We start from the raw sequence: 48,636 nt of genomic DNA, 5'->3' as shown, positions 1-48,636 counted from the left end.
CTTTAATAGGTCGATAGATAATTCCAATGCTGTTCGTTTTACTGCAAATATCGAACTCCTATTTCAATTCACACACAACTTTTGAGCTTGATCCGGAATCCGTTCTACCAGAGGGAGTAGCCGATATTATAAAAAAGAAGCAACTTTTCACCCGAAAAAATGAACTAACAGAAAGGGAAGAAGAAGAAAAAGAAAAAAAAGAAAAAGTTTAATTACAAATTTTCAATATAAACAGACGGTTCAAAATTAGGAATAAATTCCTTTCTTGGACCGTCTATATATTTACGAGAGTTTTATAATATTTGAGCTGCGTGGTCTTTGGTCTTAACCTTATCTATTACTTTAGACACTATTCCCTTTTCATCTATTACAAAGGTCATTCTATGTATGCCGTCATATTTCCTTCCCATAAATTGTTTTGGACCCCATACCCCAAAGATATTTAAGACGGTATGGTCCTCATCTGCCAACAAGGGAAACGGGAATTCATATTTATTTCTAAAATTCGATTGCCTTTTTTGCGAATCTGCGCTTACCCCTAATAATTCATAACCTTGAGCCTGCAGTTCCGAATAATTATCCCTTAAATTACAAGCCTCCGCTGTACAGCCTGGGGTACTTGCTTTGGGATAGAAAAAAACTATCAATTTCTTTCCTTCATAATCAGACAGTTTAATAGTATTTCCATCTTGGTCCATAGCCGAAAATGAGGGCACTTTATCCCCTACTTTTAATGTATTCATATTAGTATCTTAAATAATTTTGTTACTTTGGAAATTGGTCTATCCATAGCCAATTTCTTATTTTTTATAAAATTACACATTTAATGACTAAAAGAGAAAAAGTAGACTTTACGATTAAGACATTACAGGAGATTTATCCCACTATTCCCACACCCTTAGACCATAAGGATCCCTATACACTACTCATTGCCGTACTTTTATCGGCACAAAGTACAGATGTAAGGGTTAATATGATAACTCCGTTATTATTTGCTAAAGCGGACAACCCTTACGATATGGTAAAAATGACGGTTGATGAAATAAGGGAAATCATAAGACCAGTTGGCCTGTCCCCAATGAAAGCTAAGGGAATTTATGGGCTGTCCAAAATGCTAATAGAAAAGTACGATGGAATTGTCCCAAAAGATATAGAATTGTTGAAGGAATTTCCAGCTGTGGGTCATAAGACGGCTAGTGTGGTAGTAGCACAAGCCTTTGGAATTCCAGCATTTCCGGTAGATACCCATATCCACAGATTAATGTTCAGATGGGGGTTTTCTAACGGTAAAAATGTTGTGCAAACGGAAAAAGATGCAAAAAGATTATTTCCAAAAGAGTTATGGAACGACCTTCATTTGCAAATTATTTGGTACGGTAGGGAATATTCCCCAGCAAGAGGATGGGATTTAGAAAAGGATATTATAACCAAAACTATTGGCAGAAAGGAGGTGCTCAATGCTTATTATAAGTCCAAAAAACTCAGCAAATAAGCAGGATTTTATAAATCCGTCACTGAGTCAATCGCCCATGGGTAAGCAAATAATGCTCCAAATAGAAGTTGACGATAACCTGTTAACACCCGTCTGAACGGAATGGCAAACCTGGGTGCCTTCTAATCTCAGGTAGTAAGTGAAATCTGAAATGTATCCAAAGGCCATCACTGATTTCTATGGCAGATTTAGGTGAACATATTGCATACCTATAGCTACGAAACAATTTTTAAAAGCCTTACTCCTAAAAAGAACCTTGGATTTATGGACCAATGGTATTTTATCAGAATTATATACAAGAGAAATAGCTACATAGTAAAATGCGTTATTTCTACTTAAATTTGAAACTAGTTTAGATTATTTTCAAACTGAATATTATCATACTCAATAATCTGTAACGACTTGGAATAGCTCATCAATAAATTCACAGTTTCTTGGCTAGCTGCGGCAAGTTTACACTTGTTTTGGTTGTCAGAGTAAATTTTTTCCATAAGATTATAGTATTGTTTGATTAGATAACGCCACTATATTGGAAATATTGCTCTAGCTGTTCAAAGCTTTCGTTAATTAGTTAAAACGATATTGTTTTTCTCTATAATCTTTCGAAGGTTAATTAGCGCGTAACGCATTCTTCCCAAAGCAGTATTAATGCTCACCCCAGTGTTCTCGGATATTTCCTTAAAACTCATGTCCTTATAAATTCTCATTAATAGAACCTCCTTTTGATCTTCCGGTAACTCATCAATTAATTTATTTAGATCAGAATCAATTTGATCTTTAATTAACTGCTTCTCTACATTTAATTTATCATCACCTATAACCGAGAAAATATTAAAATCTTCGTTGCCTTCAAACTTGGGCATTCTTTTGTTTCTTCTAAAATGATCTATTACCAAATTATGTGCAATTCTCATTACCCAAGGTAAAAATTTTCCTTCTTCACTATAAGAGCCTTTTTTTAAAGTCCGGATTACTTTAATAAAGGTATCTTGAAAAATATCTTCTGTTACATCCCTGTCTAGTACCTTGGAATAAATAAAGCTACTGATACGTTGGTTGTGTCTGTTAATTAAAATTTCAAGAGATTTTTCATTTCCATTAATGTAATCTTTTACTAATACCGAGTCATCTTTTTGCAATTCCATACTACTTGTTTTTTAGTTAGTTAAGCGCCTTCTTTTCAAGATTGGTCTTCTATTGATTTGCTACTAGGCTATAAAGTCGTTACGCTTATAGTGTACTAGTGAACTAACAACAGGATAAAAGTATATAAATGATAAGGCTGTGTAAAAAGTATGTTGTAAAACCCGCATTAAACGATGTCAAACGTCGATTTTATTGTTTTCACTATAATAATTATTAAAATAAGCAGTTGGCAATGTGCTAAGAGTAGTATTGTACTCATTGTATTTAGTTTACTTATAGACCTTATGTATAGATAGGATTAAAAAGGAAAAAAGAAGGCAATTAAAAATCGTAAAGGTATTTCTATACCACTATTATTACAGTACTGAATTAAAAATGGGAATGGATAAATAGAAATAACATACTCTCAAAGAGTACATATAGATTATATGATTTGAAACTAATAACTGAATTAGATTTAATGTGATTTTTTGGATTACTTTAAACCCTTATAAACATTATGGTAATTTAACTTAGGGCAAGTCCACGAAAGATGGACGCATAATTAACGATAATATTTAGACGCTCGCCTAAATTCAACGGGCAGGGAATAGCCGGTGCAAAAGAATATAGCTTAGTGTTTAATGATCAAAATCACTAAATACTTGTAGGTAGTTTAGACGCTTAATTTTAATTGAGATTCTGCTCCAAGTGCTCACCGTCGCATTCCATTATACAAAGCGATTTGGAATAACTTAATAAAAATTCTATTTTAGAAGAAGATGTAGAAATCAGGGTACAGTTATCCTTTGCGTCAACGTAAAAGTTCTCCATGGGGCATTGGTTTATGTTTAAAATATACATTATAACCTCCAAAGCCCCTTAAAAATAAGTCTTACAGCACATTAATTCGTTAAAACTATATTGTACTTGTCAATCAATTTTCGGAGGTTGATCAATGCATATCTCATTCTCCCCAATGCAGTATTGATACTTACTCCGGTATTCTCGGATATTTCCTTGAAACTCATGTCTTGGAAAATTCGCATTTCCAAAACCTCCAGCTGCTCTACTGGCAACTCCTTAATAATAACTCTTAAGTCGGAATCTATTTGGTCCTTAATCAACTGTCGCTCAACATCTAATTTATCATCACTGATAACAGCGAAAAAATTAAAGTCGCTTTTGCCTTCAAATTTGGGCAATCTTTGGCTCTTTCTATAATAATCTATAATAAGGTTGTGGGATATCCTCATGACCCAAGGTAGAAATTTACCTTCTTCATTATAATTACCTTTTTTTAAAGTCTTGATAACTTTTATAAAGGTATCCTGAAAAATATCTTCTGTAACCTCTCGGTCTTGAACTTTGGAGTAAATAAAGCTACTTAGGCGCTTATTGTGACGGTTTATCAATATTTCCAGGGATCTTTCGTTTCCCTGCATATATTTTTTTACCAATACTGAATCTTCAATTAATAGTTCCATACTAATTACTTTTTTTAAGCTTAACAATAGAATCACCACTCTAATAGAGGAGGAAAAGCACATTAAATTTTATAAAAAGTAATTTTGTTACGTATAGGCTATTTTGTGTTTATTGAAGTTCAAATATATAAAAAATTAAGTCGATCTGGTAAATTTTATGTAAAGTAATCCTAACTATAAGTTAAACTATCAACTCCCATCGCATAGAATACACAAATAGTCCCTCCTTTCAATACGATTTTTTAGTTTGTAGATGGAGTTCATATAACACTAGTGATTAAATTACACATATTGTATCTTTGCAGCCTTAAATAAATGTATGATCGCTTTAAAAGATATCAACCCAAAGTATAACATTATAATTAAAGGAGCCAAGCTCCATAATTTAAAAAATATAGATGTAGTTATCCCTAGAAATAAACTAGTGGTTATAACCGGTCTATCGGGTTCTGGGAAGTCTAGCTTGGCATTTGATACCCTTTATGCCGAGGGTCAGCGTAGATATGTAGAAAGCCTATCCTCGTACGCAAGACAATTCTTAGGTAAATTAGATAAACCTAAAGTCGATTATATAAAAGGTATAGCACCCGCCATTGCAATTGAGCAAAAAGTGAATTCTACAAACCCGAGATCTACCGTTGGGACTACCACAGAGATATATGATTATTTAAAATTATTATTTGCTAGAATTGGCAGGACTATTTCTCCAGTATCAGGAAAGGAAGTAAAAAAGCATACAGTTACCGATGTTGTAGAACATATTAAAACATATGAGGAAGGTACCAAGTTATTACTGTTAGCTCCGATAAAAATAAGCGAGGATCGAGATCCTATTAAGTCGCTTCAATTATTTTCTAAACAAGGTTTTGCCAGAATATTGTATCAGGGAGAAGTTATAAGGATAGATGATGAAATAAAAGAAATTGGCAGGGAATTCCATTTAGTAGTTGATCGAATTATTTTTAAGGATGATGAGGATTTTTACAATAGATTAGGAAATGCCATTGATACTGCGTTCTTTGAAGGTAAAGGCGAGTGTATTATCCAGGAGCTTACCACGGATGAAACCGTCCATTTTAGCAATAAATTTGAGTTAGATGGAATTTCTTTTCTGGAGCCAAACGTACATCTTTTCAGCTTCAATAATCCTTATGGGGCCTGTCCTACTTGTGAAGGTTATGGTGATGTAATTGGTATAGACGAAGAATTGGTCATTCCTAATACTTCTCTTTCTGTATACGAAAATGCCATTTACCCATGGAGAGGAGAAAGCATGGGAAAACATAGAGACAAATTAATAAATTCTGCATATAAATTTGATTTCCCCATCCATAAACCTTGGTTCCAGTTAAGCCAAGAACAGAAAGATCTTGTTTGGGAAGGGAATAGTTATTTTACCGGCCTAAATAATTTTTTTCAAAAATTAGAGGAAAAGAGCTATAAAATTCAAAACAGGGTTATGTTATCCAGGTACAGGGGCAAAACCAAGTGTAGCACTTGTAAAGGCAAACGCTTAAGAAAGGAAACAGATTATGTAAAGGTTGCCGGGAAATCTATTTCAGACCTAGTAGAACTACCTATAGAAAATTTAATTCAATTTTTCAATGACCTTAAGCTAGACAGCAATGATAAAAAAATAGCATCGAGGTTACTTAAGGAAATAGAAAGCAGGCTGGGATTTTTAAACAATGTAGGGCTTAATTACCTAACCCTCAATAGGAAATCCAATTCCCTCTCCGGAGGAGAAAGTCAGCGTATAAATCTTGCTACCTCTCTAGGAAGTAGCTTGGTGGGCTCCATGTATATTCTAGATGAACCTAGTATTGGACTACACCCAAAGGATACAGAAAACTTAATTGTAGTTCTAAAAGCACTTCGCGATTTAGGTAATACCGTTATTGTAGTAGAACACGATGAGGATATTATGAAAGCCGCAGATGAGGTGATCGATATAGGTCCCCAAGCCGGAACCCATGGTGGAGAAGTTGTAGCACAGGGAACCCTTGCAGAAATATGCAAATCCGATTCCCTCACCGCAGCCTACCTAAATGGAACTATGGAAATAGCCGTTCCAAAGAAAAGACGGACTTCTAAAAACCATATAGAAATTAAAGGTGCCCGGGAAAATAACCTAAAAAATATAGATGTTACTTTCCCATTAAATGTACTGACCGTTATCACAGGCGTTTCCGGTAGCGGAAAGAGTACCTTGGTAAAACGACTACTATATCCCCTAGTCCTTAAAGAAATTGGCGGATTTGGCGAAAAAGCCGGACAGTTCACCAGTATTAATGGCAATTTTGAGACACTTAAGAATGTAGAATACGTAGACCAGAATCCCATAGGTAGATCTTCTAGGTCTAACCCTGTAACCTATATAAAGGCTTATGACGATATACGAAACCTATTCTCCTCCCAAAAACTAAGCAAGTTAAGAGGATACCAGCCCAAACACTTCTCCTTTAACGTAGAAGGTGGCCGATGTGAGAAATGTAAAGGCGAAGGGGAAATTACAGTCGAAATGCAATTTATGGCCGATGTGCATTTAGAATGTGAGACCTGTAATGGCAAAAGATTTAAAAAAGAAGTCTTAGAAGTTAGATTTGAAGAGGCCAATATTGATGATGTCCTAAATATGACCATTGATGATGCGGTTGATTTTTTCGAAAAAAACAGCCAGACTAAAATAGTAAGTAAATTAAAGCCACTTCAAGACGTTGGATTGGGTTATGTAACTTTGGGACAATCCTCTTCTACCCTTTCAGGTGGAGAGGCTCAACGTATAAAACTAGCTTCATTCTTAGTAAAAGGAACTACCAAAGACAAAACCCTTTTTATATTTGATGAACCCACAACTGGACTCCATTTTCACGATATTAAAAAATTATTAAAATCTTTTGATGCCTTACTTTCAAAAGGCCATTCTATAGTAGTAATAGAACACAATTTGGATATGATAAAATGTGCTGATTATATTATAGACTTAGGCCCGCAAGGAGGGGAAAAAGGAGGACATCTTATAGTTCAGGGCGTACCTGAGCTAGTCGCAGAAAATAAAGAGTCCTATACAGCTGGCTATTTAAAAGAGAAATTGCACAATATCAAACTAACTTAAAAGCATAGTCAATTACCGCCACATTGAATTAAAAAAACAACCATTTTAAAAATTGTTTAGTTTAAAAGCAGGGTTTTTATGAGAGATATTAAACTTTAAAATAATTTTATATACCTCATAATCAGCATAATATAAGGTTATCGGATTGTTTGGCATGTTGTTTGGTATATATCAATCGAACGCAAATAATTACAAACTATATTAATACCTTATATTATGAGAAACTTAATACTCCTTTTTACAGCGCTTGTTTTTAGCAGCTCTGGTGCTATGGCAGCCATCACAGAAGATAAGGTTGCAACTAGCACTACTTATAGGTATAACGACTCTTTTATATTTGTTGAAAATGGAATCACCTTTTCAGTATATCCAGATGGTGAGTTCGATTTTTATATCGACAACAGGGTTGGTGTAAATGCTAATGTAAGTTTTGGCCATACCAATATCACCTTTAATTCTGGTTATGACTATAACCCATATGTACAATATGATGAATATGGGGCTGTAATTCAGGTAGAGAATGTACCCATCTATTACGATTATTACGGTAGGGTAACCCAAATAGGCGATGTAGATATACAATATCGAAATGATAGAGTAAGAAGGTTGGGAGGACTACATGTTTATTATAATAACTATGGGCACTATAGTCACCACAATGGATATATAAATAGTTATAATAGGCAATATGTGTACAAACCTTTTCACAGGTACTTTGCTAGACCATTAGTAGGATTCAATATTGTGTATAACACTCCTTACAGAAGATATTATACCCCTATTAGGTATACTTACTATAGGCCTTATCACAATAACTATCGTAAGTCTTATGCTAAAGTAGGACACAAGTATAAGTATCATAAATCGCACGAAAAAAGACGATCCGTATACAGAAATGATAATCGAGTTGCGGTAAGGGATAATGGCTACAGACGTCAAAGTAATCAGGGATCTAATACTAGAAGTGTACATACCAGAAACGAAAGCTTAAGGAACAATTTAGGTAGTTCTAGAAGTACATCAACTCGTTCTAACAACAATGGAACGCGTACTGTAAATAGTAGTACTACATCACGCTCTAACAATAACGGGAACAGCACTATAAATAGAAGCTCTACGGCTCGCTCTAATAATAATCCTAACCGTACTGTTAATAGAAGTTCTACGGCACGCACCAATAATGCGAATAAGTCGGACAATAGATCAACTACGGTTAGGAGCAGCACAATGGATAGCAATAGTAATGGTAGCATCAGCAGAAGTACCAAAATCAGATCTAATAATAATGGAAACAATTATGTTCCTAAGACCACAACGGCTAAAAGAAGTAGTAATGCTACAAGTTCCGTAAACCGGAGCAGACCATCGGTCAGGAAAACAAGTAGTACTTCAACATCCCGTAATACGGCGGTAAGAAGTAGTTCTTCTAACCGAAGTAGTAACACCAAGGCAGTTAGAAGTTCAGCACCAAGCCGTGCAAAAGTAAGCAGTAACAATGCAAGCACTAGGTCGGTAAATAAAGCGCCTTCTAATTCGGTTAGAAAGTCCACTACAGTTAGTGGTAGAAGTAGAAGTTCTAGAAATCAATAAAATTAGTTTTTAGGTTGGTTAGTTGTTTAGCCCGTAGGGAATTGGTTCCTACGGGTTTTTTTTGATCTAGCTCCTACCCCTTAACCTTTCCATGTATTTGAATAGTACTCCATAAACATCATCTGATATTTTAAACCGGTACAACACAAATACATACGGCACAATTATTAGAATACTTTTTAATCCAATATTGATAAGAGGAGGGTATGGAAATTTTACAAAGTATAAAAGTAAGGCTATCCCAAATAGAAGTAAAAATACTTTTGCCGTTTCCTTGGTAATGGGTTGAATATCAAATTTAACCTTTACATAAATCAACTTAATGGTATTATAAATAAAAAATGCCAAGAAACTAGCTATTGCTGCGCCATCTAGCCCATATTTTGGGATCAACCACAGGTTTAATAGTATAGTCAGAATCGCCAATAACACCCCCATCAGCAGTAACGCCTTGTAAAAATCAGAATTATAGAGAATAGCATTATTATTTCCCAAAATGGCATCATACACTTTAGCTAAGCCTAGGATAACAACAATCATAAATCCGCCCCTGTAATTTTCCGGTAAAAAATCATATAGGTCATGAAGGTTCAAAATAATCAATAAGAAAAGAAGTCCTGATACTATAAACAAAGTAAGCGAGCTCTTTTGATACAGTCTTTTTAGACCTACAGTATCTTTATTGTGAAGGATTTCTGCAGTTAAAGGATAGGTAATATTATGCATGGACCTGGAGGGAACAGCAATGGTGATAGCAATATAACCCGCAACACTATAATAGGCTACGTTTTCTATTTCTATAAACTGATTAATCATTACCTTATCTACCTCCAGTAATACTATGGCCGCTGAGCCTCCTAAAATGATTAATGCACTATAGCTTACCATTTCCCTGGTATTGCTAGGAAGCTTTAGGTTTGGCTTAAAGCCTTGAAGTTTTAGGGCATAGCCCATCATTATTAAGGTCCTAAAAAGATATAGTAATACAAGGGCATTAAGAAACGACACTACCGAAATAACATCAACATAAATCAGTAACAATAGGATAGTTATGATAATTCTGCTAAAGACCTCTTTCATAAAATTCCCAAAAACCGATCTCATCTTCACTTTGGCCCATGCATAGAACACCTCAAAATAGGCCATTGCCAAGCCAATTAGAAATATATGCCATACATAACCCTTTACCACGGGATTTTCTTTCGATAGAAAGTTGCCAATGGTCTCATTGGCTAATTGGGAAATAAGTGCTAACGGAACTATCAAAGCTAAAGGCAAGAGTATCATAAGCGTTAAGAAGGAATCCCTACTCCTACCCTCTTGGAAACCCGTAAAGTATTTTACCAGAGTATTGGGAACCCCAAAAGCCAACAGTGGCATTAAAACTGCTGAAGCCGATAGAATTACATTAACAAGACCGAAATATTCATCTGTTAAAAATCGGGTATATAGAAAAAGTAAATTGGTTCCTCCTATTATAAAACCAAAATAGGTGATTAAGGTATTGTTTAAAGATTGTTTTAAAACTATTCCCATTTCCCTATATACTTGGCTAATTTAGAGGTAAGTTCCTTTCTGTGATACTGTTCCGTTTTTGAATGTGGCAGGGCCAACTCCCCTTTTTTAAATTGTAAAAACCAATGCCACAAGATATCCTTAATTTCTTTAAACTGCTGATATTCCAAAGTTTTTCCCGTATTGGAAGCCTCAATTAAGGTCGCAACTTCCCAATCTTTTGGACCTACCCCTAGAATAGGTCTTTTAGCGGCCATATACTCGAATACCTTTCCAGGAATAATTCCCTTGGTAGCTATACTATCTATTTCTAATAGCAATAGGACTTGTGAACTTCTTTGCAGTGACATAGCTTCTTTATGGGTAAGATAACCAAGCAGATCTAAATACGGTTCTAATCCAAAAGATTTTATACTTTCTAGGACATCACTACTGACTACTCCGGCTAATTTTAATCGCAAACTCTTTTTAAAAGCTTCGTTTTCTGCCACTAATTCTGATAAAGCTTGCCATAAATGTAATGGATCCCTTCCAGAGAGCAGGGATCCTATATGGGATATTGTAAAAGTAGCATCTAAAGGGACAGGTTCTTCGTCATAGGTATCAAAGCCATTGGTTATCACAGTAATCGGCTTCTCGGTCAACTGAGAAAATTCTAATTTCGTGGTATTACTGGTCACAATAATTTTATCCGCCTCGTTTAGCACCATATGCTCCAATTGCTTATGCTTTTTCTTTGATGCTGTTGTAAGCATTAGCTTATCGTGATACCCAATAGAGGTCCATGGGTCCCTAAAATCTGCTATCCACTGTACTTTTACTTGTTTTTTTAATTGCTGTCCAATTAAATGAACACTGTGTGGTGGTCCAGTTGTGATAATAGTTCCAATTTTTTCCTTTTCTATCAATCGAGACAAAAAGTTTACGGAAGGCCTAATCCAAAACTTTCTAGCATCGGGAATAAAAAGGTTGCCCCTAACCCACAGCATTAATTTTTCTAGAAGAGTCTGATCCTTGGTGGTAATAATACCTGAACTGATCTGCTTGGTCTTTCTTTTTGAAAAAATACGCGCCAATCCATAAGGTTCAAATATTTTCTGCTTGTAAACCTTCACTCTCCCAGGAATTCCATTTTCGAAGGAGTCATCTGTAATGGGATAATTAGGGTTTTCAGGAGCGTAAACAATTGGCTCCACATTATAATGGGGAAGATACTTTACAAATTTCAACCAACGCTGTACTCCTGGTCCCCCTGCAGGAGGCCAATAATATGTAATAATAAGGACCTTTTGCATTAGTCGGTTGTGTTATTTCCCGATGTCCTAAAGCCATATCCCACCCCTATAATTAAGATTAATCCGATAATAATAGAGGTTGCCATGGTAATCGAGGAACCAATTTGTACTATTTCTGGTTGAAATTTAAATTCTATCGTATGTTCTCCTGCAGGAACTTCCAATGCTCTTAGCACATAATTCACTTTAAAGTGATTGGTCAGTTCTCCATCTATATACGCATCCCATCCATGTGGATAATACATTTCCGAGAAAACTGCCACCCCCGGGTTGGAGTTCTGCGACCTATAGGTCAGGTGATTAGGGCTATAGTTTGTTAATTCTATATTTGCTATAGAATCTAGCCTAAGTTTTTGATTTTTGTGAGCAATTTTAGCGCTATTGAATACTGCACTGCGCTTTAGATTCATGGTATCCAATGCCATAATTTCCTCATTGGCATTTTGTACAGGTATCAATTGATCTACAAACCAAGCGTTACCATTGGCATCCGGATTTTGGGCAGGATAGCTTACACCCTCCTCATCTTGTTGCACCACGTATTTTACGTTAAGCATACTCAGGACCCCTATTTTACCCTTATATATATGGTATTTGAATAAATCTTCCAGTCCGGCAGGCTTGGCAGCATGGTACCCACCAATTGACTGATGAAAATAAGAAGTCCTAGCCCCATTAATTCCCTCATTAGGATCGTATACTCTGAATATTCCTGGATCTTGGGCAATCTGTCTGTCAAATTCGGTCTCCTGAAAAGGTTCGGACATCCTACGCTTCGCTACAAAATCTTCCTCGTTTACATAACGCTTTGCCACACCTACCAAATCGAAAACAACTAAAAGCCCAATTAAAATTATGACGAGCTGCTGCTTTAATTTACCTTTTAAGAAGAACCAGATAACCACGGCAGCCAACCCAATAAATATTAAGGATCTAAATATATCGGAATTATAGACGGATTTTCGATCGGCTTTTATAAGGGCTAATATATCATCCCCATAATATTGTCTTAATGTTTCGTCACTTTGACCTGTAAACGTGAATAGTCCTTTTATGAGCAGTAAAAAAATCCCTAGCCCTAAAGCAATAAAAACGGAGGTTTTTAATGCCTTTAATTTTTTAGAGTCGTTCTCTTTGTTATTAAAAAGTGCGACCAAAGCTAAAATCGCCAACACTGGCACGCACAGTTCTAAAATAACTTGGATGGAAGAAACCGCCCTAAATTTATTGTATAGCGGAAAATAATCGATCATTAAATTGGTCAATAATCCAAAATTTTTACCCCAAGACAAGAATAAAGCCATTATTGTGCCCCCTAGGAGCCACCATTTCACCTTTCCACGAACTAAAAACAATCCCAAAACAAAAAGGAAAAACACAACTGCCCCAATATAGGCTGGTGCAGCAACAATAGGTTGATCTCCCCAATATAATGGCAGTCCTTTTGAAAATTCCAAGGCCTTGTTTCTGGGGATTCCATTTTCCGTTAAATAGCTATACGTTTCAGATTTGGTACCCAAATCTTCACTATTGGACCCCCCAAAGAGTCTGGGTACGAATAAATTAAGGGATTCTGCTATCCCGTAACTATATTGGGTTATATATTCCCTGTCTAAACCAGATCCTTTTTCTACCGGATTCCCTTGTGGGTCAATGGTAAGTTCAGATTTACCCCTAGTGCTCCAATCCGCATATTCTTTTGTAGCCAAAAGGCTGGTTGCATTTGCCGCTACACCCAAAAGAACAGCTATTAAGAGTAACCCTACCGATTTTCCAAAATGTTGTAGTTGCTTTTTCTTAATGGCATCTACTAAATAAACCGCCCCGAGTACTAGCACCAATAACATAAAATAATATGTCATCTGGTAGTGATTGGCCCCAACTTCTAGCGCCATGGCAATGGCGGTAAGCAAAAAGCCCCATAAATATTTCTTTCTGAAGACCAATATAATTCCGCCCAAAAGCATCGGCATATACCCTATAGCATGGGCTTTGGCATTATGGCCTACCCCAAGAATTATAATCATGTAGGTAGAAAACCCAAAGGCCAGTGCCCCTAAAACCGCTAGTTTATAATCTACCTTAAGGCAGCATAATAAAATATAAAATCCGATTAAATATATAAATAAATAGTCTGCCGGTCTTGGTAAGAACCGGATAATCCTGTCTAATTTATAAACGTAATCATGTGGGTAATAGGCTCCTAATTGATAGGTGGGCATACCTCCAAATGCACTATTGGTCCAATAAGGCTCCTCTCCGGTATTTTTCCTAAAATCGTTCTGTTCCTTTGCCATTCCCGTAAACTGAACTATATCGGATTGTTCTATCACCTTCCCTTGTAAAACGGGATGGAAATAGGCAAGAGCTACAATGATAAAAAATAGGGTAACAAAAAAATGGATAAAAAAGGCTCTAAGACCGTTTCTCATGGCTAATAATTGGTAAATGGTTATTCAATTTCCTCAAAATCAATGTATTCCCCGACTTTATTAGAGGGTTTTCTTTGCTTTTTTGGTCTCTTATCTATAATTACATCTCCTATGTGAGACGCTTCGTTTTGGTCGGGCCCGGGAAAACCATTAAATTTTTCCTTAAAATATTTTTCCGTCTTTTTTGCAGCGTACCTAAACAGTATTGGGCCTAACCATTTCGCTAAAAACTTAAGCGCATAGTATACCAGGATTATTATTAGCAGCGTTTTTAAAAAACCCATATTTGTTAACTAATTTTACATCAGAATATATATCAAAAATACAATTATAGCGTTGTATTAATAAGTCAAATGTCTTAAAATAATAATAAATATAGTACCTATGACATATTATGGTTCTTTGAAACAATTAAATCTTCTGTTTATTGTTGCTTTTGTTTCCATTCCTTTCTGTGGTTTATCGCAATATACTGAGATAATAAACTCTAACAGACCTGGTCTTTCTGTAAGCGCTTATTCCGTGGGTACCAATGTTCTACAAGCGGAGTTTGGCGCGGGATTTGAGCAACGAGACCATTCCAGACTAGCTACGGAGTCTAATTTATTAGGAGCAGATATTTCCTTACGATACGGTCTGTTCTTTGAAACGTTGGAAATAAATTATGAGGGTACTTTTGATCATCAAAATAAAACTTATTTAAATACAGGTGTAGAAATAACAAATTCTGACTTCTCTAGGAACCGTTTAGGCCTTAAATTTTTGATTTTTGATCCTTTTAGGAATTCGGAAAATAATAAGCCAAACTTATATAGTTGGAAAGCTAACAATAAATTTAGGGTTAAAAACCTTATTCCTGCGATATCTATTTACGCGGGAGCAAATTTCGTTTTGGGGGACAACCCTTTTTATCGTGACGAAAAAATAATTTCTCCAAGAGTGATGATCGTCACACAAAACAAAATTACTTCCAGAATGGAACTAATTTCTAATATTGCTTATGATCGTATAGGAACCGAATTTCCTGAATGGAATTATACCATCTCGCTTTCCCATGCTCTTAACAATCCTAAATGGAGTGTTTTTATAGAAAATCAAGGTATAAAAAGTGACCGATACGCTGATGCCCTACTACGTGGTGGAGTGGCACACCTCTTAGGGAATAATATGCAAGTAGACCTAAATTTTGGAGCTAGCTTTAAAGATACACCAAGTAGAATATTTGGTGGCATGGGTATGTCCTATAGGTTAGATATGCATCAAGATAAAATAAAGGCGATATCAGACCAAGACCCCAATGGGAACGGAGGGCCAATTAGGAAGAAGGATATGCTAAAAAAGAGTAAGAAAAAAAGTAAAAAAGATAAAAAAGTTACCAATAGTGAAATTGATTTTTAAAAATACATCCATCCACTTTTTCCTATTAGATAATATCCCTAATATTGAGCATACAAACGCAAAAGTATGGTCACGTTAAAAGAAGTAACAAATAAGTCTGGTTTAAGGGATTTCGTTAAATTTCCATTTGCACTCTACAAGGATTCCCCTTATTGGGTACCACCAATTATTAGTGATGAGATGGCCTCTTTTGATAAAACCAAAAACCCTGTCTTTAAAGATGCCGAAGCGTGGTTTTTCTTGGCATATAAGGACAATAAGATCGTGGGACGTGTGGCTGCTATAATAAACAACATCGAAATAAACCGCCAAAATGTAAAAAAAATGCGCTTCGGCTGGTTCGATTTTATAGACGATTACGAAGTTAGTGAGACCATGTTCAATAAGGTGGTCGAAATTGGTAGACAACACAAGCTATTGTATATGGAAGGCCCTGTAGGATTTTCCAATATGGATAAGGTTGGCGTGCTAACTGAAGGGTTCGATCATATTGGAACCATGATCACCTGGTATAATTATCCCTATTATGCAAAGCATTTTGAGCGTTTTGGATTTGTAAAAGAAAAAGGGTATTTAGAAAGTATATTTCCTTTCAGTAATGCCGACCCCAAATTTTTTAAAAAGGCAAACGCCCTGGTAAAACAACGCTATGGTGTTAAGGAACTGAATTTTACTTCCACCGAAGAAGTAATGCCCATGGTGGACCAGATGTTCGATCTGTTTAATGAAAGCTATTCCAAACTCTCCTCTTTCGTTCCTATGACAGACCTGCAAAAGGACTATTTTAAGAAAAAATATATCTCATTTATTAATCCAGAATATATAAAATTTGTACTAGATAAAGACGACAAATTGATAGCCTTTGGTATTGTAATGCCTTCATTTTCCAAAGCTTTGCAAAAAGCAAAGGGAAAATTATTCCCCTTTGGATGGTACCATTTGCTAAATGCAAAGCGAAATAGCAAGGAAGTAATGTTTTATCTAATTGGAGTGCATCCGGAATACCAGAACAAAGGAGTAACCGCCGTTATATTTAATGAATACCATAAGACGTTTACGGAAAAAGGGATTGAAACCTGTATACGGACTCCCGAATTGGAAGATAATGTAGCTATCCGGCAATTATGGAAGCATTTTGATCCAAAGGTCTATAAAAAAAGAAGTACTTTCAGAAAGGACCTTTAAGTCTAGTATTCAGTTCAACGTAGTTAGTATTAAGATTGGTATTGAGTAGTGCGATTTGAGTATGGAGCCCGTCCCTCCGGCAGGCCCGAGAAAACGAACTTTAGCTAATATGCTATTTAAAACGCGAATCAATACTCCTTTATCCGCGGAAGACAAGTTAAAGCGGAGCTTTCGTTAGTATAAAGATTAGTGTGCGTTGTACGTCCCTGACATCGGCCGTCTACTTAAAAGAGGGGACTAGTGAAAGTGGTTGAAATAATCTTTAAAACCAGGTCTCTTCTGTCCTATATTTTTTTTTAAATAATCAGCTTAGATTTTCTAAAAACAAAAAAAAAGCCAACCTTATTGCTTAAGTTGGCTTTTAATAGTATTAAAATATAATTTTATTCTCCCATTGCTGCAGAAACTGCGGCAGATAATCTCTTATAGGTTCCATTTTGCAATCGCTCTCTAATTACTGAAAACGCTTCCAAAGTTTCGGACACATCTTGTAAAGTGTGGGTTGCGGTAGGAATCATTCTTAGAAGTATCATTCCTTTTGGGATAACAGGATATACTACAATAGAACAAAATATTCCAAAGTTTTCCCTTAAGTCCTTCACTAAGGCCATTGCTTCCGGAATACTTCCGTTAAGATATACAGGGGTAACACAACTAGTGGTAGTACCTATATCAAAACCTCTATCCTTTAGTCCGTTTTGTAAGGCGTTTACGTTCTCCCATAGTTTAGCTTTCAACTCTGGTTGAGTGCGCAACATATCTAAACGTTTCAAGGCTCCTTTCACGTAAATCATAGGCAATGATTTAGCAAACATTTGAGAACGAAGGTTATATTTTAGATAATCTATGATTTCTGCATCAGCGGCTAAGAAAGCACCAATACCGGCCATAGATTTGGCGAAAGTTGCAAAGTACACATCTATACCGTCTTGTATGCCTTGCTCTTCTCCAGCCCCTGCTCCTGTAGCTCCCAAAGTACCAAAACCATGAGCATCATCAACAAATAGCCTAAAGTTATATTTTTCTTTTAGCGCTACAATTTCCTTAAGTTTACCTTGTTCTCCTCTCATACCAAATACGCCTTCGGAGATCACTAAAATCCCTCCCCCGGTCTGTTCAGCCATTTTTACGGCACGTTCAAGGTTTTTCTCCAAGCTTTCCATGTCGTTGTGCTTAAAGGTAAAACGCTTGCCCATGTGTAAGCGAACGCCATCTATAATACAGGCATGAGAATCAACGTCATAAACGATTATATCGTCTTTAGAAACCAAAGCATCAATGGCCGAAACCATTCCCTGATAACCAAAATTCAATAAATAAGCAGACTCTTTCTGCACAAATGCAGCCAGTTCTTGTTCTAATTGCTCATGAAACTCGGTATGTCCAGACATCATTCTGGCTCCCATTGGGAATGCAGCTCCATATTCCAACGCAGTTTCTCCATCTACCTTCTTCACTTCCGGTAAATTTGCAAGCCCCAAATAATCATTGATGCTCCAAGTAATAACTTCTTTACCTTGGAATTTCATTCTATTAGAGATAGGTCCTTCTAATTTTGGAAAAACAAAATATCCTTCCGCTTGCGAGGCCCATTTCCCTAATGGTCCTTTATTTTCAATAATTCTTTCAAATAAATCTCTCATCTAGATTGGTTTGATTGTTAGTGCAAAAGTAAATGTTTTTAACTCACATTCATATCTCAAAAGCAACGATTGAGCCACCGTTGCTTTTTAAATTGTTAATAACAATGTACTTTCTATTTTATAAACTCTATTTTTTGTGGCTCTTCTATATTTTTTGTGTCAAAGAATCCTTGATCTGCCATCCATTGGTCACTATATATTTTACTCATGTATCGAGACCCATGATCAGGAAAAATAACCACTACGTTGCTATTTTCATCAAATTCCCCTAACTCATTCAATTGCTTTACCGCCTGCATAACCGCACCACTGGTGTAACCCACAAAAATCCCTTCTGATCTAGATATCTCACGGGCAGTATGCGCACTTTCCTCGTCCGTAACTTTTACAAACTCATCAATTATTTTAAAATTAGTAGCAGTAGGAATTAAATTTTTCCCCAAACCTTCAATTCGGTAAGGATAGATTTCATTATTATCCAATTCTCCTGTTTCGTGATATTTTTTTAATACAGATCCATAGGCATCAACACCTATGACACGAATTTCGGGATTTTGTTCTTTTAGATATTTGGCAGTCCCCGATATAGTACCTCCAGTACCACTACAGGCAATAAAGTGAGTAATATGCCCATTGGTCTGATCCCAAATTTCTGGTCCAGTACTATGATAATGAGCATCTGCATTAAGCTCATTAAAATATTGATTTATATAAATGGAGCCTTCTGTTTCCTCGTGCAATCTTTTAGCGACCTCATAATAGGACCTAGGATCATCTGCACTTACGTGAGCAGGACAAACATACACTTTGGCTCCCATAGACCTCAACATATCAATTTTGTCTTGTGAAGACTTAGAGCTAACTGCCAAAATACAGTCATACCCTTTAATGATACTAATCATGGCAATACTAAAGCCGGTATTTCCAGATGTAGTTTCTATAATAGTACTTCCTTTCTTTAATATTCCCCTACGTTCTGCCTCTTCAATGATGTGAATTGCAATTCGATCCTTAGCAGAGTGCCCAGGATTAAAGCCTTCTACCTTGGCATAAAAATTACCAGTTAGAGGTGCAGCTACTTTATTAAGTTTGATTAATGGGGTGTTTCCTATAAGTTCTAGGAGGTTGTTATAAGCATTTATCTTATGTTCCATAGATATTTTCTAGGGTTAGAACTTATTGACTTAGTGATTTTTCGCCAATATTTATAGCACAAAATTAACCTTTTTTTTCGATTTTTGATTTATTTTGCTCCAAATCTAATAAAAACGCATATTCTTTTGCTACTTCACGTAGGGATTCAAACCGCCCGGAAGCCCCGCCATGACCAGCCTCCATGTTAATGTTGAACAATAATATATTTTTATCTTTTTTGAGTTCCCTAATTCTTGCTACCCATTTAGCTGGTTCAAAATACTGCACCTGAGAGTCATGCAGTCCCGTTGTAACAAGCATATTAGGATATCCTTGTTCTACCACATTATCATATGGAGAATACTTTTTCATATAATCATAATATTCCTTTTCATTGGGATTCCCCCATTCATCATATTCCCCTGTCGTCAATGGAATAGAATCGTCTAGCATAGTTGTTAACACGTCAACAAAAGGTACTGCGGAAATAACACCATTATAAATTTCAGGGGCTAAATTTATCACTGCGCCCATTAAAAGTCCACCAGCAGAGCCTCCCATAGCATATAAATGTGCCGGACTAGTAAATTTTTTCTCTATTAGGTATTTAGAACAATCTATAAAATCTGTAAAAGTGTTCATTTTCTGCAAGAGTCTACCGTCTTCATACCATTTCCTGCCAAGATACTCCCCTCCCCTTACATGGGTAATAGCATAAATAAACCCTCTATCCAGCAGGCTTAATCGTACTGTTGAAAAATAAGGGTCAATGGTGTAGCCATAAGCTCCATAAGCATATTGCAATAATGGACTCTTACCATCTAACTTTGTATCTTTATGGTATACTAGCGAAATTGGGACCTTAACCCCATCCGAGGCTGTTGCCCAAATCCTTTTAGAAATATAATTTTCCTTATTAAATTTACCGCCCAATACTTCTTGCTCCTTTTTAATAACGCTTTCCTTGGTCCGCATATTAAAATCGATAACAGAACTAGGAGTGGTCATGGAATTATAACCATATCTAAGTATTTCTGTATTAAAATCGGGATTGGCACCTACATAGGCAGTATAGGTTTCATCATTAAAGGGTAAATAGTAACTGTCCGTACCATCCCATTTTACAATTTTTATAAGGTTTAAGCCATTTTCCCGCTCAGAAAGCACATAGTAATCCTTAAATATCTCTATATCCTCCAATAATACCTCTTCACGATGCGGTATAAACTCTTGCCAATGATCAGATTCGGTTTGATTATCAGAGGTTCTCATTACCTTAAAGTTAGTGGCGTCATCCTTATTGGTAAGGATATAAAAGTCATTATGGTAATGCGCTATAGAATACTCCAATCCCCTAATTCTTTTGGAAAAAATTTGAAAGTCTCCCTCCGCATGGTCCGCATTTAAAATCTGGAATTCCGAAGTGAGCGTACTAGAAGAGCCAATAACAATAAACTTTCTGGATTTTGTTTTATATACAAAAGTGGTAAAGGTATCGTCCTCTTCATGAAAGACTAGTTTGTCTTCTTCCGCAGGTGTACCCAGAATATGCTTGTATATATTATTTGACCGCAGCGTAACCGGATCCTTTTGAGTGTAGAAAACGGTTTTATTATCATTGGCCCAAACGGCACCTCCAGTAGTATTTTCTATTTTATCGGGAAGTAATTCCCCCGTTTCCAAGTCCTTAAAGTGTAAAGTGTACTGTCTTCTAGATACAGTATCGATTCCAAAAACCGCCAACTTATTGTTAGGACTTACAGATAGTCCGCCTAAATTAAAATAATCAAACCCTTGGGCCATACTATTACAGTCCACCATTATTTCCTCCGGGGCGTCCTCTATTTCGAACCTTCTTGCAAAAATGGGGTATTCCTTGCCAACCTCAAAACGAGTAGAATACCAGTACCCATTATACTTATAGGGTACAGAAGAGTCATCTTCCTTAATTCTTGCTTTCATTTCCTGGAACAACTCCTCCTTTAAGTCGTTGGTATGCGCAGTAAGCGATTCGTAATAGGCATTTTCCTGCTCCAAATATGCAACTACCTCCGGGTCCTCCCTATCGTTTAACCAATAATAAGGATCTACCCTAGTATCCCCGTGCATAGTTAATTCTTTAGGCACTTTTTTTAAACTGGGAGGTAGTAATTGCTGCTGCATAGGAATCATTTTTTTTAAGAAAGCGCAAAAGTAATATTTATATGCGTGCTATAAGGCTAAACAAATATTAAAAATTCATCCAAAAATGTCAAAAATACAGAAACAACTTCCCTTCTTAACTTGTTATCTGGCAACAAAGTAATTATATAAACAAAGATGGTATATTTCCTATAAATTTCACTAACCCAAGTGCTATTGATAGAGAAGTGAATTCTATTTACTAATTTTGAACCTTGTTAATTTAAATAGATAATTATGTTTGGAGATATGATGGGCATGTTAGGGAAACTTAAAGAAACCCAAGAAAAAGTACAACAAACTAAAGAGCGGCTAAATACGGTAATCATAGACGAACAATCCCCAGACGGGTTGTTAAAAGTTAGCATTACAGCCAACAGGACTATAAAATCCATTGAGGTAAATGACAGTTTATTGGAAGACAAGGAACAGTTAGAAGATTACCTGATCCTTACTTTGAACAAAGCCATTGAAAAGGCTACCACCATCAATGAAAACGAATTGGCTGCCGTTGCAAAAGATGGAATGCCCAATATTCCGGGTATGGATGCCTTCTTAAAATAGATGCTTTTAGCCTCTAAGGTTTTCTGTCTGATACCACATGGGAATGCTCCTGAGGTATCGGACGGAAACTACCAATAATATGAAGCCCGGCCGAACGGAATGGGCAGGTAAGGATTAGCGAATTCAATTCCCACGTTGTGAGTAAACTACTTTAGGATGAAACCATACTTCTTTTTTATATTTTTACCCCTATTCCTTAGCGCTCAAAGTAATAACACTACTTTGGGACAGAATTGGCATACCAATTTCGAAGATGCTATTGGGAAAGCAAAGAAAAGCAATAAAGATATCCTGATGTATTTTACTGGAAGTGATTGGTGTGCACCCTGTAGCGTTTTAAAGAAAAATGTTTTAGACACAGATGACTTTGCCGATATAGCCTCAGACTACGTGCTACTTTATATAGATATCCCTAGAAAAAAAGATAGACTAAGTCCAGAGGAAATGGAACAAAATATGGATTTGCTATCACGCTATAATAAAAAAGGTATTTTTCCCTTCATAAGCCTTGTGAGCGCTGCAAAGCAAGAAAGAGCAAGTATTTCTGGCTATGGTAGTAAATCTGACATAGATCGCTATTTGCAGTTTTTACGTAAACATCGTTAAGTAGTAACTTCCTATCCCATAGGTCTATCCGTTAATTGCTGGGCTTTATCAGTATTCAAGACAATACTTTAAATTTTAATAACCTCATCAGCAGCAGTGGCATAGATAGCATCCCCAATTTTAGGAGTTATTAGAAATTTCCCTGTAAAAGCACCAAATGCGGGTAGCGTTAGTTGGTTTAGCTGTTTGTGAAAACAGGGTACACTGAGTGATTGCCTCCCAACCCCCCGTACTTTAATTCCAGGATGAATATGTCCAGAGATATTAAATACACCTTCTCTTATTTCGGGATGATGGGTAAGAAGAAATTGATTTAGTAATAACTCCCTCTCCATTTGGATTCCCAACTCACTAAATTTTTCGGGTGAAATTATATCGTGATTCCCCTTTATAAGAATTATCGCAGAAGACTGATTTTTCACCCAAACTTCAAATAACCCCCACTCATTATTTAGGGTACTGTGAAAAAGATCGCCCAAAAAGCAAATCTTATCAGGATTAAAATAAGAAACCAGTTTATTTAATCGCTCAAAATTGGTGTTGATAGCCTTTTGGGGAATAGCACTTCCAAATTTTCTAAAATGGGAGATTTTTCCCAAATGTACATCGGCGATCAAAAGCATATTTTGGTCTTTCCAGTAAACTGCTCCACTGGGATGAAGCGTGAAAAGGGTGTCACCGATTGTAATTTCCATTATAAACGAATAATTTAGGCTGTAAAGTTACCGTTTTTCTAAATTACTGAGCATACGTTTAATCCTGTCCGCCAACTTCTCAGAAGAAAGTTTTTCGCGCAACCTATCTGTAATTATTGGAAATGAAAATGGTGTTGGCTTGTTACATGCTTTCCAAACTATAGTTTGTGATGAGATACGATCTAATGCAATTTGTAACCTTCCTTCTTCCAGTTGATGCTCAAAAGTTTCCGTATAGGCTTGTTGCAGTAACAAATTTTCCGGTTCATAATCTTTAAAAACACTGAAGAGTAATTGGGAGCTAGATTGCAGGTGCTTGCTCTTTATCAATTTGTTGGGGTAACCTGTAAAAACCAACCCCGCAATGACCGCAATATCTCTAAATTTTCTTCTGGCCATTTCAGTAGCATTAAGGCTTTTCTCCAAATCGCTTTTCAAAAATTGTGGAGATAAGAGGTCGTTGTCCAAGACTTGCTGCATATCTAGTTGTTGATCAGACAAGAGCTCAAACCCATAATCGTTGAATGCGATGGAGAAAGTGATAGGTGTTAAAAGACTAATACGGTACGCCAACAAACTTCCCATTGCTTCATGAACAAACCTACCTTCAAATGGATAAAAAACATTATGATATCCCTCACGGGTTTTAAAGGTCTCAATTAAAAACTGATTATGAGCTGGAACCATGCTTTCTTTCACTTGCCTCTTAAAAACAGGCAATAGTGATCTAAGTTCCCTTGACAAGGTTTTTGTACTAATTTTCGTTAAGAGATCTGGTCTATACAAATTGGATTCTATGCTATTATTTAGCAATTCCGCAACCGCATATAATTCTTCCCTAAGTAATTGGCTCATTTCTGAAGAAAGGCTCATTCTCCCCCCCATCCAACTGGGTACAATGGAAGAGCGCTGCTTGCTTTTTTTAACGAGCACTAGCATATTCTTTACTCGAAATAGCTCTAAATTGCGACCGGCGAAAGTAAAAACATCTCCTGGCTTCAATTTGGAAATAAACCATTCCTCTATTGAACCAATATAACCTCCTTTTAAAAATTTCACGGTTAACACAGCATCACTTACAATAGTTCCAATCTGAAGGCGATGTCTCATGGCTACTCCCTTATTATTAATTTTAAAACGACCATCCACCTCAATTTCTACTTTTTGAAATTCATCATACGCGTGTAAGCTTTGGCTCCCCAAGGTGATAAAATTTAAAATCCAACCAAATTGATCCGAAGTCAGGGTTTGATAACAAAATGTGGTAATCACCTCCTCGTAAATTTCTTCCGGATAAAATCCGTCGGATACAGCTAATGTGGTTAAATATTGCACCAAGACATCATAACTATTAAGGTAGGGGATTCTATCCTCCACTTTTTGGGATTCTACTGCCTTTTGAAGTGCAGAGGCCTCTATTAATTCCATGGCGTGGGTAGGCAAGAAATATATGACGCTTTCTTTTCCCGGTTGATGTCCACTACGTCCCGCCCGTTGTAAAAAACGGGCCACACCTTTGGGTCCCCCGATCTGAATAATAGTCTCCACCGGAGCAAAGTCTACCCCTAAATCTAAACTAGAGGTACACACAACAGCTTTTAAAGTGGCATCGCGAATTGCATTTTCTACCCATATCCTAGTTTCCTTATTTATACTTCCATGGTGCATAGCCATTTCACCTGCAAGCTCGGGATGTTTTTCCAGTATTTTTTGAAACCATATTTCACACTGGGAACGGGTATTGGTAAATAAAAGGGTGGTTTTACTATTGTTTATGATGGGAATCACTTCTTCCAATAAATGGAGCCCCAAATGACCACGCCATGGAAAAATCTCCATTTTTTTTGGAATGATGGATTTTACCGTAATCTTCTTATTTATTTTCGCCTTAATTAACACTGAGTTTTTATAAGCATTAGATCCAGGCCCTAGTAATACCTCTCTAGCTTGATCCAAGTTTCCAATAGTGGCCGATATACCCCAAATTCGAAGTTTAGGGGCTATGCTTTTGATACGGGAAAGTGCCAACTCCATTTGAACCCCTCTTTTACTCCCCAATAATTCGTGCCATTCATCCGTAACTACTGACACCAGGGAACTTAGTTTTTTATCATATGCTTTGGAGGCCAAAATTAATTGGAGACTCTCTGGGGTAGTTATTAATAAATTAGGTAATGACCTATTCTGCGCTGCACGTTCCTTTTGAGAGGTATCCCCTGTTCTTATTCCAACGGTTAAGGGAACACCAATTTCTTCTACAAACCGCTCAGCAGAATTCTTTATTTCCACTGACAATGCTCTTAAAGGGGTTACCCAAATGGCTAAGACACCTTTTTTTGGCTGGGATTTATAATCGGGATTGCTTTTAATATAGTCTAGTACAATAGGTATCCAGAGGGCATAGGTCTTACCACTACCTGTAGGTGCGTTTAAGAGACCATTTTTTCCTTGTAAAAAAGCGGTCCAGACCTGTTTTTGAAAAGGAAATGGTTTCCAAGATTGACTTTCGAACCAATTATTGGCAATATGGAATAATTCGTTTTTATTCATGTTGACTTTGCGGAATGGAAATCATCATTTTCAAATCTTCCAAGGAATTCGCCTCATCCACTTTTTTATCTTGACGCCATCTTACTATTCGAGGGAAACGCGTTGCAACTCCGCTTTTGTGACGTTTAGACAGTGCTACCCCTTCAAAAGCAATTTCAAAGACCAACTGTGGTGTAACACTGCGCACTGGTCCAAATCGCTCCAATGTATTCCTTTTAATCCAAGCATCTACTTTCCTAAATTCGGCATCAGTAAGTCCAGAATAGGCTTTGGCAAAGGTGACCAGTTCCTCAGCATCTTTATCCCAAAGAGCAAAAGTATAATCAGTAAATAAATTGGTTCTCCTTCCATGACCACGCATAGCGTAGGTAAGTACCGCATCTATACTGAGGGGGTCAACCTTCCATTTCCACCAATCTCCTTTTTTACGTCCCACCCTGTAAGGAGAATTTTTATTTTTAATCATAAGCCCCTCACTTCTATATTCACGAGCTTTAGACCTTTCTGCAGCTACCTCTTCCCAATTACATAATTGGCTTGTTTCCGAAAGATGTATTGGCAATTCGTTCATTCGCTCAAGGGTTAATAAGCGCTCCAGCAGTTGCCTTCGATCCATTAAAGGGAGTTTCCTAATATCCTCTCCCTTCCATTCCAATAAATCATATACCTTTAATACTACGGGAGTTTTCTTTAATAAATTAGTTGAAATGGTTTTCCTCCCGATGCGTGTTTGCAAATCATTGAACGAACCGATTGCCCCATTGGAAAATGCAAGAATCTCCCCATCCATTACTGTTCCATCTGGTACGATTCCTGGCAGGCTATGAAATTCTGGATATTTATCAGTGACTAATTCTTCTCCCCTGCTCCAGACAAAAACCTCTTGATCCCTAACTATTATTTGCGCTCTAATTCCGTCCCATTTGTGTTCCACAAACCAATCAGATACACTACCAAGGTCTTCTACCTCGCCCTCCAAGGGGTAGGCCAAATAGAATGGGTAAGGTTTAGAAATAAAATCGGATTCTCTTTGTTTAATAATAAGATTGTGAAAAGAAGTAGTACTAGGATCCCAGTTGCCCATTAATCGATATGCCAACAAATCCTCTTCTATCCCTGTAGCCTTGGACAAGGCCCTTGTCATTAATTTTTGACTAATTCCTATTCGAAAACTACCCGTTATTAATTTGGTGAAAACAAACCGTTCATAATAGGACAGATTGGTCCAGTTTTCTATCAAATATTCTTTCTTCTCCTTGTCGGGCCAAGATTTGAGTAGAATAATTTCTTCAACAAATTGGAATAAGCTATTATCACTCTTATTTTGGGATGATGGGATAACTAAAGCAATGGTTTCCGCTAAATCTCCAACAATGTGATATGATTCTTCAAATAACCATAACGGAATCGCTGCTAATTCTGCTGCCCAAGATCTAATAAGAGTAGTATTAACAGGTCTAGGGGGACGTCTATGGGAAAGGATTGCAATGGCCCAAACCTTATCCTTATCCGGAGCCGCAATAAAATATTCTACTAACGCGGCAACTTTGGAAGTGGTTTTATTTGTGCTATCTAAATCCCGAATTAAGTCTGCAAATAGTTTCATAGCTCTTCCTTCTCTTTTTTTTCTATATGCACCTCGTCTACTTCTCCTTCAAACTGAGTTTCTTCTGTTCTGGCATCATAACCTTGCGCTCTTAGGTATCGGGAGAATATTTCCGTATATCCATGTGTAGCAATAATTTTTTCGGCACCAGTACTTTTTATTGCGGTAAGCAGTTCTTCCCAGTCACAATGATCAGATAATACAAAACCTTTATCAATAGCTCTTCTACGGCGTGCACCCCTAAATGCCATCCATCCACTTGCGGAAGCAGTTACAAATGGCACCATTTTACGAATCCACGTACTTCCATGGGCACTAGGTGGCGCCAAGACAATGTTTCCTAACAAGTCTTTTTTCTTTGTATCCCGTGTAATTAAAGTAGTGGGAGGAAACTGTGCCTGATTTCTTAAAACCTCCGTCATGTTTTCAATGGCACCATGGGTGTAGATTTCCCCAATAGAGGTATCTAAATATTTCAATAAACGCTGGGCCTTTCCTAAAGAGTAACCAAATAGGACAGATGTTTTTCCCTCTTCCCTATTATTAGCCCACCATTGGTTAATGTCTTTAAAAACTTCACCTTGGGGCATCCATTTAAAGGGAGGAATACCAAAGGTACACTCCGTAATAAAAGTATGGCACTTTACCGGCTCAAATGGGGTGGATATGCCATCATCCTCAAGTTTATAATCCCCAGAAAAAACCCAAACCTCTCCTTTATGTTCTACCCTGACTTGAGAACTACCAATGATGTGCCCGGCAGGATGGAGAGAAAAGGTAACATTGTTCACTACAAACTTTTCATTGTATTCCTTTCCGTGGACTAAAATATCCCCTAACCGATGCTTTATTATAGGAACATTATTTTTGTGGGTTATGTATTCTTTGTTCCCATAGCGACTATGATCCGCATGTCCGTGGGTTATTATTGCACGATCTACAGGGTGCCAAGGATCTAAATATACATCGGCCTCTTGGCAGTAAATACCATTTTCATTAAAAATCAATAAAGGTGTTTCCATAGACTTATTCCGATATATAAAGTTACCTGAAATCATTATAAGAGTGTTTCTTATCCATTAAATCCTTAACCCGTTTCCCCGTAATTAAAATTTTAGGCATTTAGGTAAGCGCTTAGGATAAGCCTATGACGGAAAGGAATGAAGGCTTGTCATTGATATATTTTGTGTAACTTTATAAAAAGACATTTAGCCAATGATACAGATTAAAAAAGAATCGGATCACACCTATACCTTTGCTATACAAACCAAAGATGGACAGGCCCTTTTACATAGTGTTCCCTTTAATGACAAGGAAAAAATGGAGCGGACCATATCCAATTTAAAGGAATGGATTAAACGGGAATCTTCCTTTGAACGAAAGACCAATTACCACGGAAAATTCTTTTTTCTGCTTAATAATAGTGATGGTACTCTTATTGGAAATTCGATGTTCTATAGTTCAGAAGCCGGAATGGAAAACGGTATTAAAAATCTAAAAAATATTATTTCAAATTTACCCGAAACGATCGCTTAAATTTATAGCTGAGGTATAATTTCCATAAACTTTTTATGCATTGCTTCTGTATAATCCATGTGGGTTACAATACGTAACTTTCCTTGGCCCATCCCGATTATATGGATATCATTTTGTTTTAAACTGCTTAGAAAATCGTCCAAGCTCCTTCGCTGCTCATCTATCTCAAAAATAACAATATTGGTTTCTGTAGGAGCAACCGATTTAATATACGGCAAGGACTCTAGTAAGTGACTAATTTCCTTTGCCTTAGTATGATCTTCTGCCAATCGGTTTATATGATTGTCCAAAGCATATATACCCGCTGCCGCTAAAAATCCGGCTTGCCTCATTCCTCCACCAAAAACTTTTCTTACCCTTATTGCCCGTTGTATAGTTTCTTGATCACCTACCAAAACAGAGCCTACCGGACAACCAAGTCCCTTACTGAGACAAACGCTAATGGTATGGAACAACGCTCCATATTGTTGGGTAGTTTCATCATTGGCGACCAAAGCGTTCCATAACCGGGCACCATCTAAATGATATTTTAGTGAATGTTGATCGCATACATTACGGATAGCTTTTAGTTCCTCAAAATCCCAACAGGCTCCACCACCCTTATTGGTGGTATTTTCTATAGAAACCAAAGTCGTTAATGGACTATGGTAAAAATCAGGCGGATTAATAGCTTCTTTTACTTGTGCGGCCGTCATCATACCCCTTTCCCCATCTACCAATTTACAAGACACTCCACTGTTAAAACTAACCCCACCCCCTTCATAATTATAGATATGGGCATATTTATCACAGATCAATTGTTCTCCTGGCTGGGTGTGCAACTTAATTGCAGTTTGGTTAGCCATGGTGCCACTTGGAAAAAATAGGGCAGCCTCCTTCCCAAACATTGTAGCTACTTTTTCCTCTAACAAGTTAACACTGGGGTCTTCTTTAAAAACATCATCACCAACCTCGGCAGACATCATCGCTTTTAGCATTCCTTTGGTGGGTTTGGTAACGGTATCACTAATCAGATTGATTTTCATATAAATAGGTGTGTATTATTTATTAATAGTTAGAAATAAAGCAGTCCATTCCAATTGGAGAGCCATCAGGAATTTCAGGCGATGGAATTACTTTAAATAATTCTGGATGCGCGTAAAAGTTATCTATCCTCCGGGCCATTTCTTGAGCATTAGCATCGCTACTACCAGAGAATCGGGATTTTATATATCCCAGTTTCTGATTGGCAATTGCGTTTACTTGTGGATGCACTTTATCTTGTGCTGCCAAACTCATTATGTGATACAGCACCCTATAATTAATATTCTTCTGTACTTCATTAATGTACTGGTCTTTATGAGACTTCGCTATGGTTTCCCTAATCGTTTCGTCCAATACGTCTCCAAGTCCCAGATCATTCTCTTTTAGGCTTTTTTGAATGATTAACCTAGAGGCTCTTTCTGGATGCAAAAGTAATTCCAAGCTTAGGTCTGCTGCGGTTTCTGGAGCAGAAAGAGGGTCAAAAGTAACCCCTGTGCGACCTTTAAAAGATTCCCTTGTACGTGCGTACCCCATACTTCTTGGTGGAAACAATGCTAATTTATCCTTAGGGATTGCAATTTCATTTGCATCCAAGGTAGTAAGTAGGGCTTTTAAGGCCAACTTCTGTGTGTTATTAGGTATGGGCTCCACTACGGTCTGTCCATCTCCTTTAACCGTATAATTATAATCCATCCCACCAATAAGCTTGGTAACTGCTTCAGTCTGGTATCTATGAAAAAAATAGAGGGGAACAAAAACGTCCTCTAATACCGTATTGGGTTCATTTTTACGAATATTGTCTATAGAAAAATTGGAAATAGCCACCTTTCTTATTTCTAATATATTTTCTAGTTCTGTAGTCGCATTATTTCCGTTATCCCATAGATGAGCGTATGCGTGTGCTCCTCCTTTTGCCCTAGCATCTGTATCTGAAATAAACCTAAGGCCATTTTTATGGCCGTTTTCCAAAATCCTATTAAGGGCTTCACTTTCTTCCTCCTCTGTAAATTCAGAATAGGAGTAAGCCACTGTAAGCTTGTCCCAATCCCCAATACCTGTATCATATGCATTTGTAAAATTAACTTTACGCCGTTTTAATTCCACTGCCGGATGAGGATAATCCATAACCGATGTCATGCCACTTGCACTTGCAGCAAAATTATGGGCAAAACCTAGGGTATGTCCTATCTCGTGTGCTGATAGCTGTCTAATACGCGCTAAGGCCATTGCTAACATCGGCTCATAATTGTCATCGCGCTTCGCAAATGGTTTATCCATTAAAGCCTGGGCAATTAAAAAATCCTGACGTATTCTGAGGCTACCCAAACTTACGTGCCCCTTAAGGATCTCTCCCGTACGCGGATCTTTTATACTACTCCCATAACTCCACCCTCGCGTAGAACGGTGAACCCATTGAATTACATTATATCTTACATCCATCGGATCCGCATCGTCTGGTAGTATTTTCACTTGAAAAGCATCTTTATATCCAATGGCCTCAAAAGCTTCGTTCCACCAACGAGCTCCCTCTAACAATGCTGAACGCACTGGCTCTGGAGTGCCATTGTCCAAATAATATATTATAGGCTCTACTGCTTCACTAACCGCTGCTTTTGGGTCTTTCTTTTTTAACCTATGTCTTGGAATATACCTTTTAAGAATAGGCTCTTGTATTGGTGTAGAATAATCATAATACGAAAAGGAATACGATCCGGACCTAGGGTCAAAAGCTCTCTTTTTATAGTTATTATCAGGTAGATCGATAAAGGAATGGTGTTGGGTTACAGTAATTAAGCTCGAGTTTGGGGCAACCGAACGGATATGACTTCCTTTTGCCTCCCCAGAAAAGGTAAGTATCACATCAAATTCAATGTTTTTGGGAAAAGCTTTAGTTCGCTCGAGATTAATAGCACTTTTCGATTTATCCAAGCTATAACTTCCTTGGGCACTTCTCTGTAGTTGTTGAGAAACACCATGTACATCCTGCAATAAAAAATCTGTTAGGTCAATAATATATTTTCCGTCTTTCTCCTCCTCTATCTTAAAACCAAAAAGTATTGATCTTGCAAAGGCCTGTTCTACAGATTTCTTTTCCAATTCATTATCAGTAAGCGCTCTAAATTTAAGGTTAGGTTGTACCAAAAGCAGTTTATTGCCAGCTTTTTCAAAATACACCACTTGCTCGCCTCCTAGTTGACCTCTATCTAAACCAATATCATTGCTGCCAATCCCACTACTTAGGGAGTATACATAGAGAAATTCTTTGTTTAGTTCTTCTACCTCTAGGTATATTTTATCACTTTTTACATCGTATAGAAAATTGAACTTTCCTTGATATTTGGTAAAATTCTTACTATTTTCCTGAAATTGAGCAGCTACCCCCATCAATCCCATAAACATTGCAAAGCTCACTAAAATATGGTTTTTCATTATTCCTTAAATTGATTTTTTAAATTTATATAAAATAGATTGTACAACCATACTTAAGTTCTATTTTTGCTCAAAACGAAGAATTATGATTAATACAGACCATTATAATAGTCTTTTGGATCGCCTTGGTGCGTTAAGGAGGTATCTTTGACATTGATGCTAAGCTTATTGAAATAGAGAACGAGCAAGAAAAAACCATGGCTCCAGATTTTTGGGACCATCCACAGGAGGCTCAAGCACATATGAAATTAATCCAATCTAAAAAGCAATGGGTAGACGATTATAATAAGGCAAAGAGTTTTGTGGGTGATTTGGAGGTGTTTTTGGAATTCCTCAATGAAGAGGAAATGAGTCAGGAGGAGGTAGACAAGCATTATGAGAAGACCTTGGATGCCATAGAAAAATTGGAGTTCAAGAACATGCTTTCCTCGGAAGGGGATGAACTTTCTGCCGTAATACAAATCACTTCTGGTGCTGGTGGTACTGAAAGCTGTGATTGGGCCGCCATGCTTATGCGAATGTATATGATGTGGTGTGAAAAACACGGTTACAAAATTAAGGAACTCAACTATCAAGAAGGCGATGTTGCTGGAATAAAGACGGTGAGTTTAGAGATTGATGGCGAATTTGCTTTTGGCTGGTTAAAAGGAGAGAATGGAGTACATAGATTGGTCCGCATATCCCCTTTCGACAGCAACGCCAAAAGACACACCTCTTTTGCGTCTGTATATGTGTACCCCATGGTGGACGACAGTATAGAGGTCGATATTAATCCTTCTGACATAGAAATCACAACAGCAAGGTCTAGCGGAGCGGGAGGACAGAATGTAAACAAGGTAGAAACCAAGGTGCAATTGGTCCATAAACCCACTGGCATCCACATTTCCTGTTCCGATTCGCGTTCTCAACATGATAATAGGGCTACTGCTATGAAGATGCTTAAATCCCAATTATATGAGATAGAACTTCGTAAGAAAATGGAAGCCCGACAAGAGATTGAATCATCTAAGATGAAAATTGAATGGGGCTCGCAGATTCGTAATTACGTAATGCATCCTTATAAATTGGTAAAAGACGTACGTACTGGGGAGGAAACTGGCAATGTTGATGACGTTATGGATGGGGACATAGATCGTTTTTTGAAAGCCTATTTAATGTTAATGGGCCAAAAAGATGATGATTAGATTCATTCAATTTAACCCACGCAAGACAGTTGTGGGTTTTAAAAGCAGTACCTTCTCATATAAAAGATTAAACTATTAAATTGGACAATTATGATTAAAATATTCCATAACCCCAGATGCAGCAAATCCAGACAGGGAGTTGCGCTACTTACCGAATCTGGGAAGGATTTTGAAATTGTAAAGTATCTCGAGAATGTTCCTACTAAAAAGGAATTAAAGGAGATTGTAAAAATTCTTGGGGTTAAACCTATTGAACTTATTAGGACCAACGAAAGCATTTGGAAGGATAATTACAAAGGGAAAGAACTTTCCGATGATGAGTTATTATCAGCAATGGTAGAAAATCCTAAGTTAATAGAACGACCTATTGTAATCCGCAATAATAAAGGTGTTATAGGTCGTCCACCAGAAAAAATAATGGAGCTGCTATAAGCAGTTCCATTCCTTTCCAACAATTATTTTTCTTTAAAATTATCTTAGCTATTCGCTACACTAATCTTCAGGGGAAGATGTGCCGTAAATATTAAGCCTTTCCCAATTTAACAAACATTTAACCCACAACGGTTAAACCTTCATTTAATTTTGGAATCTCACTAAGCAGTAAACATTATGAAAACAAACAAAAAGTTATACGTAAGCCTTTTATTAGGACTACTATCATTTCCTTTTTTAAGTGCACAGTACGGATATGGTTACGGCAATGGTTACGGGTATGGTAGGCAAAGAAATGCTATGCCACAAGTTACTGAAACCCCCAAGGAACCTGAAAACTTAACAGCAGAACAAATTGTAGATGCCGAAATGCCGGCAATATCAGAAAAGTTAGAGCTTAATGCTTTTGAGGAAGCGGTACTGAGTTCTACCCTGAAAAAATATCTACAAGAGCGAATAGAAATGCAAATTTTAAAACTACCCCCAGAAAAAATGAGGGAAGGGTTTGAAAGAATTACCAAGCAGCAAGATGAAGAGCTCAAAGCCGGACTTCCAATAGAGAAATATGAGGCATTTGTAGCCCTTCAAGAAAACGGCTTTAAGAAAGTGAAAGATAAAAAAAAGCGTAAAAAGAAAAAATCTAACAACTAACATGAGAAAACTAATTCCGGTCACTTTATTACTATTATTAGCGTTAACCGCTTATTCCCAAGGACCCCATGAACAAAACAGGCCCGTTAATATTACCGGGACCGTTTTAGATGAAGAAACCCAAGAACCACTAGAATATGCGACCTTGGTTTTACAAAGTGTAAATGACCCAAGTAAGGTAACTGGTGGTATAACCGACGCTTCTGGAAAATTTAATGTGGAGGCAGCACCAGGAAACTATAACCTAAGTGTAGAATATATCTCTTACAGATCATATAAAGTAGCTAATTATACCTTAGCGGAGGATACAGACCTTGGTGTTATTCGTCTAAGTTTGGATGTAGCCCAATTAGCAGAAGTCGAAGTAGTAGGTGAACGTACTACCGTAGAACTCCGATTGGATAAAAAAGTATATAATGTAGGTTCGGATTTAACCGTAAAAGGAGGTTCGGTTACAGACGTTTTAGGGAATGTTCCTTCTGTCTCCGTAGATGTTGAAGGTAATATTAGCTTACGTGGAAACGAAAGTGTTCGGATTCTTATCAACGGAAAACCTTCTGCCCTATCGGGACTAAGCCCAGAAGCGCTACAGCAACTACCAGCAGACGCTATAGAAAGAGTTGAGGTTATTACAAACCCTTCAGCAAGGTATGATGCCGAAGGGACTGCAGGTATATTGAACATTATCTTAAAACAAAGCAAAACTGCCGGACTCAATGGGTCTGTAAACGTATATGCAGGTCATCCTGATAATTATGGCGGTGCTGTAAGTTTAAATTTAAGAAGAGATAATTTTAATATTTTCACCAATACTACTTACCGCTATAGAAGTGGGCCAGGAAATGCACTTTTTAATCAAGAAAATTTTGACAGTAATGGCAACACGCTAAGCTTTCAAGATGAAATTAGAGATTATCAGAGAGAAGATAAAAGCTTTAACACCAATGTAGGTTTTGAATTATTCTTGGATGAAAGTAGTAGTATTACCAATTCCTTTGTGTTTGGTAAATCCAACGGAGACAATACAGTGAATGTTGATTTTTTCAACTTCGATGCTAATAGAAACCCCACTATAGAAAGGAACCGATTTACGATAGAAGATGAATTTGAAGAGGAAGTAAAATACTCTCTTAATTATCAGAAGAAATTTGACCAAGATGGTCATGAACTTACTTTTGATTATCAATATTCAAAAGGACAGGACGATGAGAATTCCATTATTAGGGAAGTTATTCTAGGAGACAATATTGATCTAGATACAGAAAAAACGATTGATGCGCAGACCCAAGTATCACAATTGGTTCAAATGGATTATGTCCTACCATTTGGGAAGGAAAACCAATCTCAATTTGAAATTGGTTATCGGGGAACCTTTAATAATAATAACACCGATTTTGATTTTGGTCTCTTACAGCCCAATGGAAGTTTTGAAAGCGATCCTAATTTTACCAACGAATTAAATTATAAGGAGTACATAAATGCCGCATACACTCAATTAGGGACTAAGATCGACAAATTCAGCATTCTTGGAGGCTTACGTATGGAAGCTTCCGATATAGAAATAGAACTCCTTAACAACAACGATGTCACTAAAAAAAATTATGTAGATTGGTTCCCGTCCGTATTTTTAGGATATGAGTTTTCAGAAACCGAACAAGTTACATTAAGTTATAGTAAAAGACTTAGAAGACCTTGGTCCAGATTTATCAATCCTTTTCCATCCAGGTCTAGTAACACCAACTTGTTTCAAGGAAATCCGGATTTAGATCCTACATTTACAGATGCTTATGACTTAGGGTATTTAAAGAGATGGAACAAGATGTCCTTTACAACTTCTGGATATTACAATAGATCAACAGGTGTTTTTCAATTTGTTTCTAGGGAAACCGGAGATTTTGTATCAATAGAAAATCCAGATGATTCAAATAATCCTATTATAGTACCGGTACAAGTACGTAGTCCTATTAACTTAGCTACGGAAGAGCGGTACGGAATGGAATTTACAACTACCTACACCCCGAAGAAAAACTGGAGGCTTTCTCTAAATTTAAACGCTTTTCAAAGGGATTTAAAAGGAGATTACGTTTATGTAAATAGTAATGATGAGACTATAGTTCAGAATTTTGATGCTAACGACTTCTCGTGGTTTACTAGGTTCAGCGCTAAATTACCATTACCAGGAAAAATAGATTTTCAGACCAATTTCTTTTATATGGGCCCATCCAAAGATGCACAGAGTACTAGAGATGGTATGTTGAGCTCCGACCTTGCTCTGAGTAAGGATATATTAAAGGACAAAGCCTCTATATCTTTAAATGTGAGTGACATTTTTAACACTAGGAAGCGTACTAGCACAACTAGAACGGAAAATGTGCTTACTTATAGCGAGTTTCAGTGGAGGGAGAGACAGATTACGCTGTCCTTCCAATATCGTTTTAACCAACCACAGACCCAAAAATCTAGAGATCGTAGACCAGGCACCAATGGTGGTGGTGAAGAAATGGATTTTGAAGGATAAAATTGTTCATATCTATCAATACTCCTAAGAGCTAAACCCTCTTATAATTAATGAAACCTGTCTGGCTTAAGCTTGACAGGTTTTTTTATTGGTATCAAAAAACCAGTATTAATTGCAGGGGTACTTTTGTCTTTACTTTAAAATTAGTGTACTAACCAATCTATATCCTTATAGGTTTTCCCTTAAGTTTAATTATTGTCTAGCATCAATCTCCTTAATACATCTTGGGTCTAATCAAAAAATATACATTTTGCGATTAGGAGTGTAAGCATAAAGAAAAATCAAAAATTATACGAACAAAAAAGGGAGCCAATTGGCTCCCCTTTTTAAAGTTTGTACACTTTATATATATATATTATTTTTCGCGTAGCGCTTTCTTTGCTTCTCGCTTCTCTTTCAATGCTTCAAGGATAGAACCTCCAATCCAGTAGGGTATAACAAAGCCCAATAAAAAAATCATAAGCCAAAAACCTATGCCTAAGATAACTGCAAAAGCTATAAACCCTAAATATTGCTCAAATGTAAACATGATGGATATGTGTTTTGATATAACACCACAAATATATCAAAATCTATATTATTAAACCAAGTGTAGTCAATAATAATTTATGATAGATTTAATACGGTTTTCCATGGAGCTACTTCTTAATTATCGTCAATACCCTTCTTAATCCCTATAATTCAAATTAGTTAGAATACCAGCCATAACTTATTTTAAATTGTCCAATATAAAATCTAACTTTTTATTGGTATTCAAATTTTCCTTAAAGGCAGCATTAAAATGCGTAATGGGATGTGACAATCCCAAATCAGTCCATCGAAGGATAATATCTTCATGTTCCAAAGATACCTTTCCGGTTATTAAGGAGTCCATGGGAAGTCCATTTTTATATCGTTTATATACTTTTCGCAATCCACTTAAATAGAGTCGGTCTTTTGTAAATCCGCCTCCCCTATGCACCCGCATTGTAATGGTAAATGCATGGTTCTTCTCCAGTTTATACTGCCCATGAAGCAAATCAAAAGTGTCAGAAAAACTAAAGCCTTTTATTAAACTATCTGATGCTATCACCCTGTAAGCTAACTCTTTTAGCCTATTTAAACTAAGCGCTCCACCCATATACTCACTAAAAACAGCCAAGCCCTCTTGTGTTTCCACATTCTTAGGAAACCCGTTGGAGAATACTTTTAAAGGTTGCGCCAATCCGTTATAAGTAGTTACCAAATGTACTCCAATCTCGTGATGCGCTAGAGTAAGTAACTGATTTTTACTAAAACTAGCGTTTTTTTTAATTAATAGGGATTGGGTATTGTTGCTCACCATAGCATCAGCAGCTATACTTGTGGAATAGGAGATATTTAAGGGGAAGTTATATTGTTCTACATATTTCTCAAAATACCGCTTCGCATCTTCAGGTGAGTATTTCTTAACCATATCGCCTGTATTTTCTTCTTCCTTAAAATGAAGTATAAACCGCGCATTTTGCACATCTCTATCTGTTGGGGTCCCGTAAACCCTTAGAGAATTGTAATAAAACTTTTTACCTTGCCCAATGGTTTCTATGCATTGAATCATATTTGCATAGTAGTAAATTATCTCCTGATAGAATTTACGAATCTGTTCATCCTTGATCAGTTCCAACCGCTGAGAAAAAAGTTGACGGTGCAGTTCATACGGATTAAATTGAAGCTTTTTATATTTAAAAACAGGGACTTCTGTATATTTGGATGCAAAAAAGCGCTGCTTTTCCTTTTCAATATTTTGCGGGTTAAGATAAGTAAGGAGTTCTATTTTTTTTACTAATCGATCCAAGTTTGCATCAATTTTAAATACATTAGGGTACTGATGAATTACCTGTGTTCCCATTCCTTCCATTTTTATCATACGTATAACAAATTATAAATTTTAATTAAGATTACCATTATTGGGCATATCATGTAATTTTCCAATTGATTTTGCAACAACCATAGATACCATTGCATCCCCAGTTACGTTCACCACAGTTCTAAGCATATCTAAAGGCCTATCTACCGCAAAGATTAAAGCGAGGCCAACAGCCAGCTTATCACTAGGAAACCCAATGGATTCCAATACAATGACCAACATCACCATTCCAGCTCCAGGTACGGCGGCCGATCCTATGGAAGCTAAAAGTGCAGTAAGAATTATGATTAGTTGATCTGTAATTTCCAAATGATGCCCTAGAGCTTGAGATATAAAAACCGCTGCCACACCTTGATAAAGACTTGTTCCATCCATATTGATAGTTGCTCCTACAGGAAGTACAAAACTAGAAACTTCCTTGTCTACCCCTAAGTGATTCTCTACCCTTTCCATGGTTATAGGAAGAGTAGCGGCACTAGAACTAGTTGAAAATGCTAATAGTTGTGCTGGACTCAAAATTTTTAAAAACCAAAATGGATTTTTCCCAGTAACCAACACTAATACCACACAGTAAAAAACGATCATCAAAAAGAGCCCTAAAATTACCACGCCTGCATATTTCACCAAGGCCAAAAGCAGATCCGAATCTCCGGAGCTAACTACTACATTTGCCAAAAGTGCAAAGACGGCCAAAGGTGCGGTTTTCATAATTAAATCGACCATTTTTAGCACCGCATCATTAAGTGAATCGAAAAGCATTTTTAAAGGTTTTGCTCGCTCCTCCTCTATTAATAACATGGATACCCCTAAGAAAACAGAGAAAAATATTACCTGGAGCATCAACTTATTATCGCTCATTGCATTAAATGCATTATCAGGCACCATATCAACCAAAAATTGTAGCGGACCTGATTCTTTTTGCAGGGAAGCTTCGGCCAGTTTGGATTGTACTCCTTGGTCACTAGCAAAATCATTGGTAATTCTAGTTATGGTTTCTGGGGAGATTCCTTTTCCTGGAGAAAAGATATTGACCAAAACCAAGCCAATACTAATGGCCATTATGGTCGTAATAACAAAGAGGATTACCGAACGGAGACCAATTACCTTAAACTTGGCAATGTCCTTTAAATCTGAAATCCCTTTAATAATAGAGGCTAAGATTAAGGGAATAGCAATAAGCTTTAAAAGATTGATGAAGATAATCCCAAAGGGATTGATCCAATTTTGGATAACTACTTTTCCGCCATTAATTCCAAGCATTAACACGCCAAAAAGCAATCCAAAAAGCATTCCAATAAGGATTTGCCAATGCAGAGCAGGTTTTCTCATAATTTCAAAATAAGATTGTGCTAATTTATAGGAACAATCATTTGAAATTACATTCCATAAAAATAATTTACGTACTATGTGGGAATTAAATAAACTAGGCACTTGCCTGCCCGTTCTTTAAGGCAGGTGATTAAAAGTTATTGGTAGTTATCGTTGGAGGTCTCATGTACGTGCCCTGTGATCATAGTACTCCTACCCACTTTTTTTAACAATTTTATATGGAAAATATATAGTCCGGTTATTTTCTCATCTTGTAACTATCGTCCCAGTTCTTAACTTTTGGATCTCCTAACTTACCTACAGATTTTGCTACCACCATAGAAACTGCTGCATCTCCTGTAACGTTAACAACGGTCCTACACATATCCAAAGGTCTATCTACAGCAAATATTAATGCCAATCCGGCTTCTGGTATTCCAGCTTGCGCCAATACGATGACCAACATTACCATTCCTGCCCCGGGGACCGCGGCACTACCGATAGATGCTAATGTTGCTGTAACAATAATTCCCAATTGGGTGGAAAAACTCAGGTCCATACCAAAAGCTTGGGCAATAAAAACTGCAGCAACCGCTTGATAAAGGCTAGTTCCGTCCATATTTATAGTGGCTCCAATTGGCAATACAAAACTGGTAACCTCTTCCTCTACGCCCAAATGCTCCTCTACACGTTCCATAGTAACCGGTAAGGTAGCGGCACTAGAGCTGGTAGAAAATGCCAAGAGCTGTGCTGGGGATATTCCTTTAATAAAAAAGGCGGGAGTACGTTTCGTAATTAAAAAAACGATCAAAATATATACGCCTATCATTAATATAAGTCCACTAAGTACGCATACCGCATACCATGCTAGCGCTTTAAATAGATCTAAACTAGGTGATTCTACCACCAAGGCAGCCAAAAGGGCAAACACACCAAAGGGGGCGGCCAACATGATAAGATCTATCAGTTTTAAAATTACTTCATTAAAACCATCAAAGAATTTCTTTACTGGGGAAGCTTTTTCTTCAGGAATTAGAATAAGACCTATCCCAAAGAATATGGCAAAAAAGATAACCTGAAGCATATTCCCATTATCACTTGCTGCATTAAAAATGTTACTAGGCACTAAATCTTCCAAAGCTTGTAAAGGTCCAGCTTCTTTTTGTTGGTTAGCCTGTAAGATTTTAGAGTCGGCATCCCCCTTATAATTTTCAACTAATTCATTTCTGGTTTCTTCACTGATTGATGCTCCAGGTTGTACGACATTGACAATTGTTAGTCCTATAGAAACCGCAATTACGGTGGTAAGAATGTAAATTCCTATGGTTCTACCGCCCATTTTAGACAGCTTGGAAATATCCTTTAAATCGGACACACCTTTAATAAGAGACCCTAGAATTAACGGAACTGCAATTAACTTTAAAGAATTGATGAAAATATTACCAAAAGGCTTAATCCAATCCGCTACTATTTTAGGACCCCATTCAAATTGAACCATTACCAGAGCAAAAAGTACGCCCCCCAGCATTCCCAATAATATTTGCCAATGCAACTCCAATTTCTTCATAAAATAGCAGATTTAGGTAGGTAAGATACTATAATGAGTTATAAAGCGCCAAAAAAATAAAACTTTATAATTTAATAGTCCGGTTAAGCAACTTAAAATCAGCCATTACTAAGGCTGCCATCGCTTCCACTATGGGTACTGCACGTGGTACTACACAGGGATCATGTCTTCCCTTGCCTTGGGTGCTTACTTTGTTGCCATCCTTATCTATAGTATCATAGGCCTGAATAACAGTAGCTACCGGCTTAAAAGCGATGTTAAAGTAAATATCCATGCCATTGCTTATACCTCCTTGAATGCCACCACTATAATTTGTTTTGGTAGTGCCATCAGTATTGAATTTATCGTTATGGTCGCTCCCTTTCATTTTTACGCCTTCAAAACCACTACCATACTCAAAGCCTTTAACGGCATTAATAGATAACATGGCTTTTCCTAAATCGGCATGCAACTTATCAAAAACAGGTTCTCCTAGCCCTACAGGCACATTTTGGATTACACAACTAATTACGCCACCAATCGTATCTCCTTGTTTTTTAATTTCCTTGATATATTTCTCCATTTTCGCCGCAATTTCTTGATCTGGACAACGTACCGGATTAGATTCAATTAAACTAAAGTCTAATTCCTGATAGGTTTTATCTAATTTTAAATCTCCTACTTGGGAGACATAGGCGTTAATTTTCATATCACCCAAGAATTGTTTTGCAATGGCACCAGCCACTACTCTACTTGCCGTTTCCCTTGCGGAGCTTCTCCCACCACCACGGTAGTCTCGGAACCCATACTTTTGGTCGTACACATAATCGGCATGGGAAGGTCGGTAAGAGTCTTTTATATGGGTATAGTCACGAGATTTCTGATTCGTGTTATGAATAGCAAAGCCAATAGGGGTCCCCGTGGTCTTCCCTTCAAAAAGTCCAGAATAGAATTCCACGGTATCTGGTTCCTTACGCTGGGTCACTATGGCCGACTGTCCCGGTTTACGTCTATTTAAATCATCTTGTATTGCTTCCAAATCCAATTGTATGCCTGCTGGACAACCATCCAACACGCCTCCTATGGCTACGCCATGCGATTCTCCAAAAGTTGTTAATTTAAAAAGAGTACCAAAAGTATTTCCTGCCATAATCTTGTGTAAAGCTAAGTGGTTAGTAATGCTAGCAAGCCGTTGTTAGGCTTACGCCTTCAAAGGTAAATTTTAAAAAAGAGATACAAAAATGGATATAGACCTTATTGGTCTAAAAAAGTTAAATATTGACGTTGGATATGACCTTAAAAAAATCTATAGCTTAAAAGCCAAGACCCTAGTTTAAACAACTAGGGCCTGCTTTAGAATACTTATAGGATGTAATGCTTTTCTTTTGGTCCCATCATAAATTTGATGTCTACAACTGGTTCCATTAGCGGAAATAATCACGTCCTCTGTTGTTTTACGAACAGCAGGGAACAATTTTAACTCCCCTACCTGCATACTCACCTCATAATGTTCTTTTTCGTAGCCAAAAGATCCGGCCATCCCGCAACATCCGGAATTAATTATGGAAACACTGTAATTTGCAGGCAGATTAAGAATATCGAAAGTCACCTTCTGGTTAGAAATTGATTTCTGGTGACAGTGGTTATGTATCTTAACCGTTCTCTTTTCTTCTGTAAACGAATCTGATGTTAAAATTCCCTCCTTAATCTCTTTGGCCAAAAATTCTTCTATTAGATACGCATTTTTGGCAATAGCCTCCATAGTCCCACTCCCTATACCAAATCGTTTGTACTCATCCCTAAATGTAAGGATTGCAGATGGCTCCAAACCTAGAACAGGAAGTCCCTTTTCTGCAAACTCCAGCAACTTCGACACATTTTTAATAGCAAGGTCTTTAGCCTGTTTTAAAAATCCTTTGGAAATAAAGGTACGCCCACTCTCCGCATAAAAAAGTTGTACCTCATACCCTAATCTAGTCAACACCTCAATAGCATCCCTCCCCAATTCCACATCTAGAAACTGAGTAAACTCATCGATATAGAGTACTACTTTAGATTTAGTAATAGTACTTTTCTCTTTTGCCGTATTCAGCAATGCATCAAAATCTACCTTATAAACTTTTGGCAAACTCCTTTCGGGCGCTACTCCTACAGATTTTTTTATAAAACCACCTATCAATTTTGAATCATAGAGGGCATTCGTAATTCCTGCCATTTTGCTTCCCATCTTGTTTAAAGCGGTATTATAAGCAAAAAGTTTTGCACGTAGAGGGTATCCATTTTCTTCTTGATATTGATACAGGAATTCCGCTTTTAAGGTAGCTACATCAACATTACTAGGACACTCACTGGAACACGCCTTGCAACTTAGGCACAGGTCAAAGACTTCTTTAAGCTCCTTATTATCAAATTTATTGGATTTATCAGAAGTGGTCAGGAATTCCCGCAAAGCATTAGCACGGCCTCTAGTGGTATCTTTTTCGTTCTTGGTTGCATGATAACTTGGACACATAGCCCCAGACATGTGGTGGGTCTTCCTACAATCACCACTACCATTACATTTTTCGGCAGCCTTCAAGATCCCTTCGCTATCTGAGAAGTCCATTAAAGTTTTAATCTCTGGCTCTTCCCTATCTATTTCGTAGCGCAGCGACTCGTCCATGGGATAGGCGTCAACAATTTTACCGGGATTAAAAATGTTATGGGGATCAAAATAACTTTTTACTCGTTTTAGCAGTTCATAATTCTTGTCGCCTATCATTAGGGGTATAAATTCTGCCCTAACAATACCATCACCATGTTCACCACTAAAGGATCCCTTGTATTTCTTAGTAAGTTTTGCCACATCTGTAGTTATCGCTCTAAAGAGGGCTACATCGGTAGATTTTTTGAGGTTAAGGATAGGCCTAAGGTGAAGTTCACCGGCCCCTGCATGCGCATAGTAAACCGCATCCTGATCATATCCTTTCATTATTTGGGAAAACTCCCCTATAAAATCTTTAAGATCTTCTAAAGCCACGGCTGTATCTTCTATACAAGCCACAGCCTTTCGGTCTCCGACAATATTTCCTAACAATCCCAAGCCCGCCTTTCTTAATTCTACAGCCTTATTAATATCATCATTCCTAAGAATTGGATGGGCGTAACTTAAACCGGATAATTCAACGGTGGTCAACAGCTGTTTCAATTGAAGCTCCAAATCCTCCTCGGTATCCGATTTTACTTCCAACATTAACAAGGCCGCAGGATCTCCATCAACAAAAAAGCGATTTTCCAGTTGGGTTCGGTTATTTTTAGTACAGTCCAAGATTACCTTGTCCATCATCTCACAGGTATGAAGGTTATGGGCCATCACTGGTGCTACGTCACTTAAACAATCTTCCAATGTTTTGTAATGGGTAACGACCATGGCAGAAAGTTTAGGGGGCAGATCATCTAGTTGTAGTACAATTTCTGTGGTAAAAGCCAAAGTTCCTTCGCTTCCGCTTAGTAATTTACACAGATTCAATTCCTCTTCGCCCTCCCCAGAAACACTACTCTTAAGCAGTTCGTCCACTGCATAGCCCGTATTCCTTCTATGAATTTGGGGTTTTGGGAATTCTGTTAGAATCTCTTCCCTAATCTCCTTATTTATAAGCTCTTTATGGATGTTACGATAAATATCCCCTTCAAAGTTTTCTAGGGACATTTTTCCCAAAAAACCGTTTTGTGAAAGTGTCCCAAATTGGACCTTACTCCCATCAGAAATAAAAGTAGTCATAGAAACAACCTTATCACGGGTCACGCCATACTGTATAGAAGTAGTTCCAGAGGAATTATTTCCTACCATTCCACCAATCATACACCGGTTTGAGGTAGAGGTATTGGGGCCAAAGAAAAGACCGTAAGGCGCCAAATACTGATTTAATTCATCCCTGATCACCCCGGGCTGAACTGTAACTTGCTTCTTATCCGTATCCAAGGAACGTATTTCGGTAAAGTGTTTGGAAACATCTACTACTATACCATCACCCACACACTGCCCTGCCAATGAGGTTCCAGCTGTCCTAGGAATTAGTCCGATTTTGTTTTCTTTAGCGAACAATATTAATTTTTTAATATCGGTCTCGTTTTTAGGATAGGCAACGGCCATTGGTATTTTCCTATAAACAGAAGCATCGGTAGCATATAAGGTAGTTGTTAATTTATCTATAAACAACTCCCCTTCTAATTGATCTTTTATATAATTTAGCATGGTTTTTAAAGCTCAGTACAATTTTGGCCACTAAAATAAGTTATTATTGTTTGAGCGTGACAAGGAAACTTTCATTTTTAACTATACTCAAAATTAAGAACCCCATGAAAATCATTAAATTATTTGCTTTGGTACTGTGTTGCTCTTGGTACTCTGTTAGCGCTCAAGAAATATCTGATCACTCCATTGGTCTTCGCTTGGGAGACAGCGATGGTTTTGGTGCCGAGATTTCTTATCAAAAGTCCCTTTTTCAGTATAACAGACTGGAAGCCAATCTTGGCTGGCGAGATAGTAGGTATTTTAACGCCTTTAAAGTGTCGGGCCTTTACCAATGGGTGTTTCCTATAGACGGAAACTTCAACTGGTATTACGGTGCTGGAGGAGGTTTAGGAAGTGTAGATTTTGTTACTAGAACCGGCAATAATAAAGAACCCTACACTCCAGATGGAGGTCTCTTTGTCTTTGCTGCAGGGGATATTGGTGTGGAATACAACTTTGATATTCCCTTATTGCTATCCTTAGATTTTAGGCCAGAAATTGGACTAGTAGGTTATAAAAATTTCTCGAATAACTTCGATTTTGATATTGCCCTAGGAATACGCTACCAATTTTAAGGAAGCACCCTAATCAAATAAAAAGCCAGAAGCCCTTATGTACTGCTTTTGGCTTTTTTTATCAACCATATATAAGTACATTTGCACCACTTTAAAAACAATAAAACAATGAAGAAATTATTTTTATCCCTTTCCGTAATAGTCGGTCTGGTTGCTTGTAACAACAAACCGGAAGGCTATGTCTTAAACGGCTCTTTATCTGGAGACGTTGAGGACGGTACGCAAGTATTTATACGAAAGATCAACGAAAACAATCAGCCTTTTGATATTGATACTACTACCGTTCAAAATGGAAAGTTTAGTGTAGCCGGTACTGCAGAATCCCCAGATTTAATCTATGTGTTTGTAGACAATGTACAGGGATATACCCCGCTTGTTGCCGACAATGGGACTATTGAATTAACAGCTCATAAGGATAGCCTAAATTTTGCCAAGGTAAAAGGAACAGTTCAGAACGATATCTTCTTTAAATATTTGGATAACTCTAGATCGTTGTCTGACAAGGCAATGTCCATACAGCAAGACCTACAAGAAGCTAGCATGGCTGGAAATGAAGCCACTATAAAGTCGCTTCAGGACGAATTTGGGGAACTACAAGAAGAGTATAAGAATTTTGAATTACAGTTTATCAAGGATAATCCAAATGGACTTATCTCTGCTCTATTAATAGATAAAGCCTTAAACGGAAGAATTATAGAGAGTGCTGAAGCACAAGAAATGTATGATGCTCTAACTCCAGAAATTAAGGAGACAGTTCCAGGTAAACAAATTGCTACTAGCCTTACTGCGGCAAAAGCAAGAGAAGAAAAAGGGAAAAGCACCTCCATTGGTGCTGTTGCTCCCGATTTTTCCGGTCCAACTCCAGATGGTGGTGAAATCTCTTTAAAAGAAGCGATGGGTAAAGTTACTATAATAGATTTCTGGGCTGCTTGGTGTAAGCCATGTAGAGTAGAAAATCCTAATGTAGTAAGAGTATACAACAAATACCACGAGAAAGGATTAAATATTATAGGCGTTTCCTTAGACCGAAAAGAAGAAGATTGGAAAAAAGCGATTGCCGATGACAATTTAACTTGGAGCCATATCTCTAGTTTGGATTATTTTGATGACGCTATCGCTAAACTATACAACGTAGATGCTATCCCCGCAACTTTCATCCTAGATGAAAACGGAGTAATTATTGCAAAAAACTTACGTGGTCCTGCTTTGGAAGAGAAAATTTCTGAGCTACTTAATTAATATAAAATTTGCTTTATTGAGAGGTCTATTACTAGAAGTTTTAGACCTCTTTTTTTTTACAGCTTACCCATTTTACCCAGAATAAATAATATGATAATGGGAACTGCCAGCAATATCACCATCCATGTATCGGTAATAAAGAGGTCTGGCTTAAAAAGCAATGTCGTTACAAAACCACCTATTGCCCCACCAAAATGTGCGGTATGCCCAATATTCCCTAATCTGGTTTTCATTCCATAAATAGAGTAGAACAAATATAGAATTCCCAATACGTAGGCAGGCAACGGAATAGGAATAAACATTATCCCCAACCTCATACCAGGTTCCAATAATATGGCAGCATATAAAATACCGGTTACTGCACCACTGGCCCCTACGGCACTATAATAAGGTTCTTTTTTGTGAAAGAACAAGGCTAATAGA

Annotated in this window: 39 protein-coding genes (1 of these 39 running past the window's edge); 15 read left to right on the top strand and 24 right to left on the bottom strand. The window is 37.2% G+C overall.

The genetic code is table 11. From position 1 onward, the window contains the following. Window positions 1-26: 26 nt before the first annotated feature. Window positions 27-212 carry a hypothetical protein gene (locus G466_RS0107255; RefSeq protein ID WP_026813068.1) on the top strand — a complete coding sequence of 62 codons (186 nt, stop codon included), beginning with the start codon at window positions 27-29 and terminating at the stop codon, window positions 210-212. A gap of 81 nt (window positions 213-293) precedes the next feature. Here G466_RS0107255 and bcp read toward each other — a convergent pair whose 3' ends face one another. Then, window positions 294-743 carry a thioredoxin-dependent thiol peroxidase gene (bcp, locus tag G466_RS0107250; protein ID WP_026813067.1) on the bottom strand — a complete coding sequence of 150 codons (450 nt, stop codon included), beginning with the start codon at window positions 741-743 and terminating at the stop codon, window positions 294-296. An 83-nt stretch (window positions 744-826) separates the two neighbouring features. Between bcp and G466_RS0107245 the strand changes: the two genes are divergently transcribed. Beyond that, window positions 827-1,492 carry an endonuclease III domain-containing protein gene (locus G466_RS0107245; protein WP_026813066.1) on the top strand — a complete coding sequence of 222 codons (666 nt, stop codon included), beginning with the start codon at window positions 827-829 and terminating at the stop codon, window positions 1,490-1,492. Between the two features lie 347 nt (window positions 1,493-1,839). On the opposite strand, the gene G466_RS24100 is transcribed toward G466_RS0107245, so the two are convergent. The 3 genes from G466_RS24100 to G466_RS0107235 all read right to left on the bottom strand — a co-directional run bounded on the left by G466_RS24100 (window position 1,840) and on the right by G466_RS0107235 (window position 4,104). Continuing rightward, window positions 1,840-1,983, bottom strand: coding sequence for a hypothetical protein (locus G466_RS24100; protein WP_169720740.1), 144 nt, complete (start codon window positions 1,981-1,983; stop codon window positions 1,840-1,842). Between the two features lie 72 nt (window positions 1,984-2,055). Next, complete coding sequence (locus G466_RS0107240; protein ID WP_026813065.1) at window positions 2,056-2,637, bottom strand: RNA polymerase sigma factor; 582 nt, start codon at window positions 2,635-2,637, stop codon at window positions 2,056-2,058. Window positions 2,638-3,522: 885 nt separating this feature from the next. Next, complete coding sequence (locus G466_RS0107235) at window positions 3,523-4,104, bottom strand: RNA polymerase sigma factor (RefSeq protein WP_026813064.1); 582 nt, start codon at window positions 4,102-4,104, stop codon at window positions 3,523-3,525. Between the two features lie 319 nt (window positions 4,105-4,423). Here G466_RS0107235 and uvrA point away from each other — a divergent pair, with 319 nt between their 5' ends. Further along, window positions 4,424-7,219 carry an excinuclease ABC subunit UvrA gene (gene uvrA, locus G466_RS0107230; RefSeq protein WP_026813063.1) on the top strand — a complete coding sequence of 932 codons (2,796 nt, stop codon included), beginning with the start codon at window positions 4,424-4,426 and terminating at the stop codon, window positions 7,217-7,219. Between the two features lie 216 nt (window positions 7,220-7,435). After that, window positions 7,436-8,809 (top strand): hypothetical protein, encoded by a 1,374-nt coding sequence (locus G466_RS0107220; RefSeq protein ID WP_026813062.1) that lies wholly within the window; start codon window positions 7,436-7,438, stop codon window positions 8,807-8,809. A gap of 66 nt (window positions 8,810-8,875) precedes the next feature. Here G466_RS0107220 and G466_RS0107215 read toward each other — a convergent pair whose 3' ends face one another. The 4 genes from G466_RS0107215 to G466_RS0107200 are packed head-to-tail and all read right to left on the bottom strand — an operon-like array spanning window position 8,876 to window position 14,335. Further along, complete coding sequence (locus G466_RS0107215) at window positions 8,876-10,345, bottom strand: lipopolysaccharide biosynthesis protein (protein ID WP_026813061.1); 1,470 nt, start codon at window positions 10,343-10,345, stop codon at window positions 8,876-8,878. Further along, the gene (locus G466_RS0107210; RefSeq protein WP_026813060.1) at window positions 10,336-11,619 is read right to left on the bottom strand and encodes a glycosyltransferase family 4 protein; all 1,284 of its coding nucleotides are present in this window, start codon (window positions 11,617-11,619) and stop codon (window positions 10,336-10,338) included. Before G466_RS0107210 ends, G466_RS0107215 begins: the two co-directional genes overlap by 10 nt. Further along, window positions 11,619-14,051 (bottom strand): YfhO family protein, encoded by a 2,433-nt coding sequence (locus tag G466_RS0107205; RefSeq protein ID WP_026813059.1) that lies wholly within the window; start codon window positions 14,049-14,051, stop codon window positions 11,619-11,621. Before G466_RS0107205 ends, G466_RS0107210 begins: the two co-directional genes overlap by 1 nt. Window positions 14,052-14,071: 20 nt before the next feature. Beyond that, entirely contained in the window at window positions 14,072-14,335 is a 264-nt protein-coding gene (locus G466_RS0107200) for a DUF4834 family protein (protein WP_026813058.1), read from the bottom strand. Window positions 14,336-14,435: 100 nt separating this feature from the next. Between G466_RS0107200 and G466_RS0107195 the strand changes: the two genes are divergently transcribed. Both G466_RS0107195 and G466_RS0107190 read left to right on the top strand, forming a co-directional pair. Next, on the top strand, window positions 14,436-15,449 hold the full coding sequence (locus tag G466_RS0107195) for a transporter (RefSeq protein WP_034234915.1): 1,014 nt from the start codon (window positions 14,436-14,438) through the stop codon (window positions 15,447-15,449). A gap of 66 nt (window positions 15,450-15,515) precedes the next feature. Further along, window positions 15,516-16,634 carry a hypothetical protein gene (locus G466_RS0107190; RefSeq protein WP_026813056.1) on the top strand — a complete coding sequence of 373 codons (1,119 nt, stop codon included), beginning with the start codon at window positions 15,516-15,518 and terminating at the stop codon, window positions 16,632-16,634. 383 nt (window positions 16,635-17,017) lie between these two features. Here the strand turns inward: G466_RS0107190 and G466_RS0107185 are convergent, their stop codons facing one another. The 3 genes from G466_RS0107185 to G466_RS21585 all read right to left on the bottom strand — a co-directional run bounded on the left by G466_RS0107185 (window position 17,018) and on the right by G466_RS21585 (window position 21,574). Beyond that, window positions 17,018-18,277, bottom strand: coding sequence for an aminotransferase class I/II-fold pyridoxal phosphate-dependent enzyme (locus G466_RS0107185; RefSeq protein WP_026813055.1), 1,260 nt, complete (start codon window positions 18,275-18,277; stop codon window positions 17,018-17,020). A 113-nt stretch (window positions 18,278-18,390) separates the two neighbouring features. Further along, a complete protein-coding gene (locus tag G466_RS0107180) occupies window positions 18,391-19,431 on the bottom strand; it encodes a PLP-dependent cysteine synthase family protein (protein ID WP_026813054.1) in 1,041 nt (346 codons plus the stop codon). Window positions 19,432-19,495: 64 nt separating this feature from the next. Further along, a complete protein-coding gene (locus tag G466_RS21585) occupies window positions 19,496-21,574 on the bottom strand; it encodes a S9 family peptidase (protein WP_034234942.1) in 2,079 nt (692 codons plus the stop codon). A 255-nt stretch (window positions 21,575-21,829) separates the two neighbouring features. Between G466_RS21585 and G466_RS0107170 the strand changes: the two genes are divergently transcribed. Both G466_RS0107170 and G466_RS0107165 read left to right on the top strand, forming a co-directional pair. After that, window positions 21,830-22,156: a YbaB/EbfC family nucleoid-associated protein gene (locus G466_RS0107170; protein ID WP_026813053.1), complete on the top strand. Its 327-nt coding sequence runs from the start codon at window positions 21,830-21,832 to the stop codon at window positions 22,154-22,156. A gap of 156 nt (window positions 22,157-22,312) precedes the next feature. After that, complete coding sequence (locus G466_RS0107165; RefSeq protein WP_026813052.1) at window positions 22,313-22,762, top strand: thioredoxin family protein; 450 nt, start codon at window positions 22,313-22,315, stop codon at window positions 22,760-22,762. Between the two features lie 68 nt (window positions 22,763-22,830). On the opposite strand, the gene pdeM is transcribed toward G466_RS0107165, so the two are convergent. From pdeM to G466_RS0107145, 4 genes are read right to left on the bottom strand one after another with little or no spacing between them, the layout of a single operon-like run. After that, window positions 22,831-23,457, bottom strand: a complete 627-nt coding sequence (gene pdeM / locus G466_RS0107160) for a ligase-associated DNA damage response endonuclease PdeM (RefSeq protein ID WP_034234911.1) — start codon at window positions 23,455-23,457, stop codon at window positions 22,831-22,833. Between the two features lie 27 nt (window positions 23,458-23,484). Further along, complete coding sequence (locus G466_RS0107155) at window positions 23,485-26,007, bottom strand: ligase-associated DNA damage response DEXH box helicase (protein ID WP_026813050.1); 2,523 nt, start codon at window positions 26,005-26,007, stop codon at window positions 23,485-23,487. Continuing rightward, entirely contained in the window at window positions 26,000-27,613 is a 1,614-nt protein-coding gene (locus G466_RS0107150) for an ATP-dependent DNA ligase (protein WP_026813049.1), read from the bottom strand. The genes G466_RS0107155 and G466_RS0107150 overlap by 8 nt, the downstream gene beginning before the upstream one ends. Beyond that, the gene (locus G466_RS0107145) at window positions 27,610-28,635 is read right to left on the bottom strand and encodes a ligase-associated DNA damage response exonuclease (RefSeq protein ID WP_026813048.1); all 1,026 of its coding nucleotides are present in this window, start codon (window positions 28,633-28,635) and stop codon (window positions 27,610-27,612) included. The genes G466_RS0107150 and G466_RS0107145 overlap by 4 nt, the downstream gene beginning before the upstream one ends. A gap of 193 nt (window positions 28,636-28,828) precedes the next feature. On the opposite strand from G466_RS0107145, the gene G466_RS0107140 reads away from it, so the two are divergent. Beyond that, entirely contained in the window at window positions 28,829-29,149 is a 321-nt protein-coding gene (locus G466_RS0107140) for a YegP family protein (protein ID WP_026813047.1), read from the top strand. Window positions 29,150-29,151: 2 nt separating this feature from the next. On the opposite strand, the gene G466_RS0107135 is transcribed toward G466_RS0107140, so the two are convergent. Together G466_RS0107135 and G466_RS0107130 are read right to left on the bottom strand one after the other, a co-directional pair. Continuing rightward, window positions 29,152-30,174: a threonine aldolase family protein gene (locus tag G466_RS0107135; protein ID WP_026813046.1), complete on the bottom strand. Its 1,023-nt coding sequence runs from the start codon at window positions 30,172-30,174 to the stop codon at window positions 29,152-29,154. Between the two features lie 22 nt (window positions 30,175-30,196). Next, entirely contained in the window at window positions 30,197-32,602 is a 2,406-nt protein-coding gene (locus G466_RS0107130; protein ID WP_026813045.1) for a zinc-dependent metalloprotease, read from the bottom strand. Window positions 32,603-32,687: 85 nt separating this feature from the next. Between G466_RS0107130 and prfB the strand changes: the two genes are divergently transcribed. From prfB to G466_RS0107110, 4 genes are all read left to right on the top strand, one after another. Next, window positions 32,688-33,786, top strand: a protein-coding gene (prfB, locus tag G466_RS0107125; protein WP_157373825.1) for a peptide chain release factor 2 whose coding sequence is annotated in 2 segments (ribosomal slippage) — window positions 32,688-32,750 and window positions 32,752-33,786 — 1,098 coding nt in all. Because the reading frame shifts where the segments join, the coding sequence is not laid out codon by codon here. Window positions 33,787-33,876: 90 nt separating this feature from the next. After that, window positions 33,877-34,218, top strand: coding sequence for an arsenate reductase (glutaredoxin) (gene arsC, locus G466_RS0107120; RefSeq protein WP_026813043.1), 342 nt, complete (start codon window positions 33,877-33,879; stop codon window positions 34,216-34,218). Between the two features lie 177 nt (window positions 34,219-34,395). After that, a complete protein-coding gene (locus tag G466_RS0107115) occupies window positions 34,396-34,869 on the top strand; it encodes a hypothetical protein (RefSeq protein ID WP_026813042.1) in 474 nt (157 codons plus the stop codon). A 1-nt stretch (window position 34,870) separates the two neighbouring features. Then, window positions 34,871-37,387 carry a TonB-dependent receptor domain-containing protein gene (locus G466_RS0107110; RefSeq protein WP_026813041.1) on the top strand — a complete coding sequence of 839 codons (2,517 nt, stop codon included), beginning with the start codon at window positions 34,871-34,873 and terminating at the stop codon, window positions 37,385-37,387. A 355-nt stretch (window positions 37,388-37,742) separates the two neighbouring features. Here G466_RS0107110 and G466_RS24095 read toward each other — a convergent pair whose 3' ends face one another. The 6 genes from G466_RS24095 to G466_RS0107075 form a co-directional block, all read right to left on the bottom strand. After that, window positions 37,743-37,916, bottom strand: a complete 174-nt coding sequence (locus tag G466_RS24095; RefSeq protein ID WP_169720739.1) for a hypothetical protein — start codon at window positions 37,914-37,916, stop codon at window positions 37,743-37,745. Window positions 37,917-38,096: 180 nt separating this feature from the next. Further along, on the bottom strand, window positions 38,097-39,254 hold the full coding sequence (locus G466_RS0107100) for a flavohemoglobin expression-modulating QEGLA motif protein (protein WP_026813040.1): 1,158 nt from the start codon (window positions 39,252-39,254) through the stop codon (window positions 38,097-38,099). Between the two features lie 39 nt (window positions 39,255-39,293). Next, the gene (locus G466_RS0107095; protein WP_026813039.1) at window positions 39,294-40,601 is read right to left on the bottom strand and encodes a dicarboxylate/amino acid:cation symporter; all 1,308 of its coding nucleotides are present in this window, start codon (window positions 40,599-40,601) and stop codon (window positions 39,294-39,296) included. A 238-nt stretch (window positions 40,602-40,839) separates the two neighbouring features. Then, window positions 40,840-42,147 carry a dicarboxylate/amino acid:cation symporter gene (locus tag G466_RS0107090; RefSeq protein WP_026813038.1) on the bottom strand — a complete coding sequence of 436 codons (1,308 nt, stop codon included), beginning with the start codon at window positions 42,145-42,147 and terminating at the stop codon, window positions 40,840-40,842. A gap of 64 nt (window positions 42,148-42,211) precedes the next feature. After that, the gene (gene aroC, locus G466_RS0107085; RefSeq protein ID WP_026813037.1) at window positions 42,212-43,276 is read right to left on the bottom strand and encodes a chorismate synthase; all 1,065 of its coding nucleotides are present in this window, start codon (window positions 43,274-43,276) and stop codon (window positions 42,212-42,214) included. 183 nt (window positions 43,277-43,459) lie between these two features. Then, complete coding sequence (locus G466_RS0107075) at window positions 43,460-46,360, bottom strand: FAD-binding and (Fe-S)-binding domain-containing protein (protein WP_026813036.1); 2,901 nt, start codon at window positions 46,358-46,360, stop codon at window positions 43,460-43,462. Window positions 46,361-46,464: 104 nt separating this feature from the next. Here G466_RS0107075 and G466_RS0107070 point away from each other — a divergent pair, with 104 nt between their 5' ends. Both G466_RS0107070 and G466_RS0107065 read left to right on the top strand, forming a co-directional pair. Further along, window positions 46,465-46,974, top strand: coding sequence for a hypothetical protein (locus tag G466_RS0107070; protein WP_026813035.1), 510 nt, complete (start codon window positions 46,465-46,467; stop codon window positions 46,972-46,974). A 108-nt stretch (window positions 46,975-47,082) separates the two neighbouring features. Further along, the gene (locus G466_RS0107065; RefSeq protein WP_026813034.1) at window positions 47,083-48,213 is read left to right on the top strand and encodes a TlpA disulfide reductase family protein; all 1,131 of its coding nucleotides are present in this window, start codon (window positions 47,083-47,085) and stop codon (window positions 48,211-48,213) included. Window positions 48,214-48,269: 56 nt separating this feature from the next. Here the strand turns inward: G466_RS0107065 and G466_RS0107060 are convergent, their stop codons facing one another. Then, window positions 48,270-48,636 carry the 3' portion of a rhomboid family intramembrane serine protease gene (locus G466_RS0107060; protein WP_026813033.1) on the bottom strand. It continues 284 nt past the right edge of the window, so 367 of the gene's 651 nt are visible here — the last part of the coding sequence; its start codon lies beyond the right edge, outside the window — the gene reads right to left on this strand; its stop codon occupies window positions 48,270-48,272.

It is taken from the genome of Arenibacter certesii DSM 19833, from assembly GCF_000429545.1.
Lineage (GTDB): Bacteria > Bacteroidota > Bacteroidia > Flavobacteriales > Flavobacteriaceae > Arenibacter > Arenibacter certesii.
The sequence above is the reverse complement of the archived record's forward strand: the minus strand, read 5'-3'. Positions and strand labels throughout refer to the sequence as shown.

What these genes read in the sequence shown, in the direction of transcription:
- G466_RS0107255 (WP_026813068.1), top strand. Translation starts at nt 27, where the DNA reads ATGCTGTTCGTTTTACTGCAAATATCGAACTCCTATTTCAATTCACAC.
- G466_RS0107205 (WP_026813059.1), bottom strand. Translation starts at nt 14,051, where the DNA reads ATGAGAAACGGTCTTAGAGCCTTTTTTATCCATTTTTTTGTTACCCTA.
- G466_RS0107130 (WP_026813045.1), bottom strand. Translation starts at nt 32,602, where the DNA reads ATGAAAAACCATATTTTAGTGAGCTTTGCAATGTTTATGGGATTGATG.
- G466_RS0107100 (WP_026813040.1), bottom strand. Translation starts at nt 39,254, where the DNA reads ATGGGAACACAGGTAATTCATCAGTACCCTAATGTATTTAAAATTGAT.
- G466_RS0107155 (WP_026813050.1), bottom strand. Translation starts at nt 26,007, where the DNA reads ATGAATAAAAACGAATTATTCCATATTGCCAATAATTGGTTCGAAAGT.
- G466_RS0107090 (WP_026813038.1), bottom strand. Translation starts at nt 42,147, where the DNA reads ATGAAGAAATTGGAGTTGCATTGGCAAATATTATTGGGAATGCTGGGG.
- G466_RS0107195 (WP_034234915.1), top strand. Translation starts at nt 14,436, where the DNA reads ATGACATATTATGGTTCTTTGAAACAATTAAATCTTCTGTTTATTGTT.
- G466_RS0107110 (WP_026813041.1), top strand. Translation starts at nt 34,871, where the DNA reads ATGAGAAAACTAATTCCGGTCACTTTATTACTATTATTAGCGTTAACC.
- G466_RS0107065 (WP_026813034.1), top strand. Translation starts at nt 47,083, where the DNA reads ATGAAGAAATTATTTTTATCCCTTTCCGTAATAGTCGGTCTGGTTGCT.
- G466_RS0107215 (WP_026813061.1), bottom strand. Translation starts at nt 10,345, where the DNA reads ATGGGAATAGTTTTAAAACAATCTTTAAACAATACCTTAATCACCTAT.
- G466_RS0107135 (WP_026813046.1), bottom strand. Translation starts at nt 30,174, where the DNA reads ATGAAAATCAATCTGATTAGTGATACCGTTACCAAACCCACCAAAGGA.
- G466_RS0107240 (WP_026813065.1), bottom strand. Translation starts at nt 2,637, where the DNA reads ATGGAATTGCAAAAAGATGACTCGGTATTAGTAAAAGATTACATTAAT.
- uvrA (WP_026813063.1), top strand. Translation starts at nt 4,424, where the DNA reads ATGATCGCTTTAAAAGATATCAACCCAAAGTATAACATTATAATTAAA.
- G466_RS24100 (WP_169720740.1), bottom strand. Translation starts at nt 1,983, where the DNA reads ATGGAAAAAATTTACTCTGACAACCAAAACAAGTGTAAACTTGCCGCA.
- G466_RS0107070 (WP_026813035.1), top strand. Translation starts at nt 46,465, where the DNA reads ATGAAAATCATTAAATTATTTGCTTTGGTACTGTGTTGCTCTTGGTAC.
- G466_RS0107145 (WP_026813048.1), bottom strand. Translation starts at nt 28,635, where the DNA reads ATGGAAACACCTTTATTGATTTTTAATGAAAATGGTATTTACTGCCAA.
- G466_RS0107075 (WP_026813036.1), bottom strand. Translation starts at nt 46,360, where the DNA reads ATGCTAAATTATATAAAAGATCAATTAGAAGGGGAGTTGTTTATAGAT.
- G466_RS0107165 (WP_026813052.1), top strand. Translation starts at nt 22,313, where the DNA reads ATGAAACCATACTTCTTTTTTATATTTTTACCCCTATTCCTTAGCGCT.
- aroC (WP_026813037.1), bottom strand. Translation starts at nt 43,276, where the DNA reads ATGGCAGGAAATACTTTTGGTACTCTTTTTAAATTAACAACTTTTGGA.
- G466_RS0107245 (WP_026813066.1), top strand. Translation starts at nt 827, where the DNA reads ATGACTAAAAGAGAAAAAGTAGACTTTACGATTAAGACATTACAGGAG.
- G466_RS21585 (WP_034234942.1), bottom strand. Translation starts at nt 21,574, where the DNA reads ATGCAGCAGCAATTACTACCTCCCAGTTTAAAAAAAGTGCCTAAAGAA.
- G466_RS0107140 (WP_026813047.1), top strand. Translation starts at nt 28,829, where the DNA reads ATGATACAGATTAAAAAAGAATCGGATCACACCTATACCTTTGCTATA.
- G466_RS0107095 (WP_026813039.1), bottom strand. Translation starts at nt 40,601, where the DNA reads ATGAGAAAACCTGCTCTGCATTGGCAAATCCTTATTGGAATGCTTTTT.
- G466_RS0107235 (WP_026813064.1), bottom strand. Translation starts at nt 4,104, where the DNA reads ATGGAACTATTAATTGAAGATTCAGTATTGGTAAAAAAATATATGCAG.
- G466_RS0107150 (WP_026813049.1), bottom strand. Translation starts at nt 27,613, where the DNA reads ATGAAACTATTTGCAGACTTAATTCGGGATTTAGATAGCACAAATAAA.
- G466_RS0107180 (WP_026813054.1), bottom strand. Translation starts at nt 19,431, where the DNA reads ATGGAACATAAGATAAATGCTTATAACAACCTCCTAGAACTTATAGGA.
- G466_RS0107200 (WP_026813058.1), bottom strand. Translation starts at nt 14,335, where the DNA reads ATGGGTTTTTTAAAAACGCTGCTAATAATAATCCTGGTATACTATGCG.
- G466_RS0107190 (WP_026813056.1), top strand. Translation starts at nt 15,516, where the DNA reads ATGGTCACGTTAAAAGAAGTAACAAATAAGTCTGGTTTAAGGGATTTC.
- G466_RS24095 (WP_169720739.1), bottom strand. Translation starts at nt 37,916, where the DNA reads ATGTTTACATTTGAGCAATATTTAGGGTTTATAGCTTTTGCAGTTATC.
- G466_RS0107115 (WP_026813042.1), top strand. Translation starts at nt 34,396, where the DNA reads ATGAAAACAAACAAAAAGTTATACGTAAGCCTTTTATTAGGACTACTA.
- G466_RS0107185 (WP_026813055.1), bottom strand. Translation starts at nt 18,277, where the DNA reads ATGAGAGATTTATTTGAAAGAATTATTGAAAATAAAGGACCATTAGGG.
- arsC (WP_026813043.1), top strand. Translation starts at nt 33,877, where the DNA reads ATGATTAAAATATTCCATAACCCCAGATGCAGCAAATCCAGACAGGGA.
- G466_RS0107170 (WP_026813053.1), top strand. Translation starts at nt 21,830, where the DNA reads ATGTTTGGAGATATGATGGGCATGTTAGGGAAACTTAAAGAAACCCAA.
- G466_RS0107210 (WP_026813060.1), bottom strand. Translation starts at nt 11,619, where the DNA reads ATGCAAAAGGTCCTTATTATTACATATTATTGGCCTCCTGCAGGGGGA.
- pdeM (WP_034234911.1), bottom strand. Translation starts at nt 23,457, where the DNA reads ATGGAAATTACAATCGGTGACACCCTTTTCACGCTTCATCCCAGTGGA.
- bcp (WP_026813067.1), bottom strand. Translation starts at nt 743, where the DNA reads ATGAATACATTAAAAGTAGGGGATAAAGTGCCCTCATTTTCGGCTATG.
- G466_RS0107220 (WP_026813062.1), top strand. Translation starts at nt 7,436, where the DNA reads ATGAGAAACTTAATACTCCTTTTTACAGCGCTTGTTTTTAGCAGCTCT.